Origin of the sequence: Alteromonas sp. 5E99-2, from assembly GCF_017368475.1 — a bacterium.
Classification (GTDB): Bacteria; Pseudomonadota; Gammaproteobacteria; order Enterobacterales; family Alteromonadaceae; genus Alteromonas_F.
Genome location: NZ_JAFNJE010000011.1, coordinates 57,672 through 115,342, shown reverse-complemented (window position 1 = coordinate 115,342; position 57,671 = coordinate 57,672). Strand labels below are relative to the sequence as shown.

Genomic DNA, 57,671 nt, shown 5'->3' with positions numbered 1-57,671 from the left:
CCATGCCACCAAGACCATTGGTAAGCTGGTTAATTGAATCGTCTTTGTAGGCGCGAATTTTGTCTAAATCAATTTTAGGTTCGCCAAAGCTCACACCATGGTGGTCCATGTGCTTCGCTTCTTTAATGACTTTAGCAACGTGAAGTAGTGCTTTAGATGGGATACAACCCACATTCAAACATACACCACCTAATTTGCCACGAGAATCAACAACCACTGTGTCAATACCCAAATCCGCCGCGCGAAACGCTGCGCTATAACCACCAGGACCGCCGCCTAGCACTACTAATTGTGTCTTTATTTCGCTCATCGTGACCTCAAAATTTGTTCTGTAAAAAGTAACTTAGGTGGCAAAGAAACCTTTGCCACGGCACAGGCAACCCTGTGTATTACATGATTATGTGTCTTAAATCGCCAAGTACTGTCGACAAGTGAACAGCAAAACGCGCTGCTAACGCTCCATCGATAACTCTGTGATCGTAAGAAAGTGAAAGCGGTAACATTAGTCTAGGCTCAAATTCTTTACCATTCCATTTCGGCTTCATTTCACTCTTAGATACACCTAAAATAGCAACATCTGGCGCATTAACGATTGGCGTAAACGCAGTTCCACCAATACCGCCTAGGCTTGATATAGTAAAGCAGCTGCCTTGCATATCGCCAGCTTTTAACTTGCCATCACGGGCTTTAACGCTGATGTCAGTTAATTCTTGAGAAAGTTCTTTAATGCCTTTTTTGTCAACATCACGCACAACAGGAACCACTAGGCCACCTGGTGTTTCAACAGCAATACCAATGTGAATGTATTTCTTTTGAATAAGGCTTTCACCTGACTCAGATAAAGAACTATTAAACACAGGGTATGTTTTCAGTGCATCAGCCACTGCTTTCATCATAAACACAAGTGGGGTAATTTTAAGCCCAGTTTTGCGCTTAGCGGCAATGGCATTTTGATCTTTTCTGAACGACTCTAAATCAGTAATATCCGCTTCTTCAAATTGCGTAACGTGTGGAATTGTTACCCAGTTTCTATGTAGGTTTGGCCCACTTAGTTTTTGAATGCGTGTTAATGGAATCTCTTCCACTTCACCAAATTTACTGAAATCAACCTTAGGCTGAGCAAGCACTTGTAAACCAGAACCGCCACCCGCTGGTGCACTTGATTTTGGCTTCGCTAATTCTTGCTTAACAAAGTTTTGAATGTCTTCTTTAAGTACGCGGCCTTTAGGGCCAGTAGCAGAAACAAGGCCTAAATCTACGCCAAACTCACGAGCAATACGGCGAACAGACGGAGACGCATGAGCTTTACCCGACTGTTTTGTTGGTGCAGAAGTCACTGGCGCAGGTTTCGCTGCAGCTGGTGCTGCTGGAGCACTTGGTGCAGCGGCAACAGGAGCGGCTGCTGCAGCGGGAGCCGCCGTAGGTGCACTACCCATTACCTTCAATTTACACACCACATCGCCTTGAGATACCTTGTCACCTTGCTTGATAAGCATTTTTGTCACAACACCTTTTTTCGGTGAAGGTACATCCATGGTTGCCTTATCAGTTTCAAGTGTAATTAGGCCGTCTTCAGCACCGATAGTATCGCCTTCAGCAACAAGAATTTCGATAACGTCTACGTTCTCATCACCGCCAATATCTGGCACGGTAACATCTATTTCTTCTTCAACAGCAGGAGCTGGGGCCGGTGCGGCTGCTACAGGCGCTTCGGCCGGAGCTGGCGCTGGAGCCGCTGCGGGTGCAGACGCTTCAGCAGCAACTGGTGCTGACTCAGCACTACCGGCGACTTCAAGAGTAAGTACTAGACTTCCCTCGCTCACTTTGTCGCCTTCTTTAACTGCTAGGCTCACTACTTTACCGCCTTGTGGAGCAGGTACATCCATAGTGGCTTTGTCAGTTTCTAGGGTAATCAAACCGTCTTCTGCTTCTACGGTATCACCTACCGCAACCAGAAGTTCAATGACGTCAACTTCAGCTGAATCGCCAATATCAGGTACAGTTACTTCAACAGTAGATGCACTTGCAGCTGGAGCCGGAGCAGCAACGGCTGGCGCTTCAGTTTGAGGCGCGTCTGCAACAGGCGCTTCTGCCGGTGATGAAGCACCCGCAGCAGCCAACATTGCAAGTAAATCGCCTTCTTTAATTTTGTCACCAACAACAACCTTCAGTTCAGACACTGTACCTGCGAAAGGTGCAGGAATGTCCATACTGGCTTTGTCGCTTTCAACAGTAACCAAAGACGCTTCGGCTTCAACTTCTTCACCAACTGCAACACACAGTTCAATAACTTCAACTTCTTCGCCGCCAACATCTGGCACTAGAACTTTTTGAATATCAGACATCTATTAAGATTCCTTATCTAGCCGCAACTTAAGCGTAAAGTGGGTTAAGTTTGTTCGTATCGATGTTAAAGCGTTTAATCGCTTCAGTAACAACTTTACGTTCAACTTCACCACGGTTAGCTAATTCATACAAAGACGCAACGACTACGTAAGCCGCATTCACTTCGAAATGTGTACGCAAGTTAGCACGGCTATCACTGCGGCCAAAACCGTCAGTACCTAAACAACGATAATCTGTATCGATGAATGCGCGAACTTGATCTGAATAGCCTTTAATGTAATCGGTAGCCGCAATAGCTGGACCTGCGTCTTTGGTGATCACAGAACCGATATGCGCTACTTTTGGTGCAGCTTCTGGGTTAAGCATATTCCAACGTGTGACTTCTTGACCTTCACGTGCTAGCTCGTTGAACGAGGTTACAGAGTAAACATCAGAAGAAACGTTGTAATCTTCACTCAAGATTTGAGCAGCTTTACGTACTTCATTTAAAATCGTACCCGAGCCCATTAACTGAACGTTAGCTGTCGCTTTTTTCGCTTCAACACGCTCAAGTTTATAAATACCCTTGATAATATCCGCAGCAACATCATCACCTTCAGGCATAGCTGGGTGCTGGTAGTTTTCGTTCATTAAAGTCATGTAGTAGAAAACGTTTTCGTTCTCACCGTACATGCGACGTAAACCGTCTTGAACGATAACAGCCACTTCGTAACCGTAAGTTGGGTCGTAAGTCACACAGTTAGGAATTAAATTCGCTTGAACATGTGAATGACCATCTTGGTGTTGTAAACCTTCACCATTTAGCGTTGTACGACCTGCAGTAGCACCTAATAAGAAACCACGTGCTTGGCTATCGCCCGCTGCCCATGCTAAGTCACCAACACGTTGGAAACCAAACATTGAGTAGTAAATGTAGAAAGGAATTGTTGTTGCGTTACACGTAGAGTAAGACGTACCAGAAGCAACCCAAGATGCCATTGCACCTAATTCGTTAATCCCTTCTTGTAATACTTGGCCTTTTTTGTCTTCGCGATAGTAAGCAACTTGGTCAGCATCTTGAGGAACGTATTTTTGTCCTTCATTTGCGTAAATACCCACTTGGCGGAATAAGCCTTCCATACCAAAAGTACGTGCTTCATCAGGAATGATAGGCACTACACGCTTACCAATTTTCTTGTCTTTAAGTACGGCGTTTAGTACGCGAACAAATGTCATAGTTGATGACACTTCACGGTCACCAGAACCTTTAAGAATTGCATCAAATGCTTTTAGCTCTGGAACTTCTAATTGCTCTTCAGCTTGCTCACGACGTTGAGGTAAGTTACCACCTAAGGCTTCGCGACGAGCTTTCATGTACTTGTACTCTTCGCTGTCTTCAGCAAACTTGAAGTAAGGTAAGTCAGCAATATCCGCATCGGCAACAGGAATATCAAAACGATCGCGGAATTCTTTAATTGAATCAACGTCCATTTTCTTAACGTTGTGCGCAATGTTTAACGCTTCGCCAGATGAACCTAAACCGAAACCTTTTACTGTTTTCGCGAGGATAACCGTTGGACGACCTTTAGTGTCCATGGCTTTTTGATATGCCGCGAATACTTTAACTGGATCGTGACCACCGCGGTTTAAGCGGTAGATGTCTTCGTCAGACATATTTGCAACAAGTGCCGCTGTTTCAGGGTACTTGTTAAAGAAGTTTTCACGAGTGTACTTGCCGCCTTTCGCTTTACAGTTTTGGTATTCACCGTCTACTGTTTCGCTCATTAGCTGTAAAAGTTTACCTGACGTATCACGGGCAATTAATGCATCCCAGTATGAGCCCCAAATAACTTTAACCACTTCCCAGCCTGCGCCGCGGAATGTACCTTCAAGCTCTTGAATGATTTTGCCGTTACCACGTACCGGGCCATCAAGACGTTGTAGGTTACAGTTAATAACGAATGTTAAGTTATCTAAACCTTCACGAGACGCTAAACCAATAGCACCTAATGATTCTGGCTCATCTGTTTCACCGTCACCTAGGTAACAGTAAACACGTTGACCTGAACAATCTTTAATACCACGGTCTGTTAAATACTTTAAGAAACGCGCAGTGTATATTGCCTGCAATGGACCTAAGCCCATAGAAACCGTAGGGAACTGCCAGTAATCTTTCATCAAGTGAGGGTGAGGATAAGAAGATAGACCTTCGCCATCACACTCTTGACGGAAATTATTCAACTGCTCTTCAGTTAAGTTTCCTTCAACGAAAGAACGGGCATAAATACCTGGAGAAATATGGCCTTGAGAAAAAATAAAATCGCCGCCGCTTTCAGCAGTTGGCGCTTTAAAGAAGTGGTTGAAACCCACATCGTATAACATTGCTGAAGAAGCAAATGAACCAATGTGACCACCAAGCTCTAAATCTTTCTTAGACGCGCGTAATACAATCATTAATGCGTTCCAACGGATCACATTTCTGATTTTCCTTTCTAGCGTTTGGTCGCCAGGCATTGTTGGCTCTTGGCCTACAGGAATAGTATTAATGTACGCAGTTGTTGCGTCGTAAGGAAGGTGAGCACCATTACGGCGGGCTTTTTCGATCAGCGATTCTAATAAAAAGTGTGCGCGCTCAACACCTTCGGTTTCAAGCACTGATTCAAGCGAGTCAAGCCATTCCTGTGTTTCTTGCGGATCCACATCGTGGTGCATCTTTTCACTCATATTACTGTCCTATTTTAGTCGTCTCTATACGCCGCAACGCTCGTTGTACACGGGTGTCGCGTTGATTAATTTGTAACAGCGTTTCTTCAATAAACGCCAAGTGACTATTACTAGCCTGTCGAGCCGTATCAGGATTCCCTGTTACTATGGCATCAACAATCTCTTTTCGTTGTGTGGAAAGTGTTGCTCCCACATCAACAGACTCACTTAGTAGATTCAAGTTCCGTTCAATGTTATCTACTAACATGGCTCGCATGGTACGCATCACATGAAGCAATACTGCATTGTGCGCTGCTTTCGCCATGGTCATGTAAAACTCGCCTAGCGCTTCGGCTTGTTGCCTCGTGCTTGCTGCTTTACAAGGTTCGTTCAATGTATCTAATGCGACTGACAACCTACGGTAATCGTCTGGTTGCCCTCGCAGAGCCGCATAATAGGCAGCCATGCCTTCTAACGCATGTCTAAATTCCAAAAGGTCAAATTGTGCTTCAGGTTTACTCGTCACTAGCGCCATCAGCGGGTCGGTCATTGCAGCATTTAATTGCTTACTAACGAAAGTCCCACCACCTTGTTTGCGCTCGACTAATCCCTTTGCCTGAAGATTACCCATTGCTTCCCTTAAAGAAGGCCTAGACACATCAAAACGCAAAGCAAGCTCACGTTCGGACGGTAATTTACAGCCAGCAATAAATGACCCATCCAAGATCATTGCTTCTAGTTTGTCAGTAATCACATCAGATAAACGTTGACGTTCTTGACGCATAAAAATAGAAGCCCTTCTTTATATTTGTTGATGACATCATTGCCTTCCAACAAATGGTATTACCAATTTACCTTTTAACTAGTTTAAAAGATTTTGTTAACACGCTCAAATTTGAATGTGATTTTCTTAACGTTAAATGTACATAAAATTTTAAATCCCGCTAATTTAGCGGGATAGAGAATAAACCGAGACAAATTGGTACGATGACTACAAAACACCAAAAACGGTTAATAAAGATACAACAACAAGAATAAACGTCATATTTCGTTTCGCAAGTTTTACTAAAATGCCGGGCTCTAGTAATGGATCAGATTCAGCGTCTTCTTTAGTGGGCAATATTTCAGATGCAGCAGAAACTCTTGTAATAACCGACACCGCACTTTCGGCAAAAGAAAATAAGGTGCTTGTCCACACTGTAATGCCATTGGCAAAATTACCCACTAACAACATACCCAAAGAACAAATACGCACAGGTACCCAATCAACCCAATGCCTTACTGTTCTGATTGCCTTTACCGAAAAATCGTTATCTTTACAGCAAAACTCAAAACCTTCTCGCACTAAAGTGTAAAAAACCGCTCCGGGTGCACCGAATAGAACAAAGGCTATCACCACACCGCCATAGTATTGGTAGTTTAACCACACTAGGCGCAAACCAAACGAAGGTGCTTGATCCGGTTGAGTGTCACAATGACCCATAGCCTGACTATGTAAATAACACCCGTCCAAATCCCCTCGACTGGCCGACTGTATAAAACACTTATAAGTGTTTCGCAGCGTTTGGCTACCTAAACAAACAAATAAAACAACGATTTCAACCACGAAAGCAATAAGGTTACCCGGTAAGAGGTTCAAGATTAACGATGTAGTAAAAGCGGGAATGAGTGCTACTAATAACCAATACACACTGCCGCTATCATTAGACAACCATTCTTTTGCATTTAGCCAAGAATAATAACGCTCTGCGTATCGCTCGCCTTGAAAGTGGTTTAATTTTACTGTTACACGCTCTAACGCTAGCGCACTCAGTAGTGCAAGAATAGTCATAAAACTCCAAACTTTTGTTCAACATTGTCACAATACGCATTCGCAGACTTACTGTCTACTTTTCAACCAACCCAGTTCTAAAACGGCACCAATCAAAATGACGACCTGGGTCGGTCTTTCGCCCCGGCGCTATATCGCTGTGACCTACTATGCGCCCTAACGTAACAGCCGGATAGTCTTTCATAATCTGTTTTGTGATGTTAATTAAAGACGCATATTGCGCGTCGGTAAATATATGGTCATCAGTGCCTTCCATTTCAATGCCAATAGAAAAATCGTTACAGCAATTACGTCCTTGAAAGCTTGATTTTCCGGCATGCCATGCGCGGTGTTTAAACTGCACAAATTGCAAAACCTTGCCTGTGCGTTCGATTAAACAATGAGCCGACACGCGCACCCCTTCAATTTCTTTATAAAAAGGGTGAACACGGGAATCTAAATCACCTTGAAAAAAACGCACAATATCACCACTACCAAATTGTCCCGGAGGGAGTGAGATATTATGGATCACCAATAAAGACACATCGTTTTCATCTGGACGTTCGTCAAAATGGGACGACGGTATCCACTCTATTGGTATTTGTGTACTTGTTGTATTGCTCATGTTTTATTATATTCGTTCGCCACAGGCTTTTTGTTTTTATGCGCTTCGCGATTGCCACACGTTAACCTTAGGAACATTGTTATGTCTTATGAAGACGACCCCAATTCGAATGCCGATACTACCTCAAACACTCGTCCACAACCAGCCGCAAAATGGATGGCGCTGTGCGCATGGATAAGTGCATTAGGCTTGTGTGTGTGGGCGTTTTCAGGTTTGCTTGAAAAACAAACCAACCCCAATCAATACGTACAATCCAGTGTATCAGGGCAGCAAGTCGAAGTGCGTTTAAAAAGAAACAGGCAAGGACACTATGTTGCAAAAGGCAAGATAAACGGCGAAACAGTCACTTTCTTGGTAGACACAGGTGCGACCAATGTTTCCATTCCTGCGCACCTTGCCAATAAACTCAGCGTTAGCCCCCAAGGCTATGGCATATCAAGTACGGCCAATGGCGATGTAGAAATTGCATTTACCACCATAAATACCCTTCAATTAGGCGACATTCAACTGAATCAGGTTTCAGCGTCTATTAATCCAGGAATGCAAGACGACAAAATACTGCTTGGAATGAGTGTACTGAGCCAGTTAGAGTTTACTCAAAAGCAAGACTGGCTTATTCTGCGCACGTTTTAATTCATTCTTCATTAATAAGGCAAGGCGCAGTCATGGCAGCAATACAACACAAACCCACTCATAGCGACATCCAAAAACACGTTAGAGACGCGCTGCGAGAAGATTTAGGTGGGCGCGTAAATAACCATGACGACATTACTGCTTCGCTAATACCAGCACAGCAAACTGCCAAAGCCACCATTATTACCCGCGAAGACATGGTGATGTGTGGGCTAGATTGGGTGTATGCAACTTGTCAACAAGTCGACAGCACAATTAAAATTACTGCCCATGTTAAAGACGGCCAACGAGTGTCGGCTAACGCAGTATTGTTCACACTCATAGGTAATGCCAGAGCATTATTAACTGCAGAGCGCACAGTATTAAACTTTGTACAGTTTTTAAGTGCTACAGCCACCACAACCTATAATTACGTACAATACATAAAACACAGCCAAACTCGGTTACTAGACACCCGCAAAACCATACCGGGTTTTCGATTAGCGCAAAAATACGCGGTTGCCTGTGGTGGAGGCATTAACCACAGAGTGGGTGTATATGACGCGTTTTTAATTAAAGAAAACCACATTGCCGCTTGTGGTGGTATTACAGCTGCCGTTAACCAAGCAAAAATACTAGCGCCCAACAAACCCCTTGAAGTAGAAGTAGAAACCTTTACCGAGCTTGAAGAAGCCACATTAGCAGGCGCAGACATTATTATGCTGGACAATTTTTCCACAGAACAGGTCAAAAGCGCAGTAGCCTTTGTAAACGGCCGTTGTAAACTGGAAGTGTCTGGCAATATTACTCATCACAGGCTAACAGAGCTGTGTAACACAGGTGTTGATTATATTTCATCTGGCGCACTCACAAAAACAGTACAAGCCATTGATTTATCAATGCGTTTAAATATAACTAAATCGTAAATTTATTCGTTTTATATTTGCCATTTTTGCAAAAACACAACTAAAGTAAATTGCATACGCTAATACTCATTTTCGATTTATTAAGTGTATTTAAACAAAGGTATTAATATAAATACTTGTCAGATGGTTATTTGTTTCTAATACTTGATACATGCCGAGGCGTGCATAAGCACTGCTACAAGGTATTTTTCAACAACCTAATGTGAACTTATATACGCACAACTTAACGGTGCACCTGGAGAGATGTTTATGACTATGTCAAAAGTAAAAACCAACCAAAACCAAAAAGGTTTTACCCTAATCGAATTGATGATTGTTGTTGCGATTATTGGTATTTTGGCTGCAGTAGCTTTGCCTGCTTATCAGACTTATACCAATAAAGCGACATTCTCTGAAGTGGTTAATGCCTCTTCTGCAGCAAAAACTGCAGTAGAAGTATGCTTTCAAGTAACTAATGATATTACAGCATGTGACGGTGGTGTCGAAGGTATTCCTAGTGACGTAAATGCTACTGACGATTTGGTAGGCCTTACAACTCTTGATGGCGTTATTACAACAACAGGTAGAACAAACTCTCCTGTTGACGGTGATACATTTAGACTAACACCTCAAATAAATGGTGGAGCTATAACTAGTTGGGATGATTTATGTAGCGATGGTCAACTTTGTTAAGAAAAGTTAATAGAAATTTGCAATATTAAAACAAGTGCCCACATTTTAGTGGGCATTTTTAATATAGAGATATTATGGCGAAATCAAATTATACATTTAACTGGGTGGGTTCTGACCGTTCAGGAAAATCCCGGAAAGGCAAGATAGTTGCTGCAAGTGCGATAGAAGCCAAAAACTTACTACGCCGACAAGGTGTATCAGCGAAAAGTGTAAGAAAACAGCAAAAATCCCTATTTAATCGCCCCAAAAAAATCAAATCAGCCGATATTTCTATTTTTACCCGTCAAATGGCAACCATGCTTGGGGCCGGTGTTAGTCTCCTTCAGTCACTTGAAATGATTGCTTCTGGTATGGCTAACGAAACAATGCGAGTGTTGATACTGGAAATAGCAAGTGAAGTAAAAGCAGGAGGTATGTTATCCGTCGCCTTGAGAAAACACCCTAATTACTTCGATGACTTGTACTGTGACTTGGTGAAAACTGGTGAACAAGCAGGCTCGTTAGAAATAATATATGACCGCATTGCAACCTACAAAGAAAAATCTGAAGCGCTAAAGTCGAAAATCAAAAAAGCCATGTTTTATCCCATTGGCGTACTAGTCGTCGCTTTTATTGTAACCACTATATTATTAGTTTTCGTAGTCCCTCAGTTTGAAGAAATTTTCGCCGGTTTCGGCGCTGAATTACCTGCTTTCACACAGCTTGTGATTGGCATTTCACGATTCTTGCAGGCTTATGGTTTGTATTTTGCCGTAGCATTAATTGTTGGAGGTTATCTGTTTGGTCGCGCTTACAAAAAATCACGAAAATTACGAGACTCACTGGATGTTAAAATATTAAAAATACCTGTTATTGGTGAAATACTACAAAAGGGCGCTATTGCCCGTTATGCTAGAACCCTGTCTACTACTTTTGCCTCTGGCGTTCCTTTAATTCAGGGCCTTGAATCGGCTGCAGGAGCGTCTGGTAACGCAGTGTATCGAGATGCCATTATGTTTGTTCGCTCTGAGGTGTCTAGTGGTATGCCTATGAATTCTGCTATGCGTACTACTGATGTATTCCCTGATATGGTGAGCCAAATGGTAGCCATAGGGGAAGAGTCAGGCTCTGTAGATGATATGCTCAGTAAAGTAGCCAGCATCTATGAAGCTCAAGTAGATGACATGGTAGATGGCTTAACTAGTTTACTTGAGCCCATGATCATGGCCGTATTAGGTGTAGTAATTGGCGGCCTCATCGTTGCTATGTACTTACCTATATTCCAATTAGGTAATGTAGTTTAAAATAAGGTTATTTTTTCATGACATCATTTGATGTGTTTTTCGACACATTTTTTTCAGTTCCTTGGTTTTTTTATTCCGTTATTATTGTAGTGAGTTTAATGGTAGGCAGTTTTTTAAACGTGGTTATTTACCGCTTGCCTATTATGATGGAACGCAGCTTTAAATATGAATGTAATGCCTATTTTAATGCAGATGAAAATGAAGCAGCTAATGCAAAAAATGTAGCTGCGCCACAAGACACCTTTAATTTAGCCAAGCCCGATAGCACCTGCCCTCATTGCAAACATGCTATTCGGGCTTGGGAAAATATTCCTGTTGTCAGTTACCTGTTTTTAAAAGGCAAATGCAGTCAATGTAAAAGCCCGATATCTGTTCGTTATCCTTTAGTCGAATTAACCACGGCTTTACTTAGTTTGTGGGTTGCCTACTTTTTTGGCCCAGGATACGCCGCGTTAGCCGCGGTACTGGTAACCTGGTTTTTAATTGCTATGAGCGGTATTGATTTAGATACCATGTATTTACCCGACCAGCTTACCTTACCTCTGCTATGGTTTGGTTTAGCACTGAGTTTAGCCGGTGATAATGGACTATTTATTTCACCTAGCGACGCGATTTTAGGCGCGATTTTTGGTTATTTAAGCCTATGGTCGATTTATTGGCTGTTTAAATTGATTACAGGTAAAGAAGGCATGGGCTATGGCGATTTTAAACTACTCGCCGCCTTAGGCGCCTTTACTGGTTGGCAAGGGCTACCCATTATCATATTACTATCGTCTTTGGTTGGCGCAGTGGTAGGTATTACCATCATAGTGACCCAAAACAAAGACAAAAATTTACAAATTCCCTATGGCCCTTACCTTGCGGCAGCAGGTTGGCTTACCTTAATGTATGCGCAGCCCATTACCGACTTGTATTTTAGCTACGTTTTTGGGGTGTAGTGAGTGTCATCGTGTTTTAGCATTGGTTTAACAGGCGGGATAGGCAGTGGAAAATCCACTGTGTCGAAACTGTTTGTAAATAATGGAATAACTCTAGTAGACGCAGACCAAATTGCCCGAGATGTAGTAGCTGCCGGTCAACCTGTACTCAACGACATTGTTCATACCTTTGGCAAAGAGGCACTATTAAGTGATGGCAACCTCAACCGCAATCATTTGCGCCAATGTGTATTTTCAGACCCCAGCAAAAAACAATGGTTAAACCAAACCTTGCACCCGCTAATTCGCAGCGAAATGCTCTCGCAAATGAACAAGGCTAAATCATCTTATTGTATTGTTGATGTGCCTTTATTAACTGAAAATAAAATGAGCGAATTGTTTCATCGGGTGCTTGTGGTTGATTGTGCAGTAGCAACACAAATGCACAGAGCTATGGCAAGAGATAATGCCACTGAAGAAGGTATTCAACACATTATAGAGGCACAAGCTACTCGAGAACAGCGACGGGCCATTGCCAACGACGTTATTACCAATGAAAGTACATTGCAGGCGCTCGAAAAGCAGGTAATAGAGCTTCACCATTTGTATATAAAAATGGCGGCTTCTGTTTCAGGTTAACTTATACACTCGTCACACGTTAATTTAGACCCTTAGCAATACTAAAACACTTGGTGAAAACCGCGGTTAGCGGTAAGCTTGTCATAAATCAATTAGATAGACATAACTATGCCAGTGTACGAATTTCCATTAAATGAAAAAATGCGCAATTATTTGCGTATTGAAGACTTAATGGCAAACATTACACTGACAAGTTCATCGTCGTCTTCTCGTCTTCACATTCAGTTTTTTGAGCACTTGTTTACCCTTCTCGACTTATTAGAGCGAATTGATATTCGCGGTGATGTCATTAAAGACCTTGATGCCCAAGAACGCAACTTGGTGATTTGGTCACAACATCCGAATATCGACAACACTGCGCTTTCTACAACCCTTAAAGCCGTTATTCAATGTCGAGACGGATTAAAAACAGCGGGTAAACCCGGTAGTGAACTAAAGTCCGATGGCTTTTTGCAATCCATTCGCCAGCGTTTTGCCATACCTGGCGCGACCTGTAGTTTTGATTTGCCTCAACTTCATTTTTGGTTGGGGAAATCTGACGAAGCGCGAAGTAAGGATATAAATACTTGGTTAAGCTCTGTGATATTAGTCAGCGACGCCATTAGCATGCTGTTGGGCCTTTTACGCCAGCGCAGTCAATTTGTAGATGTAGTAGCAAAAACTGGGTTTTACCAAGGTAATGCAGACGATAAAAATGTATTGATTCGAATAAAAATGCCGCCCAAAGCAACTGTATACCCAACCTTAAGTGGGAATAAGTATCGCTATGCGCTGCGTTTTATGGAAATGGAAGCGGGGCAAAGTATTGCGTCCGGTTCAGAAGTCACTTTTAGCATGGCAGCATGTAAGTAAATGAATGTTTCTTGTCCTACCTGTTCACAAAAAGTTGAGTGGTCTAGCCGCTCTGAATTTCGTCCTTTCTGTAGTAAACGTTGTCAAATGATTGATTTAGGCGACTGGGCAGAAGAGCAACACACCATAGCGGGTAAACCAGCAATAGACCCAAATGAGATGTCAGATGACGAATTAGCTGCGTTCATTAAGACATTCGACAAACAATAAAGAGCATACATAACGTGAGTAAAATTAATCAGTGTTTAATTGTTGGCGGTACCCACGGAAATGAAATGAGCGGTTTGGCAGTATTAACCGACACAGTACGCCAAGGCCTTGTGGATAAATTTCCCTCTATTAATTTACAATTTGATATTGGTAACCCTAACGCGGTAACTCAAAATACCCGTTTTACTGAAGAAGATTTAAACAGGCAATTTACGTTAGATAATTTGAATTCAGAAGCAAACACCTGTTATGAAGCAAAACGAGCACGAGAATTCGATAAAAAATGGGGTCCAAAGCAGGAACCAACAACAGACTTCGTCATTGATATTCACAATACCACCTCTGCCATGGGACCATGTTTAATTATATTGGAACTTGATGACTTCCATATTGGTTTAGCCCGTTATGTAAAGCAAGCTATGCCCAGCGCGGTTATTTTAGTTGAAGATGAACAACCACCTGCATCTCACCCTTATCTTTGCACTATAGGCAAACGAGGGGTCATGGTTGAAGTGGGCGCACAACCTCAAGGTGTGTGTCGTGCAGAGATATCAGCCCAAACTATTGAGCTTACTACCCATATTCTTGCCTATTGCGCATTATACAACGCACAACCCAATTGCGCTGACACTCTAGCTAAAACAGAAGCCTTTCGCCTTACTGGTACAGTTTACTACCCTGACAACACAGAAAACGTGAGTGATTTACATCAATTACGTGATTGGGCAATTCATTCTGATTTACAAGACAGTGATTTTACCCAGTTGAATAAGGGCGACCCCATTTTTGTATCCCTAAGTGGAGGTGTTTCACTATGGGAAGGCGAAACCACTTATCCCCATTTTATAAATGAAGCGGCCTACCATAAATACAATGTGGCTTTTGCCACTTCTGATAAATTTGAGGTTTAAGGCTTAGGAATTTTTGAGCCCGTCGATAATCGGCTTATTGGCTGCTGGGAAGTCGTTGTATTGTAAAAGGGAAATGGCTCGCCACTCACTGGGCTGGCCTTCTTTTCCTTTGGCTTCGCCAGTAAATGACTCTACTTTATAAACGTGTAAACGAACCTGTTTGTCACCGTAATCATGGGTTAACGTGATCAGCTCTTGAGCATCTTGAATTCGAATATCTATTTCTTCGAACAACTCACGAGCGAGTCCCTGTTCAGGACTTTCCCCAGCTTCAATTTTTCCACCGGGAAACTCCCACAAATTACCTTGGTGTGCGTCGGCTGCACGCTTACACACGAATACAGCCTGATCTTTTACTACAACGCCTACCGCAACGTTAACATGAGACATTAAGGGTTCTAGCTCAGTTTACCGTGGCAATGCTTGTATTTCTTACCAGAACCACAAGGACAAAGCTCATTACGGCCAACTTTGGCACCTTCTCTAACCATTGGCTTAGCCCCTTGAGCTTCCGCTGGTGCAGCTGGCGCACTGGTGGCCACAGCTTGTTGTGCGTCTTCGTGTTCGTAGTTTTTAGGTACATCGTCAGCTTGTCGTCTTTGTTCATCAACCGCAGCCACATCAGATTCAGCTCGCACTTGTACCTTACTTAAAATACGTACAACTTCAGCCTTTAAGCCTTCAAGCATGCCGGAAAACAGCTCAAAGCTTTCGCGCTTGTATTCTTGCTGAGGGTTTTTCTGTGCATAGCCACGTAAATGAATACCTTGGCGCAAATGGTCCATTGCCGCTAAATGCTCTTTCCAATGAGAATCTAGGTTTTGTAACATGACCGATTTTTCAAACTGCCTTAGCACTTCTGGTCCGACAAACTCTTCTTTTTCTTTGTACGCGCCAATCACTTTTTCTAAAATACGCTCACGTACTTTTTCTTCGTACAGTTTGTCTTCATCGTCTAGCCATTGCTTAACGGGTAGTGCAACATCGAAGTCGGCTTTTAAGCGATCTTCTAAGCCCGGTATATCCCACATTTCTTCTAAAGATTGTGGAGGAATATATTCGTCTACCACACCGTTTAAGACATCTTCTCTGATGATATCAATGGTTTCGCCAATATCACCTTCATCAAGCAATTCGTTGCGTTGCTCGTAAATAACTTTACGTTGGTCATTGGCTACATCATCGTATTCAAGTAGCTGTTTACGTATGTCGAAGTTTCGGCCTTCCACTTTACGCTGGGCATTTTCAATTGCACGAGTGACCCAAGGGTGCTCAATAGCTTCGCCTTTTTCCATGCCTAAGCGCTTCATCATATTACCCATTTTTTCAGAAGCAAAAATGCGCATCAGAGCATCGTCTAAAGACAAATAGAAACGAGATGAGCCTTTATCTCCTTGACGGCCAGAACGACCTCGTAATTGGTTATCAATTCGACGTGATTCGTGTCTTTCCGTACCAATAATATGTAAACCGCCCGCATCTAGTACTTGTGCATGACGCTCTTTCCATTCGTTTTTAATGCGTTCAACTGTTTCAGGTTTAGGGTCGTTAATTGCTTCTACTTCTGCTTGCCAATTCCCGCCTAAAACAATATCAGTTCCACGACCCGCCATGTTAGTGGCAATTGTTACCGCACCTGGACGGCCAGCTTGAGCAACAATGTCGGCTTCTTGTTCATGGAACTTAGCATTCAATACTTTATGAGGAATTTTCGCTTTCTTAAGCACACTTGAAAGCAACTCTGAGTTTTCTATTGATACCGTACCTACTAAGATAGGCTGGCCTCGGCCAGAACATTCTTTAATATCTTCAACAATGGCGTCGTATTTTTCTTCCGCTGTTAAATAAATCAAATCTGCCATATCTTTACGAACCATAGGCTTATTCGTAGGAATAACTACGGTTTCCAAGCTATAGATATGGTTGAATTCAAAGGCTTCGGTATCAGCTGTACCTGTCATGCCGCCTAGTTTTTCATATAAACGGAAGTAATTTTGAAAGGTAATCGACGCTAATGTTTGGTTTTCATTTTGAATTTTCACGCCTTCTTTGGCTTCTACGGCTTGGTGTAAACCTTCTGACCAACGGCGCCCTTCCATTGTTCTACCGGTGTGCTCATCAACAATAATGACTTCACTGCCTTTAACAATGTAATCCACGTCTTTTTGATATAGCTTGTGTGCTCTTAAAGCAGCATTAACGTGATGTAAAAGAGAAATATTTGCAGCAGCAAATAAGGATTCTTCTTCGGGTAATACACCGTTTTTCTTTAACACTTCTTCTACGTGTATTTGACCTTTTTCGGTAAGGTGAACTTGCTTGCCTTTCTCATCAATGGTGAAATCACCATCGCCAAAGTTGTCTTCTTCGTCTTCTTGTTCTTGCTGCTCCAATTCAGGGATAATGGTATTAATAGCAACATATAACTGAGCGTTGTCTTCAGCAGCACCAGAAATAATAAGCGGTGTTCTAGCTTCATCGATAAGAATGGAATCTACCTCATCAATTACCGCATAGTTCAGTGCTCTTTGTACCCGCTGCTCAGGGCTAAATGCCATATTATCGCGCAGGTAATCAAAACCAAATTCGTTGTTTGTGCCGTAGGTGATATCAGCTTCATAGGCAGCTTTCTTCTGATCAGGCATAAGCCCTGGAATGTTACAACCAACGGTTAATCCTAAAAATTCGAATAACGGGCGACTCCAATCAGCATCCCGTTTCGCTAGGTAATCGTTTACCGTTATAACATGCACACCTTTACCTGAAATTGCATTAAGGTAAGTAGGTAAAGTCGAGGTAAGAGTTTTACCTTCACCAGTTCGCATCTCAGAAATTTTGCCTTGGTGTAATACTTGTCCACCTAGCATTTGCACGTCAAAGTGGCGCATACCAAACACTCGCTTACTGGCTTCACGCACAGTAGCAAATGCAGGTATCAAAATATCGTCTAAGGTTTTACCTTCACTCAGCGCAGCTTTAAATTCTGCGGTTTTAGCTTTAAGTTGTTCGTCATCAAGCTTTTCGAAGTCCTCTTCTAGAGCATTAATCGCGACTACGTCTTTTCTTAGAGTTTTTAGTAAACGGTCGTTACGACTGCCAAATATTTTATTAAGTATGCTTGAGAACATTGCTAATTTAATCCACTACTTTATTGCATATTGATGTTTGATGGGTTCAACGTTTATTTAATATAGGCAAGAGGATCGACCTGCTTACCGTTCTTTAATACTTCGTAATGAACATGCACTCCAGTTGAGCGTCCTGTGTTCCCCATTGCCGCGAGAGTATCACCTTTGGTAACTACGTCACCAACCCGAACATTTAACTCACTATTATGTCCGTATCTTGTTACTAATCCGTTGCCATGATCCACTTCCACTAGCAGACCATAACCATGTCTTTCACCTGCCCAAGACACGATACCTGCCCCGGTAGAGATTACGTTTCCTTCGTCTTTACCCGCAAAATCCACACCTTTGTGCATGGCTTCTTTACCAGTAAAGGGATCTTTTCTTAAACCATAAGATGATGTCAGCCACCCCCACTCAACAGGTCGGCCAGATAACTGAACCTGTTCTTCTAAATGGTGACCAAGATATACTTTTTCAAGTATTGATAGTTGTCTTTGTTTATTTACTGTTTGTTCTTTCAGTGCGTCTATTTCATTTTGGATAGGTATAACCGCAGCAGTGCTAACGGTATGGGTGTGTTCTTCTGAGCTTGAAAAGTCCACTTCTAGTTTGCTAGAAAGCTGATTACTCGTATTCTCTAATTGCGCCAAGGTAAATTTCAACTGGCTAATTTCCGTCGCATAAACAGCAAGTTGGCTATCAACTTTTGCTTGTAAGTTCGCCACGTCCTGACTTTCTTCAGTTACTGCCTGTTGAGCTAATTGAATTCGTGCGATTTGTTCTTGGGTAGAGGTAGTTGAACGGCTAGAAACTAGAAAGATGAGTGACAAAAGTACAAGCGCACTGATCAACTGCCGGAGCGAAAAATGCCCAGAATAGTTGCTGTGTTTGCCTTGCAATGTCAACGTAAGTTTCATTGCCTTCCTTTAAAAATTGATATCAGCTCTAGTGTACCTGCGACTGATATCCGACTCAATCTTAATACCTATAAAGGAAGCATAAAAAAACCACCTTTCGGTGGTTTTTTAAGCAAACACTGGGTCTGCGTATTGTATTGGGGAATTTTGCGAGTCATCAAACTGCACATATTCCCATGCATCTGTTTTCGCTAACACCGCGTTCAATAATTTATTGTTGAGCCCGTGTCCTGTTTTATAAGCACACAATTCACCAATAATACTGTGTCCACCCAAAAACAAGTCGCCCACAGCATCAAGAATTTTGTGTTTAAGGAATTCATCATCGTAACGAAGCCCTTCAGGATTCAAAACTCGGTATTCGTCTAGTGCAACCGCATTTTCCATAGAACCACCTAACGCTAAGTTGTTAGCGTTCATGTATTCTAAATCTCGCATAAAACCGAAGGTTCTAGCACGGCTAATTTCTTCAATATACGACGCGGTACTGAAGTCTATAACCATATGTTGACGAGTTTGCTTGATAGCTGGGTGATCAAAATCGATAGCAAAGTTAACCCTAAATCCTTCGAAAGGACGAAGTTCTGCCCATTTATCACCCTCTTCAACTCGCACTGTTTTGTTCAGTCGAATAAAACGCTTAGGTGCGCTGAGTTCTTCAATTCCCGCACTTTGAAGCAAGAAAATAAATGGACTGGCACTGCCATCCATAATAGGCAGTTCATTGCTATTTACTTCCACAATAAGGTTATCAATTCCTAACCCCGCCATAGCTGAAGCGAGATGCTCTACCGTATTGATAGTGGCACCGTCTTCGTTGCTTATGCAAGTACACAACATAGTGTCGCCCACGGCATTAGCGCGGGCAGGAATGTCGGCATAAGGTTCAAGATCAACCCGACGAAATACAATTCCTGTATTCGCAGGGGCTGGCCGGAGAGTCATAGTGACCTTTTCACCTTTATGCAGTCCGATACCTGTTTCTTGTACCGAATGTTTAATTGTGCGTTGTCTGATCATAACGTCTAAAGCAGCCTTACCTTAAAACTGGGCGCGCATTATAGTGAACATTCACTAACATGTCAAAAAAGTGTAATAAAACCCTTAATTAACCTTTCCTATTCTTATAAGAACGGAAATTAGTCAGCTTGCTTTCGTAAAAATGCCGGAATATCTAAATAATCCAAATCGTCTTTAGGTTGCTCTAGCTCTTCAGCTTTTAATGCTTGGTTACCTTCGGTCATAGGTCGAGCCTCTCCAGCTGGCTGGAATTCTCTTGCTGTTGCCGATAAGCGAGCACCTTCAGAGCTTACTAAAGAAATATCTGGTTTGCGTTCTGCGCCAATTCCTGTTGCTACAACAGTGACACGTAACTCTTCAGACATCTCCATATCGATAACAGTTCCCACAACAACAGTGGCATTTTCAGATGCGAATGCTTTTACTGCATTACCAACAGTTTCAAACTCATCAATTGCGAAGTCTGGACCCGCAGTAATATTCACTAGAATACCTCGCGCACCAGATAAATCGATATCTTCAAGAAGTGGACATGCAATAGCCGCTTCTGATGCTTCTTCTGCACGGTCTTCGCCTGTTGCTGAGCCACTTCCCATCATGGCTGTACCCATTTCAGACATAACGGTTTTCACATCGGCGAAATCCACGTTAATTAAACCTGGGCGAGTAATAAGTTCAGCAATACCTTGCACCGCACCGCGTAGTACGTCGTTTGCAGAGCTAAACGCTTGCAATAAAGGCGTACCTGGGCCCATTACTTTTAGTAATTTTTCGTTTGGTATCGTAATAAGAGAATCTACATGGTTAGACAGTTCTTCTATGCCTTGATTCGCAAATTCAGTGCGCTTTTTTCCTTCGAAAGGAAACGGTTTTGTAACTACTGCAACCGTTAGTACACCCATCTCTCTTGCAATTTTAGCGACTTCGGGTGCTGCACCTGTACCTGTACCACCGCCCATGCCGGCTGTGATAAAGACCATGTCTGCCCCTTCAAGAGATTGACGGATAGTTTCTCTGTCTTCTTGCGCAGCTTCTCGACCGCGGTTGGGATCGGCACCTGCACCAAGCCCTTTGGTTACGTTAGACCCAATTTGCAAGGTGACGTTTGCACTTGAACGCCTAAGCGCCTGTGCATCAGTATTAACGGTAATAAACTCTACACCTTCAATACTTTGAGAAACCATGTGTTCAACGGCATTACCACCACCGCCACCAACACCAATAACTTTAATTACGGCTTCTTCGCCGTGACTTTCCATTAACTCAAACATACTAACTCTCCGGAACTGTACGTCTTTCATTTCGCGCTACGTTCAAATAAGCCTTGGCCTTTATGCTTCCCTACCGACCATTATTTGTTCGTTTAACGCCCCTATAAATTAAAATTCGCCTTTAAACCAGCTTTGTATCCGGCTTAAAAGTGAGTCGCTGGTTTTTGTTGAACCAGTCTTGTTATTTATATTTTGTTGTTTGCCATACTGTAACAAGCCTATGGCCGTAGCGAAACCTGCATCGTCAACATATTCCGATAAACCTTTAATTTCTAACGGTTGACCGACTCTGACGGGCATTTGAAAGAGTTCTTCGGCAAATTCCACCGCTCCTTCCATTTTCGCTGAGCCACCGGTTAGCACTAATCCGGCAGCAATTTGCTCTTCAAACCCACTTCCGCGTATTTCATCGTGAACGAGTTCGAACAGTTCTTGGTAACGAGGTTCAATGACCTCAGCCAATGTATGACGAGACATAGCCCTTGCCGGACGGCCTCCTACACTGGGTACCTCAATATTTTCTTCCATGCTGACCATATCTTTTAGTGCGCATGCATAATTCACTTTTATATCTTCTGCGTTACTAATAGGCGTACGGAATATTTTTGCAATGTCACTGGTAATTTGATTACCTGCAACGGGAATAACCGCTGTGTGGCGAATTGCTCCATCAGTATATATTACCATATCAATAGTGCCACCACCGATATCAACAACACACACACCTAATTCTCGTTCATCATCGGTTAAAACAGCATATGACGACGCTAACGCAGAAAAGATTAGGTGATCAGCGTTTAATTCACACCGCTCAACACATTTAACTAGGTTTTTTGCCATATCATCTGCGCAAGTAATAATATGCGCATCGGCTTCCATCCGCACTCCAGACATACCAATTGGATTTTTAATTCCTTCTTGCACATCTATGGTGAACTCTTGTGGCAATACATGAAGCAATCTTCTTTCAGCAGCAATAGGCACAGAACGAGCGGCATGTACCACGCTGTCTACGTCGTCTTGGGTTACTTCTTGATTATTAATAGGCACCATGCCATTTTCATTTTGGCATTTAACATGGCGACCACTGACTGACATAAAAACCGAAGAAACTCGACAATCAGCCATCAATTCCATTTCATTAATGGCTCTTTGTACTGATTTTACAACCAGATTTAAGTCGTTAACGCCCCCTTTATCCATGCCTTTAGATGGATGAGTACCAACACCCACTACACTGAGGGTATCGTCGGCTAATAATTCTCCTACTACTGCTTTGACGCAAGTAGTACCAATATCAAGCCCAACAATTAAATTGCGCTCTGGGGTTTTAGACATCCGTTCGGTTCTCATTGTTCTCTTTATTATTGTCTCGCCACCCGACTGCTAAACCGGTATCGTAGCGCAAATCTACATAATCGATTGGCTTTCCCTCGGTTATCAATAAAGGGTAAACATCGACAAATCGTTGTAGCCTGTCCATGAATTCTTGTCTTCCTAAATTCAGGTCAATGCCGTTATTCAATTGTATGCGCCAAGCAAAACGTTCACTTAGCGATAACTCTTTAATTGTTAAGCCACTTGAGCTAAGCAATAACTCCATCGCATGGAACCCTTCAAGCGCCGTAATTTCACTTCCTCCAGGGCCAAACAAGGTTGGTAACTCTAATAATGACGAATCCACGTTAAATGTCTCGCCATACTGATTAAGTACCATATCACCATTCCAGGTGGCCACGGGTGTTTGTTCAACTAAATAAATCTGTAAGGTATGGGGCCATTGCTTTCTAATGGACGCCCGATACACCCAAGGTTGCTGTTCTATTAGTTGATGCACTTGATTTACATCTAGTTCAAAAAAGCTTCCCGGTTGCTCAGTGCGGATTACCCTTTCCAACTTACCTAAATTTAAATATTCAAACTGGCCACTAAACTCGATCACCTGTACCGGGGACTGTTGTTCATCTTTCAAATAGTCTCGAATTACGAAACCGAAATAAGACAACCCAGCAACAACCAGAACAAAAAAAATAAAACCACTAAGGCTTTCTGGTCGTTTAATTAGTTTCACTAGCGCACCTCTTTGGGCACAGCAAAGTTCTTATCAAAGCTAGTCGCTGCTATATCCATAACGAGCTGTTCAAATGACATTCCTGCGACTTTAGCAGCTTTGGGTACTAAACTCGTTGCAGTCATGCCAGGTATCGTATTGAGCTCTAGCAAATAAAACTGCCCGTTGGCACCTCGCATTGCATCAATACGCCCCCAGCCCGATGCGGACAACACACTAAATGCACGCTCTGCTAAAGCTCGTAAATCTCGCTCTTCTTGTTCACTCAACCCTGCAGGACAAAAGTACTCTGTAGTTCTATCTTGGTATTTTGCAGCGTAGTCATAAAATATATTAGGCGTAGACATACGAATTGACGGTAACGCGTTATCCTGCAAGATACCAATGGTAAATTCATCACCCTCGATATATTGTTCAATTAACACTTGGTTGTCATACTCAAAAGCAGTTTTCACGGCTTGGGCAAGTGCATTTGCACTGCTCACTTTGGCCATACCAATACTCGAGCCTTCTCGAGCAGGCTTAACCATTACCGTGCCACTCATTTCGTCCATTATAGCCTTACAGCTAGTAGGGTCAAAGGATGATTTGTCTGCTACACGATAGTTTGCAGTGGGTAAACCACAGGTTTGCCAAATTTGTTTAGTATGAATTTTATCCATAGCCAATGCTGACCCTAAAACACCACTGCCTGTGTACGGGATATTCATAAACTCTAACGCGCCTTGAATCGTTCCATCCTCACCACCACGGCCATGTAACATGATCACGACTCGATCAACGTTGAGTTCTGACAAGGTGTGTAATGGCGAATCTATCGGATCGAATTTAAATGCATCTACTCCACGGGAAAGCAATGCCTTTAAAACAGCTTCGCCAGACTTTAGCGAAACTTCACGTTCTGCCGATGCACCGCCCATTAATACGGCTACTTTACCCAAGTTCATTGACTATCTCTTTGCATATCTAACTTTCTATTAACCAGTAATTTTGCAATTTGACTGACGTTTCCAGCCCCTTGCGCCATTACAATATCACCGTTACCAACAATATTGTCTAAAATTCCATCTAACTTTGAAATACTTCCTACATACACAGGCTCTACGTCTCCTCGTTGACGAATAGAACGGCACAGAGATTTACTGTCTGCGCCATCAATCGGGTGCTCACTGGCAGCGTAAACGTCGAGCATTAGCAGCGCGTCAACACCTGACAACACATCGACAAAATCTTCGTACAAATCTCGAGTACGAGTATAGCGATGAGGTTGATAAATCATGACGATTTTATTGTCTGGCCAATTTGTCCGCGCCGCGCTTAACGTTGCTTTTACTTCTGTAGGGTGATGCCCATAATCATCAACTAGGGTAAATTCACCTTGTTTACATGGAACACCAGACGTCACATCGAAACGACGCCCAATTCCACCAAACCCTTGAAGGGCAGATAAAATGGCAGAGTCTGCAAGCCCTTCTTCTGTGGCCACTGCTATCGCAGCAAGCGCATTTAAGACATTGTGATGACCGACCATATTCAACCTAATAGAAAGGTCATCATAACCTTGCCTTTTAGCAATAAACTGGGTTTGATTAAAATGACTAGTCACTGCTTCTGCACGATAATCGTTATCCGCATGGATCCCATAAGTCGTCACACTGCGGCCAATTCGACTACGTAATGATTGAATAACCGGGTCGTCACCGCATACCACTGCATGACCATAAAATGGTAAGTTGTGCAAAAACTCAATGAAGGTATCTTCCATTTTTGAAAAGTCACCGTCATAGGTATCCATGTGATCAGCTTCAATATTGGTCACCACTGACACCATAGGCTGAAGGTGTAAAAACGACGCATCGCTTTCATCAGCTTCAGCAATTAAATAACGACTACTACCCAGCTTTGCATTGGTACCCGCACTATTTAAAAGACCGCCAATAACAAATGTGGGATCGGTGTTTGCTTCAGCAAATATAGTCGCAATTAAGCTGGTAGTCGTGGTTTTCCCATGAGTCCCCGCAACAGCAATGCCATAGCGAAAACGCATCAACTCAGCTAACATTTCTGCCCTGCGAATAATGGGAATACGATGCTCTTTGGCATATAAAATTTCAGGGTTACTTTCGTCAATAGCACTAGACACTACCACTACGTTAGCGTTTTTAGGATTATCGAATGCATGTCCAACCATAATGTCAGCGCCTAAATTCTCTAAACGCTCTGTCATCGCATTTTTGGCAAGATCAGAACCTGCAATTTGATAGCCTTCATTTAAAAGTACTTCAGCTATTCCACCCATACCTGCACCGCCGATACCAATGAAAAAGATACGAGTGACTTTGCGCATTTGTGGACTTTGAAAGTTCAAATCTGCGGGCATGGTTATTCCTTAATATACTGCGTGCATGCTGCGACTAATTGTTCGGTCGCATCACTAGGTAAACACTGGTTTGCTACTTTTCCCATCTCGGCACAAAGGCTGGGTTGTGTAATCCATGAGGATAACAAATCGGGTAATTTCAATGCCAATTCAGATTGTCGAACGACCACAGCAGCGCCTTTTTGTTCTAAAAACTGTGCATTTTTTGTTTGGTGATCATCAACGGCATGAGGTAAAGGTACAAAACACGCTGTAATACCGGCTTTCGCCACTTCAGATACGGTTAGTGCGCCGGCTCTGCATACTACCGCATCAGCCCACTGATAGGCACCGGCCATATCTTCAATGAAAGAAACAACATTGATATTCCCAGTACAATTTTGATAATAAGCACTTACTGCGCTCTCATTATCTTTTCCACACTGATGACAAATATCAATAGTATGAACCGTTGACAATTTTTGAATACATTCTGGAAGCGTTTCATTGAGCACTTTCGCCCCTAAACTACCACCAATAACCAATAAACGAAACGGACGAGGTTGCGCTTCTGTTGGGCTATTATTCACAGATTGGCTTTCGTTAACAAAATAGTGCTTTTCAACGATATCTTCACGAACTGGGTTACCTACGACATGGAGTTGCCCAGCCTTTTTATTAAAAGCACTGGCTGCACTTGGGAAACCCAAAAATACCTGTGAAGCAACTTTCCCCAACAACTTATTAGTCAGCCCAGCCACTGCATTTTGTTCATGAATAATAACTGGCTTACCCAGAAATTTTGCTGCCACAGCGCCTGGAAAACTCGGATAACCACCAAAACCAATAACAACATCTGCCTTGTATTGACGGATAGGTTTAAAAGCGGAGAAAACACTTTTCACTAAGCCCAATAGAGCCGATATTTTATGTATAAGACCTTTTGCTCTAAGCCCTTTTACCGGTAAAAAGTGAATTGGAAAACCGTGTTTGGGAACCAGTTCGGCTTCCATTCTATCAGCCGTACCTAGCCAAACAATGTCCCAGCCCTGCTGTTTTAACTGTTTAGCCACGGCCAAAGCCGGAAAAATGTGTCCACCGGTACCACCCGCCATAATTACTGCACTAGGCATTAGCGACTCCTTCTGGTGGTATTTCTTGGCTTTCAGAGTTGGCTTTATGCTTGTTCTTTTTGGCTTTGTTCGAACCTTTACTAATGGCCTGAATACCTTCTACTTTACATTCAAAATCTATGCGCATTAGCACCGCAACTGCTATGGTCATAATAATCAAACTAGAGCCGCCAGAACTCACAAGAGGTAAGGTTAAGCCTTTTGTGGGTAATATACCTGCGCTTGCGCCTACGTTTACTGCCGTTTGAAAACTAAACCAAATGCCAATTGCGTAAGCAAAATAACTTTCGAAAGGACGAGATTGCTCCATGGCCTGCTGTCCGATAAGAAGCGCTTTAATAACTAAAAAGAGTAATAACAGTAACACAACCATCACACCCACAAACCCTAGTTCTTCTGCGAGTATTGCCATGATGAAATCTGTGTGTGCTTCAGGTAAAAATTCCAATTTTTGCAAGCTATTCCCCAGCCCTTGACCAAACACACTACCACGACCATAAGCCATTAGTGATTGGGTCAATTGATACCCACTACCAAAGGGGTCCGCCCAAGGGTCTAAAAATGATGTAACTCGTCGTAGGCGATATTCTTCAAATACGATAAGGGCAACAACGGCCATTAAACCTACAAACACCAAGGCAAAGAACTGCCAAAGTCTAGCACCCGCTAAAAACAGTAAGCCGATAGTGGTGGTAAACATCACCACCACAGTACCGAAATCCGGTTGTAAAAGCAGTAGTAACGCTAACAAGAAAAAGACGACGAGCGGCTTGATAAAGCCTTTTAAGTTTTCGGTGACTTCTTCATAACGACGTACTAAATAACCTGCTAAATACGCAAAGAAAAACAGTTTAGCTATCTCAGCAGGTTGCACAGTAAAACCTGCAATCAATATCCAACGCTTGGCGCCATTTACAGTGTGTCCAATAACTAACACTGCCAGCAGTGACAATATAGCTACCAACAATAACCAAGGGTTCAGTCGTTGCCATAAGTGCATTGGCACTTGCACAAACACCATACCCGCAATTATTGCTGCAATAAGGTATACGCCATGGCGAATAGCAAAGTGAAATGGGTTATCGAAAAGTCGGTCAGCAACTGGCATAGACGCAGATGTCACCATAATTAAACCAATAGCCATTAACGCTAAAGACGCGTAAATGAGTCCGTTATCATAGACTTTATGTTGGATAGTTTGCTCCATTACGCAGCCCACCGTTGAATGGCTTCCACAAATACCTGCGCTCGGTGAACGTAGTTATCAAACATATCAATGCTTGCACACGCTGGAGACAACAGCACGATATCGCCACTTTTCGCCATATCGAAGGCCATTTTGACCGCGATATCCAAAGAATCAACTTGTAACCGTGCAGGAGCCAAACCTTGGAAAAGCTCGGCGTCTTTACCTATAGTGATCACCATAGATACATAACGGTTCATAGCTGGGGCTAAAAGAGACAAATCAGCACCTTTTGCATCGCCGCCAGCAATAAGAATCAGCTTACCTTTTACGAGCGGACCAATGCCTTCTAACGCTGCAAGAGTCGCTCCGGGGTTCGTCGCTTTAGAATCATCTATCCATTGAATATTGTTGTTTCGAGCAACGGTAATACAGCGATGTGGCGGTGCTAAAAACGTTTGCACTCTTTCAGCGATGACATTCAATGACACACCCAATTCATGTGTAATTGCCGCGGCTGCCTGCACATTTAGAATATTGTGTAACCCTGACAAAGGAACGTCTGATGCTGCTAACAAAATATTACTCTGATAACATACATCATTATTAGCGTTTAGATTCCAGCTGCTGTGCTCTGTATTATCGTTAACAGAAAAACTGATACGGCTATTAATCGAAAATTGTTTTTCAGGATGAGTATAGGTTTGGTCTTGCCAGTAGACTGCGCTTTTTGCATTGTTGTATATACGCTGTTTGGCGTTATTGTAATGCTTAAGTGTACTGTGCCTATCTAAGTGGTCCTCACTTAAGTTTAAGTAACAAGCGACTTCCAAACTCAAAGATGCCGTCATCTCCAATTGAAAACTAGATAGCTCTAAAACAATGTAATCTGGGAAATCACAATCCGGTAAAAGTAATAAATCCAATGCAGGCGCGCCTACATTGCCTACTGCAATAGCCCGTTTTCCTTGACTATTGAGGATATGTTCAACCAGTAAGGTAACGGTGGTTTTACCATTTGAGCCAGTAATACCAACAAGAGGAACTTGTGTTTTTTTGCTCTTTTTTCGCGCAACCATTCCATATGCAAACAATTCGATATCGCCAATGATAGGAATATTGAATTCCCGGGCACCTGATAACAAAAAGTTTGTTGGCGCAATACCCGGGCTTAACACCACACCGTCTATGTGAGACCAAGGGATTTCACAGTTTTTACCAAAATAGCTATCTTCTAAGCAATCTTGAATCTCTGGATTTAGTTGTTTTGTTTCGTCCCCATCCACAAGTGAGACTAGGCTTCCTTGTTGATAAAGATAGTGCACTGCCGAAAGTCCAGTTTTACCGCCGCCCACAACTACAATTCGCTTTTTATTGAGCGAATTCCATATAGAAGAATGAGAAGGCGATTGCGACGTCATAATAGTCATTCACTATCGCAATTTCAGGGTAGCTAAACCCACAAGAACCAAAATAAGAGAGATTATCCAAAACCGTACAATAACACGAGGTTCTGGCCAGCCCATAAGCTCAAAATGATGATGAATGGGTGCCATTTTAAAAATACGCTTGCCTCGTAATTTAAACGAACCCACTTGTAAAATTACCGAAAGCGTTTCCATAACAAACACTCCGCCCATAATAATCAACACGATTTCTTGGCGTACTAGTACAGCCAGTGTACCTAAGGCACCACCTAATGCTAATGAGCCTACATCGCCCATAAATACTTGCGCTGGGTATGTGTTGAACCATAGAAAGCCCAAGCCTGCACCCACCATGGCAGTGCAAACAACCGTTAACTCACTAGTAAATTCGATATGTGGAATATTGAGGTATTCAGAAAAATTTAGGTTACCGGTTACATAAGCAAAAATGGCAAAGGCTCCCGCAACCAAAATGGTTGGGACAATAGCTAAGCCATCAAGGCCATCGGTTAAGTTAACCGCGTTACTGGTTCCCACTAAGGCAAAGTACACCACCACCATGTAGAAAAGCCCGAGTTGTGGCATAACTTCTTTAAAAAACGGCACCAATAAAGCGGTTTCCGCTTCTAAACTAGCTGATTGATAAAGATAGAAAGACACCGCAATAGCGACTACAGACAACCAAAAATACTTCCATCTAGCAATAAGGCCTTTTGAATCTTTGCGGATGACCTTTCGGTAATCGTCAACGAAACCAATCACCCCATAACTCACGGTAACAAACAATGTTACCCACACATAATGGTTGGTTAGGTCGGCCCAAAGCAAGGTGCTAAAAACGATAGCAATTAAAATGAGTACACCACCCATAGTTGGTGTGCCTGATTTAGCTAGATGACTTTCTGGACCATCGTCTCTTATGGTTTGGCCTATCTGCAAACGCTGTAAAAAACGAATCATTACAGGGCCCACTAAAATTGCGATGAGTAACGCCGTCAAGGTGCTCAGTATTGATCTTAGAGTAAGATAACTAAATACGTTAAACCCTGGCTCATATTGAGCTAGCCAATCGGCCAACAACATTAACATGCTAAGCGCTCCCGACGGCGATCACGCTTTCCCAGGCTCGACTCCTCGATGGCTTTTACAACCACTTCCATTTTTGAACTTCGAGACCCTTTTACAAGTATGGTGACATCGCGATATTCTGCGGCAAGCCCCGCCTGCAAAGACTGCATTAAGTCGTCTAATTGAGAATGGTGGATCGCTCCTTCTCCAAACCCCTCTGAAGCATGCTGACTCAATTTACCCATGGTATATAAGGTATCTACACCGTTTTCATAAGCGTAACGGCCCACTTGTTCATGGTAATGTTTCGACTTTTCGCCTAGCTCAGCCATATCACCAAGGACTAAAACTCGACGGCCAGAAAAACTCGCGAGCAAATCAATTGCCGCATTTACTGATGCAACATTGGCGTTGTAACTGTCATCGAGTAGCCGTACGTTCGGCCCCAGTTGCTTTACATTTAACCTTCCGTGCACCTGTTCCATACTCGCTAATCCATCGCGAACGTCCTCTAAAGACGCTCCGACTTCAATAGCTAAGGCGGCTGCTAACAATGCATTCCCTACGTTATGAGTACCTGGTAAACATAAGTTCACATCAATTTCGCCAATGGGCGTACACAGAATAAACTCAGCACAGCCATCTAAGTTAATGATGGCATCTTTGGCGTAAAAATCCGTCGTACCGTTTTTACCCGTCGAAGAAAATTGTTTTACTTTTTGACGCTTTAGTTTACCCAACCAAAAGTCTGCAAATTGACTATCTGCATTCACTATAGCGATGTCATTTTTACCTAAACCTTTGAATATTTCACTCTTAGCACGAGCAACACCAAATAAACTGCCAAACCCTTCTAGGTGAGACGCCGCTGCGTTAACGATTGTTGCGACATTAGGCTTAACAAGATCAACTGTGTAAGCAATTTCGCCTAAGTGATTCGCGCCTAATTCTAAAATGGCGTATTCGTGTTTAGGCTCTAAATTCAACAAGGTTAGCGGCACACCGATATCGTTGTTAAAGTTGCCTTCAGTGGCAAGCACTTCACCTCTGCGTTTTAATATTGAAGCGCACATCTCTTTTACTGTGGTTTTGCCACTTGAACCTGTAATAGCAATAGTTTTGGGTGCGACGTCTTGTTTTACTGCTTTACCCAATAATCCCAGTGCGACTTTAGTGTCTTCCACCTTAATCGTTGGGAAATCCACATCAAGATCTTCACTTACAATGGCTGCAGCGGCTCCAGCTTTTTGTGCGCTTAAAACAAAATCATGACCATTAAAGTTGTCGCCTGTAATGGCAATATACAAATCGCCATCGCCCAACGTTCGTGTATCTATGCTCACTTGTTTTATTTGCAGGTCTTCCCCTGTTAAAACACCGTTAACTTGTTGTGCAACCCAACTAAGTGATTGAGCAATCATTGTGCTAGCTCCTTTTGCAACTGCATCACGTAAGCGCGTTCGTCATAATTGATGTAGTTATTGTCGATAATTTGATAAGTTTCATGGCCTTTACCCGCCAATAGAATTAAATCGCCCTCACTCGCCTTATCTAGGCAGTATTGGATCGCTTCTTTTCTACTTGGTTTTGATACACCGATATCTGGGTGAGTAAATCCTTGTCGAATATGTTGTTCTATTTCTTCTGGTGCTTCAGTTCGAGAATTATCAGTGGTGACCACGATATTACTACTATGAGCTTGCGCCACTTTTGCCATTTCAGGCCGTTTACCCTTGTCTCTATCGCCACCGCAGCCAAAAATACACCAAGGCTTTGTTTGCCCGTGTTGAGACAATGCTAATAACGCTTTGTCTAATGCATCTGGTGTGTGGGCATAATCAATAACAATATTGGCGCGATTACGAAATTCAAACACTTCCATTCTACCTGGCACAGGTTTGAGTTTTGGGATCATTGCCACTACGTCGTCAAACCGTTCGCCTTGCACTAAGAGCACACCAAGGGTCGACAACAAATTGTAAAGATTAAATTCGCCCATTAATCCACTACGGATCACAGCATTTCCCCAACTCGATTGCAGTGTAAATTCACATCCATCACAATGGTACGTGGCGTTTGAGGCTATGCAATGGCTGAATTCTGGCGAAATTGTGGCAATGTCAGTACCAACACCAATCACAACACCTTTCAATTGTTTTTCAGTAACGTCCCTTACCCAATCAGCCGAGTATGGGTCATCAATGTTGATAACCGCGGCTTGTAACCCTGGTTGATTAAGTAAACTGCGTTTTGCCGCTGCGTAATCTTCCATATCGCTATGGTAATCGAGATGATCTCTAGATAAGTTGGTAAAAACCGCAACATTAGTATTAATTTGTGCAATTCTATTTTGCACTAACGCATGGGAAGAAGCTTCATAAGCTAAGTGGGTAACACCTTGTTGAACAAACTCTGCAACTCTATATTGCATATTAATTGCGTCAGGCGTGGTATTGGCGTTATCCGTTGCTATCCAACTGGTTTCAAGCCCTTCATACACACCGCTACCCAAAGTGCCAATTGCTGCAGGACGACAGCCTAAAAGCAACTTACTTTGAGAAAGTAAGTTGACTGTGGAGGTTTTTCCGTTAGTTCCGGTGACACCTATAGTGATTAATTTATTCGCAGGATAATCATAAAATGCCCCTGCGATAGAAGACAAAATAGCCGGCAATTCGAATAGTGACACAACCAGTGTATTGCCTTGAGTCACCACTTTGCCATGGGTAATTTTGTCTTCAGTTTGAGAAAACACAACGGGCGTACCGAGTTCTATAGCTTGAGGAATGTAATCTCTGCCATCTTGGCTATGTCCTTTCACAGCAACAAAAGCCATATGTTTAGACGCATTTCGGCTGTCTAGTGTTAAACCGTGAATACGTATGTCTGGCACGTCAATCGCAAACTTTGCCATCAAGGGGCGAATACTTTGAACAAACTCACTCACCACCATTTTGCGCTCCTTGCTTGGCGTAAGTTGATGAAACCCGTCTATCATCAGGTGCAATGTTCAATAACTGCAGTGCGCCGCCCATAATTTCAGAAAACACAGGGGCTGCTGTTTCACTTGCGTGATATAAATCACCACCGGGTTCGTTAATCAAGACGACAGTGACCAATTTAGGGTCACTAACAGGCGCAATTCCAGCAAATATATTCACGTATTCTTCGCCATAACCTCCAGCAATCGCTTTACGGCTTGTACCTGTTTTACCTGCTACACGGTATCCTGGAATGCCTGCAGCTCTAGCCGAAGCGTCTTCTTGAGTAACGCTTTCCATCATTTCAACAATGGCATTAGCGTTTTTTTCACTCACCACCCGTTCTGGTTCTGATTGCCAATCATCTTGTTGGTTTTTCACGATATTCAACGGTTTCTTAATTCCACCAGATGCCAAAGTGGTATACATGCGAGCAATTTGAGCTGGCGTAACCGAAATACCATAACCAAACGAAAGTGTTGCTAGCTCTAGTTTGGACCAACGAGAACGTTCGTTAAAAATACCCGCACTTTCACCCGTTAAGTTGGTGCCAGTATCGTCCATTAATCCCATATTGTGGTAAATATCCAGTAGGAAGTCTTTAGGTACCCCTAGGGCCAATCTAGATGTGCCCATGTTACTAGACTTCTGAATCACTTGTTCTAGAGTCAGTTCACCGTAATTTCGAGGGTCTTGAACCAAACTTCCATTCACCCGCATCCAGCCGGGAGAGGTATCAATAGTGTCGTTTGGCTCTACGTTACCAAATTCAAGGGCTGCTAAAATCGCAATAGGCTTCATTGAAGAGCCCGGTTCAAAGGCATCGGTAATAACTCTGTTTCTCATGCGGTGAGCCGATTTTGCAGTGATATTGCGTCGATCATTTGGATTAAATGACGGGCTATTTGCCATGGCTAGAATGTCACCGCTTTCTACGTCAACGACAATGGCTGACACAGAATCGGCCTTGTAATAGGCAGTGGCTTCCTTAACCGCTTTATAAGCTAATGCTTGCACTCGCTGGTCAATGGTAAGGGTTAATACACCGGCTTGTTCGCCTTCTTTCACTTCTAAGATTTCAACTTGACGACCTTTGCCATCTCGGCGAATTTTTCTGACGCCTGGCGTGCCAGTTAACCATTCGTTGTATAAGCTTTCTAATCCTTCAATGCCTTTATCATCAACATCAGTAATACCAATCAATTGCGCTGATACTTCGCCTGTTGGGTAATATCGTCTAGATTCACTGCGCAAATGGATACCGGGAATATCGAGCTGTTCCACATAGTTCGCCATAGTTGGGGACACTTGGCGCTGCAAATAGACAAAACGCCGATTGGGATCTTGAACTCGCTCCATTAAGTCAGTGGTTTCTCGACCCAATACATCAGCCAAGGCTAACCAGCGTCTGTGATACTGTAATCCACCTTGGTCATGGATAACTTTAGGATCTGCCCATACGGCTCTAACCGGAACACTGACTGCTAGCTCTACCCCATTTCGATCTTTAATAAGCCCTCTGTAGCTGGGCATATTACGGGTTCGCATGGTCCGGCTATCGCCTTCTTGAACTAACAGGTCAGGTGCAATGACCTGAATATAAGCGGCACGAACAGCCAAAGTCACAAAAACTAAACTCACTGCCGACAACACCACCCAGAATCGCCAAGGAAACTGCATGGGTTTTACTAACTGCTTTGCGCCGGCCATTATTTCACCCTCACGACGACTTCGTCGTCAACAGAAGGTCGATGCATATTCAATTGCTTTTGCACTCGCGTTTCAATGCGATTGTGCTCAGTCAGTGCACGTTGTTCGAGTACAAGATTACGCCACTCAACGTCAAGATCGTCTTTTTCACGCATGAGTTGTTCTAAGGCAATAATTTGTTGGCGATTGTGATGAGTGGACAGGATAACCCCCATAGCGCTTGTTACTACCGCTATAAACAACAAAACCCGTAGCTTTAGACGGGATAAATCACTCACTAAAATGAGCAGGAGGTTGAAGTTTGTCGCTGCTGGCCTCATCGTTTCTCAGCCACCCTCAGCACTGCACTTCGGGAGCGGGTATTCACTTCAATTTCGTCTTTTGTTGGCTTAATGGCTTTACCAACCAGATTCAAAATTCGGTCTTTATCAATTTCTTCTTGCGTAACAGGAAAGCCTGGAGGGAAAACCTTTCCTTTACTTTGTTCTTTCATAAAACGCTTAACCATTCGATCTTCTAGCGAATGAAAACTAATAATCGCCATACGTCCTGAAGTGGCCAGTACATGAGTCGCCGCTTTTAAACCTACCCGAAGCTGCTCTAGTTCTGCATTAATATAAATACGAATACCTTGAAACGAACGAGTAGCTGGGTGTTTAAACTTATCTTTTACAGGAAGAGCTTCATCAATTAACGTGACTAACTGAAGCGTACGTAAAACCGGATTCTCCACTCGCGTATTCACTATGTGATGTGCAATACGTTTACCAAATTTTTCTTCACCAAATTCTTTCAAAACTTGTGCGATATCTTGCTCATCAGCAGAGTTTAACCATTCGGCTGCACTTAGTCCTTTCGAAGTGTCCATACGCATATCTAATGGACCATCTTTGTTAAAACTAAACCCTCGCTCAGCTTGATCCAACTGGGGCGAAGACACACCTAAATCCATTAACACACCGTCTATTTTGCCCGTTAACTCCATTTCATCGAGTACGCTGTCCATGTCACCAAATGCACTGTGAATAATGGTAAATCGCTCATCTTCCGACATGAGTTGTTCACCCACAGCAATAGCTTGCGGGTCTCGATCGAAAGCGATAAGGCGCCCATTTAAATCCAACTGAGACAATATTTGCTTGCTATGACCACCACGACCAAATGTGGCATCGACATAAATACCATCAGGCTTAATGTTTAAGCCTTCTAAACATTCATTTAAAAGAACAGAGGTATGAGGGTTTGGCGCATCGGCAGGTAAACTCATAATGAGAAATCCTGTAGACGTTCAGTGAGTTCGAACCCACCAGCTCGTTCTGTTTCAACATCCGCGGAGATTTGCGCAGACCATGTATTGGCATCCCAAATTTCAAAACGATTGAGTTTACCAACCAACATAATTTGTTTATCTAATCCAGCGTATTGAAGAAGGTGTTGAGAAAGGTTAATACGACCTGTTTTATCCATTTCGCCTTCAGTCGCGTTACCTAAAAGCAAACGTTGTAGTCGGTTTTCTTGTTCAATCATGGTAGAGAGCTTGAGTAACTTCATCTCAATTTCTTCCCATTCATGTAGTGGGTAAAGCAGTAAACAGCTTTGTTTTGTGTCTATCGTACAGACCAGTTGTCCTGCGCAATCATCGACAAGCGCCCGGCGATACTTTGTAGGTATTGCCAGCCGCCCTTTGCTGTCTAAGTTGATTGCGTTAGCGCCGCGGAACATTCCCCTAGCCTTTTTTGTATAATGCTGTTTTTCTTATTTTTGAGTTCTGTTCTGTAATAGAAGACTATTATTATCCACTATTCACCACTTTTACCCACTTTTGTCAGTTTAGTTACCCCTATGTGCCACGTCAAGGCAAATATGGGATAAAATTGCCACCTTAATGACAGGATTTCGAACAAATTAAAATGCAAGCTAGTGAAGTGGCTGATTTGATGAGGCTTTATTAGAAAATTGTATGACTTTAAGTGTTTGAGAATTGTATAACTAGTTTGAAATTAGTCGCCTGTAACGCCAATTTATTAGTGTTTTACTGTGTTTTCGAGTTTTCTATACAAAAAAAGCCAGCTGTAAAAGCTGGCTTTTAAAAGAAACTAACGACTATGCCGTTTTTTGTTCTTCTGAAGGACGTTGAATTTGTAACGCTTGAATTGGGTTTTCAGTATCATTTGATAATTCAACCAAACGAGACAACTGACCCAAAGAAAGCATAAGGGAATAACAAGCGCCTAAATAGCCTTTCTTATGAAGCTCAATGACTTTAGCATCATCAAGATCTAGTAGTTTCTTTTCATTGATAGAGAACATGCCCGTTACATTGCGCTTGTCGCCATTGGTGTAAGCTACTAAAAGTTGAATTTCTTCAACTAAATCTAATTCCGTAATTACATCAATAAAAGCTTTAGTTTGTAATTCGCTATTCGCTAAATCAGTTAGAAACTTTTGTCTTTCCATCAAATATTCAGACGCGTTATCGCCATCAAACAAAGGCTCGCCTTCATCTTTCTTGATCAAGTCGCTGTTTTCGTCAATGTATACACCTAGTTTGTCGCCGTCTTGACGTACATCAAATGGGTAGCGCAGTACGTTCATTGGCACATAAGGGCCTTTCCATTTTTCGGTGGCTAAGAATAAGTTCACGTCTTGTTCGATACCCAAAACACCTACAGAACGGTAATTGTCTTGTGGGTCTTTTATAAAGATAATAGGCATAGAGGCACTAAGTTGTGCGTATTCTCTGATACCCGCAGCAGAAAGGTGCGAACTTTTTGCGTGAGGAAGACTACGGTCTAAAGTTACTTTTAAGTCTTTGTGTTTCTTTTTGTCTAGCGGCACGAAATTCATAGCCATAAATCGAATACTCTTTTTTATTAATATTATGTGGTTCTGAGCTTAGATGACATCGTTCACCACTGTAAAAATTAGAAGTCTAACTCTAAAAATTTGGCATTCAGTATTACGCAAATTTTTAGTGATGTCATTCAATTCATATTGATATGGTGATAGGGTGAGAAAAATCAACAAAAAATTTAATACCAATAACTATGAATAGAATATTTACTCAATCTTTACTTGCAGCGGCACTCACATTATCAATTTCAAGCAGTGCGCAAACCCTACAAATTTCAGATAAAGCACACGCCATTGCACAAGACACCATTATTGTGGATGGCCACATAGACGTGCCTTACCGTGTACATAAAAAGTGGGTCGACGTCACTAAAGCTACCCAAGGGGGTGACTTTGATTACCCCAGAGCAGTATCTGGTGGGTTAAACGCGCCCTTTATGTCAATTTACGTACCTGCGAGTTTGGACAATTCCGACCAATCAACCCAACTAGCTCACCAACTTATTGATTCAGTGGAATCCATTGTTCATCGCGCACCTGATAAATTTGCCATAGCCAAATCTGTTGCCGATGTAGAAGAGCAATTTTCAAAGGGCTTAATTTCTTTGCCCATGGGAATGGAAAACGGATCGCCAATACAAGGTAGCATAGAGAACCTTAAAGCCTTTTACGAAAGAGGAATACGCTACATTACGCTAGCACACTCACAGAGTAACCATATTAGTGACTCTTCCTATGATTTACGTAGACAATGGAAAGGACTCAGCCCCTTTGGCAAAGAGCTTGTAGGCCACATGAATGACATCGGTATCATTATTGATATTTCCCATGTGTCAGACGATGCCTTTTTTCAAGTCATTGAACGTACACATGCCCCTGTTATTGCCTCACATTCGTCATTGAGAACGTTTACACCTGAATTTGAACGCAATATGACCGACGATATGATCAAAGCCTTAGCGTCAAAAGAAGGTGTGATCATGATTAACTTTGGCTCTAGCTTCGTTACTAAAGAAGCCCGAGCATGGCGAATTAAATACAATTTTGCCGAAAAAGCGGTTATTGATGCCAATGGTGCAGACAGTGAACAAGCGAAAAACTTCGAGGAAAGTTATAAAAAACAGAATCCTTACCCTTTTAGTACATTAAACGATGTCTTGGACCATATTGATCACGTTGCAAAATTAGTGGGTGTGGAACACATCGGCATTGGTTCAGATTTTGACGGTGTAGGTGATACGCTTCCCATTGGATTAAAAGACGTATCAACTTTCCCAAATCTGGTCCAAGGATTGATAAACCGTGGTTATAGTGAAAAGGAAATTAAAATGATTTTAAGCGGTAACGTACTTCGCGTATGGAAAGAAGTCGAGCGGGTTGCCGCCCAAAAAAGCTAGTTGTTTCTATTTTAAAAAGCTGGGCTCAAATGCCCAGCTTTTTACGTTTTACAAACCAAGAAAATAAATATCCAGTAAGTTAGTCATTTTTGAAAATAGTGGGTTTGCCTTAGGAATTGCACAAGCATTTCTTGGGTCTACACTGTCTTTATCTATTTTGATGTTTGAAGCATGTGCTTTATCTAACACCAAATCTGCATGGCATAATTGGTTACTGTCATGAATATAAAACACCGTGTTTTGTCCATCACTGTAATTCAATAAGTTCTTTACGCCGTCAATAGGCACAGTTAAATCAGCTTCAGAATGCGCAACAAATACAGGTTGACGAATACGCTCACCTTCATCTAACTTATCTCTTATAGACTTAATAATTTCCATCAGCTCGATGCCTGAAGAATTTGGCACGCCTGAGTATTTATAAGGGTTTTGATGAGTCGAAACATACTTTCTGTCTAACCAGCGAGCCAAGCGAGGTATTCCCCATATCTTAGAGAGGTTCTCCGCATTTCCAGATAGTGCTAACGCCCCAGAAAACAGCAAAATTCCACTAATATTGTCGGGGTTTCGCAATGAGTAATCGACAGACAAGGCACCGCCGGTAGAAAATCCACCAATAATCACTGTGTCACCAAATTCAGGTGCTATTGCCATGACATCAGATACGTGTTTTTGCCAATGCTCGGACAAGTCATAGTCTAACATTGCTGCTTTTGCGTCAGCTTCATCTTTCACGCCATGAGCAGGCAACAATGGCACAACGACGTTCATCCCTAAATCAAATAAATAATCTGCAATAGGGCGCATATAGTAAGGCGAGTCACTCAAACCATGAAACAGTACAACGGTTTTTGCGGTTTTATCGCCGTGGTGCAATATATAAGGCGCCACCCCCGTATTTCGGAGTTTATCTGAACAAACAACAAATTCAGATTGGGTACCACATGATTCTACTGCTTTAAACCTTTGTTCATACAACTGCTGAAAACGACCAAATGCGCTATCAAGGGGACTAGCACATAATTGGAAAGAGAAAAAAATAAAAGTGATAACAATTAATTTGTACAATTCACTTGCCCTAAATAGGATGACATACGCTACACTTTACCAAAATCACTGACGGAGTTAATCACTATGAGCGAAACTAATGCAAAATTTCCTAATCGAGAAGGACAGACAGTTCCAAATGTTACCTTTGCGATCCGCGATGGCGAAGATTGGATAAGTAAAACCACTGACGATATCTTCGCAGGAAAAAATATCGTTGTGTTTTCTTTACCTGGTGCATTCACACCTACCTGTTCGTCTACCCACTTACCTCGTTACAATGAACTTGCCGACGTTTTCAAATCAAACGGTATCGACGGCATTGTATGTATCTCTGTTAACGATACGTTTGTAATGAATGCATGGGCGCAAGATCAAGAAGCTAGCAATATTGAAGTATTGCCTGACGGTAATGGTGAATTTACCGATGGAATGGGTCTTCTTGTAGACAAAAATGATTTAGGTTTTGGTAAGCGTAGCTGGCGTTATTCTATGTTAGTTAAAGACAAGGTTATCGATAAAATGTTTATTGAGCCAGACCTTCCAGGCGACCCGTTTGAAGTGTCTGATGCTGATACTATGCTAAAACATGTTGCTCCAGACGCAGTGTGTAGTGCTGCGGTGAGTATTTTCACAAAACCCAATTGTCCTTTCTGTACAAAAGCAAAAGCTTTGCTGAGCCAGCATAAAATGCCTTATGAAGAAATCGCTATGGGCAAAGATGCAAGCAGCCTTTCTTTACGCGCCGTAACAGGAAGAAGTACTGTTCCTCAAGTATTTATAGATGGACAGCACATTGGCGGAAGCGATGACCTAGAAGCTTACTTCAACGCCCAGTAACCGATGACTTTTCATACTCTGTAGCAGCTCCACCTAATAGCGCTACAGAGTATTCTGAACTTTTTATAAAAAAGTATAAATATCCATCCCTATAGATAATTTTTCATCCGTCTTCTTATTGAAGCTTGTCCTAACTTTGTACTAAGACCATGTTGAGGAACAAATTATGATAGTGTTGATTGGCGGTGAAAAAGGCGGAAGTGGTAAAAGCTGCCTAGCGCAAAATATTGCGGTATATTTGAGAACAGAGAAAGATGCGTCTGTATTGATGGTTGACTGCGACCCTCAGCGTACAACCTCTGACTGGATCCAAGAGAGAACCAGCAACGACGACCTTCCTGATATCAACTGTGTTCAGTTATACGGAAAAATACGCAATGAATTAATGAGTTTAAGAAACCACTACGATTACGTCATCATTGACTGTGGAGGTCAAGATAACTTAGCGTTGAGATCATCAATGGCAGTAGCCGATCATATTCTAATACCTCTACGACCCAAGCGTAGAGACTTAAAAACTGTTCCTCATATGGAAGATGTTTTATCCACCTGTAAAATGGTCAATCCTAATATGAATGCGGCTTTCGTGATTACCCAATGCCCATCATTACCCTCCTTAGCGAGTAGAATATTAGATGCAAAAGAAGTTTGTCGCTCTTTCGAAGTTCCTGTTTTAAATTCAGTAACCTACAGTCGAAATATGTACGATGATTCAGAAGAATCGGGTATGTCGGTAATGGAAAGTGAGCCCGATGGTAAAGCCGCTGTTGAAATCCGCAGTATCATTGAAGAATTAATTGCACGGGGACAAACTAATGAGCTTTTCGAGCCTGAAAAAATCCACGCAGTTGGATAGACCTCGACTCGTAACCGCTGATCAGTTTATCGACGATGCTGTTTCTTATGCCAACGGTGTAAGATCCGGCCTAAGCCAAAAAGAGCGGTTAATGGTTGTTCCACATATGGTGAATGTGGAAACTAAAATGAGGCGCGCAACCTTTACATTAAGTAGTGAAACCATAGACAATTTATCTGAAGTGGCAAAGAGAACCGGTATTTCCAAATCTCGTATCATTCGAATTTTATCTAAGCAGCACTTAGGTAACGAGAAGGACCCAATATTACTGGAAAGTAAAACAAAATAATAAACCACATTGCGAACTTAGCACAGGTAATTAATTACCTGTTTTAAGTTCGCCCATTTCATATTTATCAATTAACGAATACAACGTAGGGCGAGTCACTCCAAGCATTTCGGCTGTTTTCGACATATTACAGTCTGACAGCTGGTAGGCTCTTCGAATAGCTTTGCTTTCTGCCTTTTCTCGTACTTCTCTTAAGTTAAAGACTTCGATACTGTCGCTGCGTTCCATTAACCCCAAGTCATCAGCTTGAACAACTGTACCTTCAGCCATAATGACTGCTGACTTCAATTTATTTTGCAGCTCTCTAATGTTACCTGGCCACTTGTGAGCAAGCATGGCGTTAATAGCTCCTTCACTGAAACTTTTTATTTTTGAGTTAAATTCTTCTTTGTATTGCGCTAAAAACGTTCTTGCGAGTAGAACAATGTCTTGCTCTCTGTCTCTCAATGGCGGAATATAAATAGGGATTTCGCTGACTCTATAATACAAGTCCTCTCGAAATGTTTGCTCTGCAACCATTCCCTGTAAATCTCTGTGAGTAGCACACACCACTCGAATATTGACGGGAATTTCACTGCGCCCTCCCACTCTCTCAATCACCCGTTCTTGCAAAAAACGCAGCATTTTCGCTTGAAGACCAATAGGCATATCACCAATTTCATCTAAAAACAAAGTACCGTTTTGAGCCGATTCGATTTTACCTGGCGTGGTTTTATTTGCTCCGGTAAATGCCCCTTTTTCATAACCAAAAAGTTCACTTTCTAATAGGTTTTCAGGGATAGACGCACAATTTATCGCAACAAACGCTTCGTCTTTTCTAGGACTATTTTCGTGAATTGAGCGAGCGAACACTTCCTTACCCGTGCCGCTTTCGCCTTGCAACAATGTGCTAATATCCGTATTCGCAATTTTTTCAGCTTTGCGCATTACGGTTTGAATAGCCTCGCTATTCCCGATAATTCTTCCCATACCTTTACTTGATTGGGAAAGAATACGATTCTCTCGTTCCAAATTAGATAGATTAAGAGCTCTTGCAACTAATAGCTTGATGGTGTCTGAATCGATTGGCTTCTGATAAAAATCGTATGCGCCTAACTCTATTGCTTTAAGTGCATTTTCTTTATCGCTATTTCCTGTCACCACTATCACTTTAGTTGTAGGAGAAAGCGCCAAAATTTCTTCCAATGTCCTTAAGCCTTCAGAGGCATTAGCAGGGTCAGGCGGTAGCCCTAAATCAAGCGTCACTACTTTGGGTTCATGACGTCGTAATTGTGCTATAGCACTTGTGCGATCTTCCGCATATGCAACATCATAATCTGTAAAACTCCATTTTAGTTGCTTTTGAATACCTAAGTCATCATCAACAACTAATATTGCTTCCTTCATAGTGTTTCCTTTTAAGAAATCGGGAACATGAGAGTGAATGTCGTACCTTTACCGACTTCACTTTCTACGTCTAGTTTACCGTCAATACTGTCTAAATAGCTTCGAGCATCATACACTCCAATACCCATTCCAGCATTCCCCTTGGTTGTATCAAAAGGAGTAAATAAGCGATGTTGAATAAAGCTCTCTGACATCCCTTCTCCAGAATCACTCACTTTAACTAAAAGGGAATTTCTATTTTTATCACAGTCAATACTTACACTAACAAAACCATCATCTTTTGTTGCTTGCTGTGCGTTACTAATTAAATGGTAAAATACATTCATTACCTTTTCGTGTTCAATTAAAAGCTCTGTTTCGGCATTTAATGTTAACGAGGGAATGGGGAGCAAACTTTGACAGCGTTCATTAATAACTTTTGATACTAACTCAGACATGAGTATAGGTGTTCGATGCTTATTTTGTTCAATATTTTTATCAGTTAACTGCCTCAACATGTTATCCATTCGGGACTTGGTATGCTCTAAGGTTTCAAATGTATCATCTATAAACTCAGGGTTATGCTTATGTTGTTCAGCATTGGCTAAAATAAGATCAATTTGCGCCAAAACATTTTTCAAGTCGTGTAACACAAAAGCAGACATGCGATTAAACGCAGCAAACTGCGCATTCTCAGCCAATATTTTAGCCGCTTCGTGATGAGACAAGTAAGTATTCACTTGCTCTGTAACGGCTGATAGATAATCTTTCACTTCCCAATCTAACGATATCGTTTCCGTTTCTACTGAATTGAGCAAAACCACACTTTGTATTTTATGGTCATGAATAATCGGGATCACTATCTGAAAACGAAATGTGTAGACCTCATCTTTGCTAATCGACAAACCTGGATAATCATAAGGTCGAAACTTGAATTGGTTTAAATCCAGTACCCATTGGGTTTTTTCACAGTATGAAACAAGAACATGAAGTAACTTTATTTGAGCTTTAGAAAGTTCATTGACATTACTTTTTGCCATTGTATCAAAATGTTCTCCATTCATTTTAAGCAGAATGCCTTGGTCATAGTCAATTGAAGACATAAATGCATGCAATGCACGATGATGAACATCGTGAATATCTTTAATTGGATCAGAAAGCGTTTTAGTTAATTTAACCCACTCTACCCGGTAGTCATACTGGTTAGCAAAAAAGTGTTTAGTGATAAATATCTTTATTTTGCTGCGGATTTGGTTCGATAAAAACACCGAAGCAAGTACCACTGCAGAGCTAATAAACATAATGATTTCAATGGTCGTCGTCCACCTACCACCAAAGTAATTCACTGCGTAACCAGCTAAAGACATTATCAGCAGATACCCTCCGGTCACCAGTAGCAATGAACTATGAAGAACTACATCTCGGGAAACAAAAATATTGATACCCCAGTGCTTGATACGCCGAATAGCCAAGACCAAAAAAGGCACGAGTATAAAATAAACATACCCTCTAACCGATATAAATCTACCGTCAAAATTACCGATCATTATGGTATTGGCATACAACACAAATTCATAAAGTTGAGTTGCTCCCAAAAATAAAACTAAGGGTTTAAATTCCCATTGCTGTTCACCGGATTGACGATAAACCAATTCCAAAATAATAAGGACTTCAAGAGCAAGAAGGGTCTGTAACAAAGAAAACCAAGTCGCATCTAACTTAACGATGAAAGGAACAATAAAAACAGCTGTGGGTACGCTGAGAATAATCAAGGTTTCAGGGCGCTTCAACACCCCCAAAACCGAATTAAATTGCGCTCGAATACACGAAGATAAAAACAACAACCATGCTGCTTGCTTTAAGGTGTCCGCTATAAAAAGCGATTGTCCTGTAATAGGGCTTTGAACAAAACTAATAAAACTAATTGACCACAGCACAGTAGACAACACTGCGACAACCAAAAGCTGCTTTGCTACGCCTGACTGCCTAGAAGTAAACAATAGCAGTAAGAGTAACAGATAACCTATGGCATTAATGCTGTATCCGATATCAGTAAGCATAGTTGTTAACCACCCAGTTCGTTATCATCCGCGCTTTTTAATAACTAAACTACCAATAGAGTATCCCGCGCCAAAAGAACAAATAACGGCAAGATCATCCTTCACCAAATCTTCATGATTTAAGGCTAACGCGATAATCGACCCTGCAGAGGCAGTATTGGCATACTTATCTAACACAATTGGCGCCTCTTCTGCTGAAGGATCTCGACCTAACAGCTTTCTAGATATAAGCTGATTCATATTGATGTTCGCCTGATGTAGAAACCATCTCTTTACATTTTCAGGCGTCAATTCATAGTCGCTCAAATGACTTTGTATATGTTCAGCAGCCATAGGGCAGACTTCTTTAAATACTTTTCGTCCCTGCTGTTGGAACAACTTATCCGCTCCGTAAGGGTCATTATCGTGTGCTCGATTTATATAACCAAAGTTAGAGCGAATATTGTTTGAAAATTGGGTTTTGGCTTTTGTGCCCAATATTGAATACACATGATCTGAATTGGCTGTATCACTGCGCTCAATAACAATGGCAGTGGCAACATCACCAAAAATGAAGTGACTATCTCGGTCTTTATAATTTGCTTGAGGAGACACAAGCTCAGGATTGATAACCAAAACACATTTGGCACTTCCCGCTACCACCATTTCGTGGGCACGGTGAATACCAAAAGTAGCGGCCGAACACGCAACTAACATGTCAAAACCAAACCCTTCAATACCTAAAGCGCCTTGTACTTCGATTGCCATCGAAGGATAAGCCCGTTGAGTGTAGGCGCAAGATACAATGACTGCATCAATGTCTGATGCTTGTTTGTTCGCCGCTGCCATTGCTTTTCTTGCAGCATTTACTGCAATTTCTGCTTGATGAGAGAGTTCATCGTCTTTGCGCTCGGGTATAACAGGGCACATACGGTCAATATCCAGTACACCCTCTTTTTTATAAATGTATCGGCTTTTTATTCCCGAAGCCTTTTCAATAAAAGCAGCACTGCTCATTGGTTTTGCGTCTAACGTTCCCGCCTCAATTTCAGACTCGTGGTCTAGGTTGTAACGTTCTGCCCATGCATTATAACTCGCCACTAACTCTTCATTGCTTATACTTTCAGGCGGTGTCCACAAACCTACGCCACTGATTACACTTAATTCAGACATAACTCTCACGTTCAAAAATAATTACGTCTATAGCTTAACGATATGAAGCACTAAAGTCATAAAAATAACGCAAATGCACCAAATAAAACGCTTAACTAACGACAACATCTTAAAAATAGAAAAACACAGTGTACCTTACTGACATGCTCACACTGAAGAAAAGACCCAAAATTATTGTTAATATAAAAATAACTTTTACCGTTCCATTTTGATTTCACCAGAACAAAAGAGACAGCGTTATGAATATAAAGGATCCGCACTACATCAATAAAGCCATGCTCGCCGTGTGTTGTTTAATTTTCATTGCAGGGTGTGCAACTTCCCCCACAGGTCGGAGTCAGTTTTTGTTATTTAGCACTGATCAACTCGACACCATGGGCACCCAAGCATTTAGCGCAATGAAAACTGATTTAACCATATCTACTCAAGCTGTAGAGAATGCCTACGTTCAATGCGTTGCCAATGCACTTATTCCTCACGTGCCTAAAAGTGCGTTTGACGGACAATGGGAAGTGGTTGTATTTGCTGATGAGCAAATTAACGCTTTTGCTTTACCTGGTGGCAAAATAGGGGTTTACACCGGATTGTTAAAAGTAGCTGAGACAGATGATCAACTTGCCGCAGTTATTGGTCATGAAATCGGTCATGTTATTGCTCAGCACAGTAACGAAAGAATGTCGCAATCACAGCTTATTGACATGGGAAATCAAGCGTTAAATGCGGTATTAGCGGCCAATGAGGTCCCTCAAAATAATATGATAATGTCCGCTATTGGCTTGGGTGTCCAAGTAGGAGTACAACTTCCCTTTAGCCGAGCCCACGAATCGGAATCTGACACCATTGGTTTAATTTTGATGGCTCAAGCGGGCTTTGACCCTAGAGAATCTGTTACTTTGTGGGAAAACATGGCAGCAGTCAGTGGTGATAAACCTGTTGAACTGCTATCTACACACCCTTCTGAGGCAACACGAATCAATAATTTACAAAACAATATGCCATCGGCTTTGGTTGACTTTAACAACACCACATCTCGTCCTCAATGCGGTTAGTAGTTTCGCTATAGTGACCACTTGTTGATTTACATTGAACAATAAAAAAGGGCTCTATTGAGCCCTTTTTTCATAAATAATTAAATCAGCCTATTATTCTGATTCATTTTTATGAACGTGCACATCCATTTGAGGGAAAGGAATTGAAATGCCTTCTTCGTCAAATCTCAATTTAACTTTTTCAGTGAAATCGAATTTAACACCCCAGAAATCCGCTGTTTTTGCCCAAGGTCTAACTGCAAAATTCACGCTGCTATCGCCTAGCTCAGCAACTACAACTACTGGTGCTGGATCTTTTAAAATGCGATCATCTTGTTCAGTCAACTCAAGTAAGATGTTCTTAGCTTTAAGTATGTCGTCGTCGTAACCAATACCAAATACCATATCTACACGGCGAGTTTCTTTAGCCGAGTAGTTAGTAATGTTGTCACCGTATATGCGGCCATTAGGAACGATAACTTCTTTGTTATCTGGCGTATTCAATGTTGTAGTAAAAATACCGATATTTTGAACCGTACCCGATGTACCACCTGCGTCCACAAAGTCACCAGAACGAATAGGTTTAAACACCAACAACATGACACCTGCAGCAAAGTTCTTCAGTGAGTCTTGTAACGATAAACCTATCGCCAAGCCTGCAGCACCGATAATAGCGACAAGAGATGTGGTATCTACACTCAATTGGTTAAGTGATGCAATGATCACAACCAGCATTAATACCGCTCTTAAAATAGAGCCTAAAAAGTTAACTAGCATAGGGTCGTATTTCGACTTACCCATTAACTTTATAAAAGTAGAAACAATCACGCCGACAACAATACGTCCGACAATGAATATTAAAAGTGCAAAACCAATATTAATTGCCCAAGGTATTGCGTATGTATCAATTAGCTCTTGTATGCGTTCAGGTGATAAATCCACGATGAACCTCCTCTAAGATTGTGTTTTTATTTAGGGTATTATTAGTCTTTTTTTAGACTTTCGCGGAGATTTTAGTCTGATTACACGCTAAATGCTCTTTTTAATTTTACTTTTTGTTACATTTTACCCAAAAACATATAAAACCAAAGTAAACTATTCCCTTGCTTACAGCCTTAATATTCAAAATTCAATTACTATGAGAATAACCCGATTTTTTCACCCCGAACCATTGCAAGTAGATACACAAATAGAGCTCAGTGCAGATGCAGCTCATCATTGCGTAAACGTTTTACGTTTGAAAGCCGGCGTATCCGTTGTTCTATTTGACGGTACTGGTAAAGAATTTGCCTGCGAATTAGTTGATGTACAAAGGCGTAAAGCGTCTGTTGAAGTAATGACTGAATTACACATAGACCCTCAATCGCCTATTTCCATTCATCTAGCACAAGGTGTGTCAAAAGGTGACCGCATGGAGTGGATATTACAAAAAGCCACTGAACTAGGTGTAACAGACATCACCCCAATTATCACCGAACGCTGTAATGTTAAACTTGATGAAGACCGTTGGCTGAAGAAACATGGCCAATGGCAAAAAGTCATTATCGGAGCATGTGAGCAATCAGGCAGAAACACCTTACCGACTTTACATAAAGCCATTCCACTAGCTAAATTCTATGCAGAATCCACAAATCAAAGCCGTATTATTTTGGCGCCAACAGCAGACTCACATTTTCACGATGTAGCGCAACCGAGTACCCATGGGTACCGGTTAGTCATTGGTCCAGAAGGCGGCTTAACAGACAGCGAAATTCATCAGTTAAAAGAATCTGGCTATCAAGAATCTCGTTTCGGCCCTAGAATATTAAGAACCGAAACGGCCGCACTCGCGGCACTTGCTGTGTTACAGCACCGAGTGGGTGATTTATATTAACCCTCCGTTCAAGTTGAAATTGTGATAAATATTCAACTTGATTTGTGGTTACTATGCCCCATAGTACTAAGACTAAGCTAACTGAGAATGACTCCAATGACCTATTCAATCGGCGTAATAATGGATCCTATCGACTCCATTACCCCATACAAAGACACCTCTTTCGCTATCATGTTAGAAGCACAAGCCAGAGGCGCCACCATTTATTACATCGAAATGGCCGATATGTATATTGATCAAGGTAAGGCCATGGTGATAACTCAAACCATTTCAGTTACCGATAGAGCTGCTGATGAGACTCACGATTATTATACTTTCACGTCTGAAAAATCGTCCATTCCTCTAAGTGACATTAATGTGTTATTCATGCGCAAAGATCCTCCCGTAGATAGTGAGTTTATTTACGCCACACACATGTTATCACTGGCTGAACACGAAGGCTCTTTAATTGTAAATAGTCCTCAAGCTCTTCGGGATTTCAACGAAAAATTGTTTACCTCGTATTTCCCAACCCTAATTCCACCAACCTTAGTAACTCGCTCAGCGGCATTAGTGAAAGATTTTCACAAGCAGCACGGCACGGTTATTTGTAAGCCTTTGGATGGTATGGGTGGTGCGTCTATTTTCAAAATAGACGAAAGTGGCAGTAACCTAGGTGTCGTTATTGAAACTTTAACAGCTCAGGGCTCGGTACAAATGATGGTACAAAAATTTATGCCCGAAATTAGTGAAGGCGATAAGCGAATTCACATTGTTAACGGTGAAGTTATGCCCTATGCATTAGCTCGTCTACCTACTGCAGGTGAAACTCGAGGCAATTTAGCCGCAGGCGGTACTGGCCGACCTCAGCCATTAACCGAATCAGACTTTGCAATAGCCAAGCAAATTGCTCCAACTTTAGTTGAAAAAGGAATTTTCTTTTGCGGATTAGATGTCATTGGTGACAAAGTCACTGAAATTAATATTACTAGCCCAACTTGCGTAAGAGAAATAGAAGCCAAATACAATAGCGGCGTATTAAGTAAGTTGTTTGACGGGATTGAAGATAAATTAAACGAGACGTTAAATGACTGATATCAGTAGCCTTCAAAATTACTTTTTGATTGCAATGCCAACACTAAGTGATAGCTATTTTGAGCGTTCACTTATGTACATTTGTGAGCACAGTGAAGAAGGCGCTATGGGGCTAGTGATTAATAGCCCCACTGAAATGACATTAAAAGAATTACTGCAACAAACTGATAAAGACGCCGTTGTCGATGATGAAAAAGCAGATCAAATCATTCTTGCCGGAGGCCCGGTCAATCAAGAGCGTGGGTTTATTTTGCACACGCCACAATCGGGCTGGTCATCAAGCGTGTCTTTGAATGACGACGTTATGGTTACCACATCAAAAGACATTCTTAGCGCTTTAGGTAATGAGGATGGACCGCTGAAATCAGTTATAACCTTAGGCTACGCAGGCTGGACAGCCGGTCAACTAGAACAAGAAATTCAAGACAATGCTTGGTTAGCCGTAGAAGCCGATACAGATATTTTATTCGAAACGCCTATACACAAACGCTGGCAGGCCGCAGTGAACAAGCTAGGTGTTGATGTATGGCAACTGGCACCGAGTAATGGCAATGCATAAATTTATCGTTGCTTATATCACGGTTGGTTATAACAGCCTTGGTTATAACACCATAGCTTGTAACCGCACCTTATGACGCAAACCGTATTAGCCTTCGATTACGGCACTAAAAGTATTGGCGTTGCCATAGGCCAAATGGTCACCTATACGGCTTTTCCTTTGCAGGCGTTAAAAGCCAATGATGGCATCCCCAACTGGGATGAGATTCAACGCATATATGACGAGTGGCAGCCCGATAAAGTGGTAGTCGGCTTACCTTTAAATATGGACGGCAGCGAACAAGAGATTACTCAGCGCGCTAAAAAATTCTCCAACCGGCTACTTGGTCGCTTCAAAATACCTGTAGAGCTCTATGATGAACGGCTATCCACTGTTGATGCAAAATCCATGTTGTTCGAACTTGGTGGATACAAAAAACTGTCGAAAGGCAAAGTCGACAGTGTTTCTGCCTGCGTTATTTTTCAAAGCTGGGCTGAAGCGGGTTTGGGTTAGAGTTAGTAACTGTTGCAGGTATTTCACTCTCACCAGTTATTGTTGTAACCTTTATCATTGCAAGGTCTACTTTTTGAGGAAGAAAAAAATTAATGGACGAACGTCAAAGCCAATTTGATAAACCAAAAATAAAAATCATCGCTATTGCTAAAGATGAAGGAGCTTACATTTCGGAGTGGATTCATCATCACTTGTACTTCGGTTTTGATGCAATTGAAATACACATCAACCGCACATCCGATAACTCTATTGATATAATTAACACTATTTCTAATGTGTATCCAGAAGTTAGCTGGCAGTCTGCAGATTGGGTTGATATGTGTTCTAGTGACGCACGTAAGCATATGCAGTTTATTGTCTATGCATCTGCACTCGCTGAGTTAAGAAAAAACGGAGAGTTTAGTCATGTATTTTTCCTTGATATCGATGAGTTTTGGTGTCCTTCTGACCTAACGCTGAAAATTCAAGATTACCTGTTAACTTTCCCATCAGATCACGCGCTGTTTTTTGAATGGCTAAATGACCTAGGAGACTTACCTGAATTTAGTTCAATACCAAAAAACTTGAAGGGAAACCCTTCCCCCCTAGGAAAAACGTTATTACCTGCCAACGCAGATATTGTCGAAATACGCAATCACGTTTCATTACTCAAAGACAAATCTAAAGTGAGATTGGCAAATGGCACTCTATTTCAAGGGCGACCAAAAATGCAACAAGCCTTACTAAAAGAGTTGTCTGGCCTAAAAGATGCTTTTATTTATCATCGCGCTCACCGTTCGCAATTAGAATACATTTCCTTAGTATTCAGAGGAAGACCTGGAAACGAGTTCAAATATAAAAATAATCGCGCAGGCTTACCAAATAAAGATAAGCCTGTTGATACAGTCTTATTTCCAGATAGTGCTTATGCACTTTATCAAACAAGCCTCCAATCCTTTTTGCAAAAAGTACAAGTGGAAGATTTACTGCCAGAAGCTATAGACTATGTAAAAACGAGATATGTTAAATCTATAAACAATATAAAATCTGGTTTGCAATCGAATTACGAAGATATGATGAAAATTTTTAGTGGCGTGCATAGCCCTCAAGTCATTGAAAAATTTAGTCAATACCGAGAAGAGAAAGTAAGGCGTCGCCCTAAAAATGTTCCTCTTATACGGCAGTTTGCATTAGATGCTCGACATCAAAATATTGATGAAGCTATAGCGCTTATGAAAAAGGCGAAGACCCTTAGGCCTGAAAACAAAATAATTGCCAACGATTTAACGCGATTTGAAAGCATGAAATCAGCGCCAAAAGAATAGGTAAATTTTATTCAATAGAAAATCCCCCAGCGAACCACGTTGGGGGAAATGTGACGGTTTAGTTAAGGGTGCGTCATTATTCAGAAAAAACACTAAAATTCAGCGTCGATGCTGTTGGTGTTAACACGCTTTTTTCTTCAAACTTGTGTGCTTTGTTTTTCACTGTAATTTCAATAGATTGCTCGGAATTGGTTTGACCAAAAAGGCCAAGTGAATAGTTTAAATTTGCGTCCGGTTCGTGAACTGTATACTTCCCCGTTACAATGAGCTGCGTTGCGGGTTCATCAATGTGATGATGAGATAACACAGGAGATAACAATAACCCTTGCAAACTGATTTCCTGTTTTCCGTTTTTCAAACTTATATTGCTTTTTACCGTTTCTGCAATGTCTGTGCGCTTATCTCTAAATTCAGTCTTCGACAGTTTGCCATCATTATCTGTATCTATACCCTCAAACGCGCTGACAGGAACAGACAAAACCATATATATGCCATCATCAACAATATTCAACGTGCCTTTTTGAGCAACCATAATGTGAGCTTGTGCAAGAGGCAGAACTCCGCTTAAGCCAATTGTAAAAAACGTGATTGCCATCTTTGTTATAGAAATTTTCATATCTATCTCCTGCAGATCTATGTCATGAAAACAAACCAAAATCGGTTAGGGACGAAGAGTAAATCGCCCCTAACCCTGTTTTATTATTGTGGAGGGCCACCAGCAACATCACCTACATCACCGGTTACACACCGCTGGAAGTACGGGTAAGTATCTGTAGCGTAATAATGATAAATGCCATCTGGGAATTCAGGTGTAACACCAAATCGCCCATTACATTCGTCTAAATCACCAGACCCTTCTACATATTCCCAATCTTGAGCAAAGGTACCTAGTGAATAGACATCCACCGATGGACGTAAATCTGAAACTTCACCCACAAGTTGATAACTGCCGGTAAGTGCGACAATGTCTGAATCAGGATTGTTTGCTTCGCTGTAACCATAACGAGCATAAATTGGGAAACCATCAGCAGCCCAGCCAATTAAGGTAATAGTCTCGCTATTCCCCCCTTGCAACGTTATAAAGCCTTCAGGCATTCCATGATAATGATACGTACCTTCAGGTTGAACATGGGCATTGTTGTCATCGGTACCAAAATCAAAACTGGAATGGCCCAAGGCTTCAATATTCCAGCTTCCACTGTTATCAATTAGGCTGCAATTTTCACCTAAATCTTCACAGCTTCCCGCTGTGCTTGCATCTATTTTTACGCCATTCAATACATAACCAGTTGGACCTCTTGGGCCACCTAATTCACTGGCCGTTCCAGTTTCTTCTGGTGTGAGTGTGTAATTAGCAGAAACACTTTGCTCTGAAATGGTATTGGGATTACCACTGTTAGGAAATTCACCAACTTCGTGATCAGGGATACCGTTGGCAACTAGCAAACGCTCACCGTCAACACAGCTCCACTGAGCAGAACTGGTTAATTGAACTGATTCTGAGTCGTTAAATTCGTTGTAATCGTAGTCACACAAAACGCCATCGGTTGTAGCGGTACCCGTTGCCAGTTCCTGCACTGTGACTTGCACGCTATCCGATTCACTTGATATAACACCATTATCAACCACCAATTCTATTGTGTACGTACCCACTACGTCAGCGACAAAATCAGGCATTATCGCGGTAGTGTCAGATAAACTCGCGCTGCTGCCAGTAGGTATGTCAATGAAGCTCCACAAATAAGTTAATACATCTTCACTGCCACTAGTACTTTGCTCACCATTCAAGGTCACTGTGCTGTTAACAATAACAACTTGGTCTGTACCCGCGTTTGCCGTAGGCAAAGACACATCTGAATCTAGATTAGTTACTGTGACACTGACTGAATCACTTGTGCTATCGCCGTCGTCGTCTGTCACTGTCAAACTAAAAACTAAGGTTTCATCAGTATCCACTTCAGGTGCTATAAAAGAAACAGTTTCCGATTCAGTATTGTCTAACGCAACACTGGTACCACTGGTCTGTACCCATGCATAACTGGCTATTGAACCGTCTGAATCGCTAGCACTGGCGGTTAAAGTAACACTGGTATTTTCATCTACCGTTTGATCGGTTCCCGCATCCACAGTAGGAGCTTGATTAACTTCCGTCGCCACATCACTATCGCTATTACTATCACTTCCACCGCAGGCTGATAACAATGTAAAAGCAGCGAGAGAAACCGCTACATTCGTTTTGTTCCAACCGAATTTGTTACCTTTATTCATTTTCAGCTCCTGCTTAACTTGCCTTGTTTACATTAACGTCGTTGAGTAACACGAAGCATAGCGAGTAAGTGTGCAGAATTAGTGCAGATGTGGCGGAAACACAATGTATTTGTCACCAATTAATGGGATTTTTAACCCTCTACACAAAACAGGTACATCGACAAAAATAACAGCACTTAGGTATTTAATTTTTTGTGGTATATTGAAACTGAAAAGAACGATTTAATAACCGAATTTAAAAACTAGAACAGCGAGAAGGAAAGATGAAGGCACTTATAATTGGTGCAGGTATTGGTGGCCTGTCAGCAGCCGTTGCGTTAAAAAAGCAAGGTATTAGCTGTGAAATATTCGAAGCCGTAAAAGAAATAAAGCCAGTCGGCGCTGCGCTATCAATTTGGCCAAACGGCGTAAAATGTATGAACCACCTTGGAATGGGCCATATTATGGATGAACTAGGTGGGCCAATGAATAATTTAGCCTATTGCGACGGCTTTAACGGTCAAGTAATGACTCAGTTCAGCCTTGCGCCTTTGGTCGAAGCGGTAAAAGAACGCCCTTGCCCAGTATCTAGAGCGAAATTACAAAGTAAAATGATCGACCATTGGGGCAAAGATAAAGTCCAATTCGATAAACGAATCTCGCGAGTAGAACAAACTGAAACTTCGGTTACTGCTCATTTTGTTGATGGCACATCAGCAACAGGCGATTTTATGATTGCCGCGGATGGCACCCACTCTGTTGCCAGAGAACATGTTCTTGGTCATAGCGTTGAGCGACGCTATGCTGGCTACGTGAATTGGAATGGTTTAGTGGATATCGACGAAGCCATTGCCCCAGCCGAGCAATGGACAACCTATGTAGGGGACGGCAAGCGAGTATCAGTCATGCCCATTGCTGACGGACAGTTTTATTTCTTTTTTGACGTACCATTAGACAAAGGTTTGACTGAAGACAGAAGCACTGTGGTCTCTAATTTAAAATCTTATTTTGAAGGTTGGGCAGAACCCGTACAAACCCTGATTGATGCGATAGACCCGCAAACAACCAACCGCGTAGAAATTCATGACATAGAGCCTTTCGATACCTTTGTTAAAGGCAATATTGCACTATTAGGTGATGCCGCTCACAGCACAACTCCAGATATTGGGCAAGGTGGCTGCTCGGCCATGGAAGATTCTGTGGTGTTAGGTAAATGTTTTGCAGAGCAAGGTCACGCAACTCATGATGACATGAGACGAGCCCTGAAAAGCTATGAAGAAAAGCGTCATCTTCGCGCTAAAGATCTTGTATTAAAAGCAAGAAAACGCTGTGATGTGACCCATGCTAAAGACCCGAAAGCCACCCAAGCTTGGTACGATGAACTTCGCACAGAAAAAGGTGAAAACATCATAGAAGGCTTACGCCAAACCATCATTCATGGCCCTCTAGGTTAAACAAGGTTCACAAGAACAAGACGAGCAACTTGAGCTCTCTTGTTCTTGCCCTGCTCTACTTTAAATGCGGTCCGCAAATGTCGTTTACTTGTGCTGCATTATAAATTTCAACCCAATACCCATCAGGGTCTTTAATAAACGCAATGCCTTTCATACCGCCATCATTAGCCCGTTTGTGAAACGGAACATTGAAAGATTCAAAACGCTCGCACGCACTATCAATATCGGGTACGTGAAAACCAATATGACCAAACCCTTTGGGCTCGCTATTACCATTGTGGTACTGCATTGTTTCTGCTGTATCACCCCAATTATGAGTTAACTCCAGCATAGCGGGACGACCAAAGGTTTGTTCCACCCGAGCTGCATCATCTTTACTTATATCTGAAAAATCTTCCCCGGTGCTTAAAAAATACAGGCTGAATTTCATTTCGCTAAAATCTAAACGCTTTAACAGAGTCATACCCATGATTCGAGTATAAAAATCCAGTGAACGTTTAGGATCTGCAATGCGCAGCATGGTTTGATTAAAAACATACCCTTGGGTCGCCGAATCTTTGTCTTCGCAAAGGCCTTCGGCTTTATCAAAATGACGACTCATACTATTTACTCTTTTTTAGGAAAGCGGATTCTGCTTGTTACAGTTAGAAACAAGACAGCGATAAAAGATAAAGAATACACTGTTTATTAAAGTTGACGTTTATGTTTGTAATAAAACGTATCAGCAGCCCAATATTCACGATAATTTACAATTAAATTGACCTCTTCTTTTAGAAAACGTTTATTATTTATTCTCAGTCGAGAGTTCACAGGAGGCACATTATTTATGTATACCGATGAAGATTTAAATTTAGCCGTCGAACAAGGTATTTTCAGTCAAGATGCTGTCATTGAATTTAGAGACTCTATGGCTTCACACAATCACTCACCCGCTGTTGATGAAGAAAATATTCGGCTTGTAGCAAGCTTTAACGACATTTTTGTCGTCATTGCTTGTTGCCTGTTATTATTTTCATCACTAT

55 protein-coding genes (2 of these 55 cut by a window edge) are annotated in these 57,671 nt (G+C 42.0%); 21 read left to right on the top strand and 34 right to left on the bottom strand.

The window, feature by feature from the left end; translation table 11 throughout:
* From lpdA to ampD, 6 genes are all read right to left on the bottom strand, one after another.
* Positions 1-310, bottom strand: the start of a protein-coding gene (lpdA, locus tag J3L16_RS12225; RefSeq protein ID WP_207613261.1) for a dihydrolipoyl dehydrogenase. 1,109 nt of this gene lie to the left of the window's left edge; only the first 310 of its 1,419 coding nucleotides appear in the window; it begins with the start codon at positions 308-310; the stop codon falls past the left edge of the window.
* A gap of 79 nt (positions 311-389) precedes the next feature.
* Complete coding sequence (gene aceF / locus J3L16_RS12220; protein WP_207613260.1) at positions 390-2,345, bottom strand: dihydrolipoyllysine-residue acetyltransferase; 1,956 nt, start codon at positions 2,343-2,345, stop codon at positions 390-392.
* 28 nt (positions 2,346-2,373) lie between these two features.
* Positions 2,374-5,049, bottom strand: a complete 2,676-nt coding sequence (gene aceE, locus J3L16_RS12215; protein ID WP_207613259.1) for a pyruvate dehydrogenase (acetyl-transferring), homodimeric type — start codon at positions 5,047-5,049, stop codon at positions 2,374-2,376.
* 1 nt (position 5,050) lies between these two features.
* Entirely contained in the window at positions 5,051-5,812 is a 762-nt protein-coding gene (locus J3L16_RS12210; RefSeq protein WP_207613258.1) for a GntR family transcriptional regulator, read from the bottom strand.
* A gap of 207 nt (positions 5,813-6,019) precedes the next feature.
* Positions 6,020-6,859, bottom strand: a complete 840-nt coding sequence (gene ampE / locus J3L16_RS12205) for a regulatory signaling modulator protein AmpE (RefSeq protein ID WP_207613257.1) — start codon at positions 6,857-6,859, stop codon at positions 6,020-6,022.
* A gap of 55 nt (positions 6,860-6,914) precedes the next feature.
* Positions 6,915-7,463 carry a 1,6-anhydro-N-acetylmuramyl-L-alanine amidase AmpD gene (gene ampD / locus J3L16_RS12200; RefSeq protein WP_207613256.1) on the bottom strand — a complete coding sequence of 183 codons (549 nt, stop codon included), beginning with the start codon at positions 7,461-7,463 and terminating at the stop codon, positions 6,915-6,917.
* Between the two features lie 156 nt (positions 7,464-7,619).
* Between ampD and J3L16_RS12195 the strand changes: the two genes are divergently transcribed.
* The 9 genes from J3L16_RS12195 to J3L16_RS12155 all read left to right on the top strand — a co-directional run bounded on the left by J3L16_RS12195 (position 7,620) and on the right by J3L16_RS12155 (position 14,485).
* Positions 7,620-8,096, top strand: a complete 477-nt coding sequence (locus tag J3L16_RS12195; RefSeq protein ID WP_242698820.1) for a TIGR02281 family clan AA aspartic protease — start codon at positions 7,620-7,622, stop codon at positions 8,094-8,096.
* Between the two features lie 32 nt (positions 8,097-8,128).
* Positions 8,129-9,001: a carboxylating nicotinate-nucleotide diphosphorylase gene (gene nadC / locus J3L16_RS12190; RefSeq protein WP_207613254.1), complete on the top strand. Its 873-nt coding sequence runs from the start codon at positions 8,129-8,131 to the stop codon at positions 8,999-9,001.
* A gap of 255 nt (positions 9,002-9,256) precedes the next feature.
* Positions 9,257-9,673, top strand: coding sequence for a prepilin-type N-terminal cleavage/methylation domain-containing protein (locus J3L16_RS12185; protein ID WP_207613303.1), 417 nt, complete (start codon positions 9,257-9,259; stop codon positions 9,671-9,673).
* A gap of 74 nt (positions 9,674-9,747) precedes the next feature.
* On the top strand, positions 9,748-10,956 hold the full coding sequence (locus tag J3L16_RS12180; protein ID WP_207613253.1) for a type II secretion system F family protein: 1,209 nt from the start codon (positions 9,748-9,750) through the stop codon (positions 10,954-10,956).
* Between the two features lie 17 nt (positions 10,957-10,973).
* Positions 10,974-11,894 (top strand): A24 family peptidase, encoded by a 921-nt coding sequence (locus J3L16_RS12175; RefSeq protein WP_207613252.1) that lies wholly within the window; start codon positions 10,974-10,976, stop codon positions 11,892-11,894.
* A gap of 3 nt (positions 11,895-11,897) precedes the next feature.
* Positions 11,898-12,512, top strand: a complete 615-nt coding sequence (gene coaE, locus J3L16_RS12170) for a dephospho-CoA kinase (protein ID WP_207613251.1) — start codon at positions 11,898-11,900, stop codon at positions 12,510-12,512.
* A gap of 108 nt (positions 12,513-12,620) precedes the next feature.
* Positions 12,621-13,364: a cell division protein ZapD gene (zapD, locus tag J3L16_RS12165; protein WP_242698813.1), complete on the top strand. Its 744-nt coding sequence runs from the start codon at positions 12,621-12,623 to the stop codon at positions 13,362-13,364.
* On the top strand, positions 13,365-13,574 hold the full coding sequence (yacG, locus tag J3L16_RS12160; protein ID WP_207613250.1) for a DNA gyrase inhibitor YacG: 210 nt from the start codon (positions 13,365-13,367) through the stop codon (positions 13,572-13,574).
* Positions 13,575-13,588: 14 nt separating this feature from the next.
* The gene (locus J3L16_RS12155) at positions 13,589-14,485 is read left to right on the top strand and encodes an aspartoacylase (protein ID WP_347564663.1); all 897 of its coding nucleotides are present in this window, start codon (positions 13,589-13,591) and stop codon (positions 14,483-14,485) included.
* 3 nt (positions 14,486-14,488) lie between these two features.
* Here the strand turns inward: J3L16_RS12155 and mutT are convergent, their stop codons facing one another.
* The 20 genes from mutT to J3L16_RS12055 form a co-directional block, all read right to left on the bottom strand.
* Positions 14,489-14,875 (bottom strand): 8-oxo-dGTP diphosphatase MutT, encoded by a 387-nt coding sequence (mutT, locus tag J3L16_RS12150; RefSeq protein ID WP_207613249.1) that lies wholly within the window; start codon positions 14,873-14,875, stop codon positions 14,489-14,491.
* 8 nt (positions 14,876-14,883) lie between these two features.
* Positions 14,884-17,613 (bottom strand): preprotein translocase subunit SecA, encoded by a 2,730-nt coding sequence (gene secA, locus J3L16_RS12145; RefSeq protein WP_207613248.1) that lies wholly within the window; start codon positions 17,611-17,613, stop codon positions 14,884-14,886.
* A 53-nt stretch (positions 17,614-17,666) separates the two neighbouring features.
* Positions 17,667-18,533, bottom strand: coding sequence for a M23 family metallopeptidase (locus J3L16_RS12140; RefSeq protein WP_207613247.1), 867 nt, complete (start codon positions 18,531-18,533; stop codon positions 17,667-17,669).
* A gap of 108 nt (positions 18,534-18,641) precedes the next feature.
* A complete protein-coding gene (gene lpxC, locus J3L16_RS12135) occupies positions 18,642-19,553 on the bottom strand; it encodes a UDP-3-O-acyl-N-acetylglucosamine deacetylase (protein WP_207613246.1) in 912 nt (303 codons plus the stop codon).
* A 119-nt stretch (positions 19,554-19,672) separates the two neighbouring features.
* The gene (gene ftsZ, locus J3L16_RS12130; RefSeq protein ID WP_207613245.1) at positions 19,673-20,824 is read right to left on the bottom strand and encodes a cell division protein FtsZ; all 1,152 of its coding nucleotides are present in this window, start codon (positions 20,822-20,824) and stop codon (positions 19,673-19,675) included.
* A gap of 108 nt (positions 20,825-20,932) precedes the next feature.
* A complete protein-coding gene (gene ftsA / locus J3L16_RS12125) occupies positions 20,933-22,162 on the bottom strand; it encodes a cell division protein FtsA (protein ID WP_207613300.1) in 1,230 nt (409 codons plus the stop codon).
* Complete coding sequence (locus J3L16_RS12120) at positions 22,155-22,895, bottom strand: cell division protein FtsQ/DivIB (protein WP_207613244.1); 741 nt, start codon at positions 22,893-22,895, stop codon at positions 22,155-22,157. Before J3L16_RS12120 ends, ftsA begins: the two co-directional genes overlap by 8 nt.
* A complete protein-coding gene (locus J3L16_RS12115; RefSeq protein ID WP_207613243.1) occupies positions 22,895-23,842 on the bottom strand; it encodes a D-alanine--D-alanine ligase in 948 nt (315 codons plus the stop codon). Before J3L16_RS12115 ends, J3L16_RS12120 begins: the two co-directional genes overlap by 1 nt.
* On the bottom strand, positions 23,839-25,275 hold the full coding sequence (murC, locus tag J3L16_RS12110) for a UDP-N-acetylmuramate--L-alanine ligase (protein WP_207613242.1): 1,437 nt from the start codon (positions 25,273-25,275) through the stop codon (positions 23,839-23,841). The genes J3L16_RS12115 and murC overlap by 4 nt, the downstream gene beginning before the upstream one ends.
* Before the next feature lie 2 nt (positions 25,276-25,277).
* Positions 25,278-26,387 (bottom strand): undecaprenyldiphospho-muramoylpentapeptide beta-N-acetylglucosaminyltransferase, encoded by a 1,110-nt coding sequence (gene murG / locus J3L16_RS12105; protein WP_207613241.1) that lies wholly within the window; start codon positions 26,385-26,387, stop codon positions 25,278-25,280.
* The gene (ftsW, locus tag J3L16_RS12100) at positions 26,380-27,594 is read right to left on the bottom strand and encodes a cell division protein FtsW (protein ID WP_207613240.1); all 1,215 of its coding nucleotides are present in this window, start codon (positions 27,592-27,594) and stop codon (positions 26,380-26,382) included. The genes murG and ftsW overlap by 8 nt, the downstream gene beginning before the upstream one ends.
* Positions 27,594-29,003 carry a UDP-N-acetylmuramoyl-L-alanine--D-glutamate ligase gene (murD, locus tag J3L16_RS12095; RefSeq protein WP_207613239.1) on the bottom strand — a complete coding sequence of 470 codons (1,410 nt, stop codon included), beginning with the start codon at positions 29,001-29,003 and terminating at the stop codon, positions 27,594-27,596. The genes ftsW and murD overlap by 1 nt, the downstream gene beginning before the upstream one ends.
* 3 nt (positions 29,004-29,006) lie before the next feature.
* Positions 29,007-30,089 (bottom strand): phospho-N-acetylmuramoyl-pentapeptide-transferase, encoded by a 1,083-nt coding sequence (gene mraY, locus J3L16_RS12090; protein WP_207613238.1) that lies wholly within the window; start codon positions 30,087-30,089, stop codon positions 29,007-29,009.
* Positions 30,083-31,489, bottom strand: coding sequence for a UDP-N-acetylmuramoyl-tripeptide--D-alanyl-D-alanine ligase (murF, locus tag J3L16_RS12085; protein WP_207613237.1), 1,407 nt, complete (start codon positions 31,487-31,489; stop codon positions 30,083-30,085). Before murF ends, mraY begins: the two co-directional genes overlap by 7 nt.
* Entirely contained in the window at positions 31,486-33,021 is a 1,536-nt protein-coding gene (locus J3L16_RS12080; protein ID WP_207613299.1) for a UDP-N-acetylmuramoyl-L-alanyl-D-glutamate--2,6-diaminopimelate ligase, read from the bottom strand. Before J3L16_RS12080 ends, murF begins: the two co-directional genes overlap by 4 nt.
* Complete coding sequence (locus J3L16_RS12075; protein ID WP_207613236.1) at positions 33,008-34,759, bottom strand: penicillin-binding transpeptidase domain-containing protein; 1,752 nt, start codon at positions 34,757-34,759, stop codon at positions 33,008-33,010. Before J3L16_RS12075 ends, J3L16_RS12080 begins: the two co-directional genes overlap by 14 nt.
* Positions 34,759-35,079, bottom strand: a complete 321-nt coding sequence (gene ftsL, locus J3L16_RS12070; protein WP_207613235.1) for a cell division protein FtsL — start codon at positions 35,077-35,079, stop codon at positions 34,759-34,761. The genes J3L16_RS12075 and ftsL overlap by 1 nt, the downstream gene beginning before the upstream one ends.
* On the bottom strand, positions 35,076-36,026 hold the full coding sequence (rsmH, locus tag J3L16_RS12065) for a 16S rRNA (cytosine(1402)-N(4))-methyltransferase RsmH (RefSeq protein WP_207613234.1): 951 nt from the start codon (positions 36,024-36,026) through the stop codon (positions 35,076-35,078). Before rsmH ends, ftsL begins: the two co-directional genes overlap by 4 nt.
* The gene (gene mraZ / locus J3L16_RS12060; protein ID WP_207613233.1) at positions 36,023-36,481 is read right to left on the bottom strand and encodes a division/cell wall cluster transcriptional repressor MraZ; all 459 of its coding nucleotides are present in this window, start codon (positions 36,479-36,481) and stop codon (positions 36,023-36,025) included. Before mraZ ends, rsmH begins: the two co-directional genes overlap by 4 nt.
* 381 nt (positions 36,482-36,862) lie before the next feature.
* Positions 36,863-37,612 (bottom strand): SapC family protein, encoded by a 750-nt coding sequence (locus J3L16_RS12055; protein ID WP_207613232.1) that lies wholly within the window; start codon positions 37,610-37,612, stop codon positions 36,863-36,865.
* Positions 37,613-37,806: 194 nt separating this feature from the next.
* On the opposite strand from J3L16_RS12055, the gene J3L16_RS12050 reads away from it, so the two are divergent.
* Positions 37,807-39,009: a dipeptidase gene (locus tag J3L16_RS12050; protein WP_207613231.1), complete on the top strand. Its 1,203-nt coding sequence runs from the start codon at positions 37,807-37,809 to the stop codon at positions 39,007-39,009.
* A 48-nt stretch (positions 39,010-39,057) separates the two neighbouring features.
* Here J3L16_RS12050 and J3L16_RS12045 read toward each other — a convergent pair whose 3' ends face one another.
* A complete protein-coding gene (locus tag J3L16_RS12045) occupies positions 39,058-40,077 on the bottom strand; it encodes an alpha/beta fold hydrolase (protein ID WP_207613230.1) in 1,020 nt (339 codons plus the stop codon).
* 66 nt (positions 40,078-40,143) lie between these two features.
* Between J3L16_RS12045 and J3L16_RS12040 the strand changes: the two genes are divergently transcribed.
* The 3 genes from J3L16_RS12040 to J3L16_RS12030 all read left to right on the top strand — a co-directional run bounded on the left by J3L16_RS12040 (position 40,144) and on the right by J3L16_RS12030 (position 42,041).
* The gene (locus J3L16_RS12040) at positions 40,144-40,896 is read left to right on the top strand and encodes a glutathione peroxidase (RefSeq protein WP_207613229.1); all 753 of its coding nucleotides are present in this window, start codon (positions 40,144-40,146) and stop codon (positions 40,894-40,896) included.
* Positions 40,897-41,062: 166 nt separating this feature from the next.
* A complete protein-coding gene (locus J3L16_RS12035) occupies positions 41,063-41,752 on the top strand; it encodes an AAA family ATPase (protein WP_207613228.1) in 690 nt (229 codons plus the stop codon).
* Positions 41,745-42,041, top strand: coding sequence for a replication protein RepA (locus J3L16_RS12030; protein ID WP_207613227.1), 297 nt, complete (start codon positions 41,745-41,747; stop codon positions 42,039-42,041). Before J3L16_RS12035 ends, J3L16_RS12030 begins: the two co-directional genes overlap by 8 nt.
* Positions 42,042-42,071: 30 nt before the next feature.
* Here the strand turns inward: J3L16_RS12030 and prsR are convergent, their stop codons facing one another.
* Genes prsR through J3L16_RS12015 form a run of 3 tightly spaced genes read right to left on the bottom strand, consistent with a single transcriptional unit; the run spans position 42,072 to position 46,618 of the window.
* The gene (prsR, locus tag J3L16_RS12025) at positions 42,072-43,427 is read right to left on the bottom strand and encodes a PEP-CTERM-box response regulator transcription factor (RefSeq protein WP_207613226.1); all 1,356 of its coding nucleotides are present in this window, start codon (positions 43,425-43,427) and stop codon (positions 42,072-42,074) included.
* A gap of 11 nt (positions 43,428-43,438) precedes the next feature.
* Positions 43,439-45,466 carry an XrtA/PEP-CTERM system histidine kinase PrsK gene (gene prsK, locus J3L16_RS12020; protein ID WP_207613225.1) on the bottom strand — a complete coding sequence of 676 codons (2,028 nt, stop codon included), beginning with the start codon at positions 45,464-45,466 and terminating at the stop codon, positions 43,439-43,441.
* A gap of 24 nt (positions 45,467-45,490) precedes the next feature.
* Positions 45,491-46,618: a beta-ketoacyl-ACP synthase III gene (locus J3L16_RS12015; RefSeq protein WP_207613224.1), complete on the bottom strand. Its 1,128-nt coding sequence runs from the start codon at positions 46,616-46,618 to the stop codon at positions 45,491-45,493.
* Between the two features lie 275 nt (positions 46,619-46,893).
* Between J3L16_RS12015 and J3L16_RS12010 the strand changes: the two genes are divergently transcribed.
* A complete protein-coding gene (locus J3L16_RS12010) occupies positions 46,894-47,667 on the top strand; it encodes a M48 family metallopeptidase (RefSeq protein ID WP_207613298.1) in 774 nt (257 codons plus the stop codon).
* Positions 47,668-47,760: 93 nt separating this feature from the next.
* On the opposite strand, the gene J3L16_RS12005 is transcribed toward J3L16_RS12010, so the two are convergent.
* A complete protein-coding gene (locus J3L16_RS12005; protein ID WP_207613297.1) occupies positions 47,761-48,591 on the bottom strand; it encodes a mechanosensitive ion channel domain-containing protein in 831 nt (276 codons plus the stop codon).
* 193 nt (positions 48,592-48,784) lie between these two features.
* On the opposite strand from J3L16_RS12005, the gene J3L16_RS12000 reads away from it, so the two are divergent.
* The 5 genes from J3L16_RS12000 to J3L16_RS11980 all read left to right on the top strand — a co-directional run bounded on the left by J3L16_RS12000 (position 48,785) and on the right by J3L16_RS11980 (position 52,948).
* A complete protein-coding gene (locus J3L16_RS12000) occupies positions 48,785-49,519 on the top strand; it encodes a 16S rRNA (uracil(1498)-N(3))-methyltransferase (RefSeq protein ID WP_207613223.1) in 735 nt (244 codons plus the stop codon).
* Between the two features lie 96 nt (positions 49,520-49,615).
* Positions 49,616-50,593 (top strand): glutathione synthase, encoded by a 978-nt coding sequence (gene gshB / locus J3L16_RS11995; protein WP_207613222.1) that lies wholly within the window; start codon positions 49,616-49,618, stop codon positions 50,591-50,593.
* Positions 50,586-51,152 carry a YqgE/AlgH family protein gene (locus J3L16_RS11990; protein ID WP_207613221.1) on the top strand — a complete coding sequence of 189 codons (567 nt, stop codon included), beginning with the start codon at positions 50,586-50,588 and terminating at the stop codon, positions 51,150-51,152. The genes gshB and J3L16_RS11990 overlap by 8 nt, the downstream gene beginning before the upstream one ends.
* A gap of 72 nt (positions 51,153-51,224) precedes the next feature.
* The gene (gene ruvX, locus J3L16_RS11985) at positions 51,225-51,644 is read left to right on the top strand and encodes a Holliday junction resolvase RuvX (protein WP_207613220.1); all 420 of its coding nucleotides are present in this window, start codon (positions 51,225-51,227) and stop codon (positions 51,642-51,644) included.
* Between the two features lie 92 nt (positions 51,645-51,736).
* Positions 51,737-52,948 carry a glycosyltransferase family 2 protein gene (locus J3L16_RS11980; RefSeq protein WP_207613219.1) on the top strand — a complete coding sequence of 404 codons (1,212 nt, stop codon included), beginning with the start codon at positions 51,737-51,739 and terminating at the stop codon, positions 52,946-52,948.
* A gap of 76 nt (positions 52,949-53,024) precedes the next feature.
* Here J3L16_RS11980 and J3L16_RS11975 read toward each other — a convergent pair whose 3' ends face one another.
* Together J3L16_RS11975 and J3L16_RS16440 are read right to left on the bottom strand one after the other, a co-directional pair.
* A complete protein-coding gene (locus tag J3L16_RS11975) occupies positions 53,025-53,564 on the bottom strand; it encodes a hypothetical protein (protein ID WP_207613218.1) in 540 nt (179 codons plus the stop codon).
* Between the two features lie 83 nt (positions 53,565-53,647).
* Positions 53,648-55,216 (bottom strand): YHYH protein, encoded by a 1,569-nt coding sequence (locus J3L16_RS16440; protein WP_278252854.1) that lies wholly within the window; start codon positions 55,214-55,216, stop codon positions 53,648-53,650.
* 263 nt (positions 55,217-55,479) lie between these two features.
* On the opposite strand from J3L16_RS16440, the gene hpxO reads away from it, so the two are divergent.
* Positions 55,480-56,649, top strand: a complete 1,170-nt coding sequence (gene hpxO, locus J3L16_RS11965; protein ID WP_207613217.1) for an FAD-dependent urate hydroxylase HpxO — start codon at positions 55,480-55,482, stop codon at positions 56,647-56,649.
* 55 nt (positions 56,650-56,704) lie between these two features.
* On the opposite strand, the gene gloA is transcribed toward hpxO, so the two are convergent.
* Positions 56,705-57,250: a lactoylglutathione lyase gene (gene gloA, locus J3L16_RS11960; RefSeq protein ID WP_207613216.1), complete on the bottom strand. Its 546-nt coding sequence runs from the start codon at positions 57,248-57,250 to the stop codon at positions 56,705-56,707.
* Between the two features lie 225 nt (positions 57,251-57,475).
* Here gloA and J3L16_RS11955 point away from each other — a divergent pair, with 225 nt between their 5' ends.
* On the top strand, positions 57,476-57,671 hold the 5' portion of the coding sequence (locus J3L16_RS11955; RefSeq protein ID WP_207613215.1) for a hypothetical protein. The gene runs 800 nt beyond the window's last position; the window shows 196 of its 996 coding nt (coding positions 1-196); its start codon is at positions 57,476-57,478; the stop codon falls past the right edge of the window.

Excerpts from the sequence above, each read along its gene's own strand:
- aceF (WP_207613260.1), bottom strand. The coding sequence starts at position 2,345 with ATGTCTGATATTCAAAAAGTTCTAGTGCCAGATGTTGGCGGCGAAGAA.
- aceE (WP_207613259.1), bottom strand. The coding sequence starts at position 5,049 with ATGAGTGAAAAGATGCACCACGATGTGGATCCGCAAGAAACACAGGAA.
- J3L16_RS12210 (WP_207613258.1), bottom strand. The coding sequence starts at position 5,812 with ATGCGTCAAGAACGTCAACGTTTATCTGATGTGATTACTGACAAACTA.
- ampE (WP_207613257.1), bottom strand. The coding sequence starts at position 6,859 with ATGACTATTCTTGCACTACTGAGTGCGCTAGCGTTAGAGCGTGTAACA.
- ampD (WP_207613256.1), bottom strand. The coding sequence starts at position 7,463 with ATGAGCAATACAACAAGTACACAAATACCAATAGAGTGGATACCGTCG.
- J3L16_RS12195 (WP_242698820.1), top strand. The coding sequence starts at position 7,620 with ATGGCGCTGTGCGCATGGATAAGTGCATTAGGCTTGTGTGTGTGGGCG.
- nadC (WP_207613254.1), top strand. The coding sequence starts at position 8,129 with ATGGCAGCAATACAACACAAACCCACTCATAGCGACATCCAAAAACAC.
- J3L16_RS12185 (WP_207613303.1), top strand. The coding sequence starts at position 9,257 with ATGTCAAAAGTAAAAACCAACCAAAACCAAAAAGGTTTTACCCTAATC.
- J3L16_RS12180 (WP_207613253.1), top strand. The coding sequence starts at position 9,748 with ATGGCGAAATCAAATTATACATTTAACTGGGTGGGTTCTGACCGTTCA.
- J3L16_RS12175 (WP_207613252.1), top strand. The coding sequence starts at position 10,974 with ATGACATCATTTGATGTGTTTTTCGACACATTTTTTTCAGTTCCTTGG.
- zapD (WP_242698813.1), top strand. The coding sequence starts at position 12,621 with ATGCCAGTGTACGAATTTCCATTAAATGAAAAAATGCGCAATTATTTG.
- yacG (WP_207613250.1), top strand. The coding sequence starts at position 13,365 with ATGAATGTTTCTTGTCCTACCTGTTCACAAAAAGTTGAGTGGTCTAGC.
- mutT (WP_207613249.1), bottom strand. The coding sequence starts at position 14,875 with ATGTCTCATGTTAACGTTGCGGTAGGCGTTGTAGTAAAAGATCAGGCT.
- secA (WP_207613248.1), bottom strand. The coding sequence starts at position 17,613 with ATGTTCTCAAGCATACTTAATAAAATATTTGGCAGTCGTAACGACCGT.
- J3L16_RS12140 (WP_207613247.1), bottom strand. The coding sequence starts at position 18,533 with ATGAAACTTACGTTGACATTGCAAGGCAAACACAGCAACTATTCTGGG.
- lpxC (WP_207613246.1), bottom strand. The coding sequence starts at position 19,553 with ATGATCAGACAACGCACAATTAAACATTCGGTACAAGAAACAGGTATC.
- ftsZ (WP_207613245.1), bottom strand. The coding sequence starts at position 20,824 with ATGTTTGAGTTAATGGAAAGTCACGGCGAAGAAGCCGTAATTAAAGTT.
- ftsA (WP_207613300.1), bottom strand. The coding sequence starts at position 22,162 with ATGTCTAAAACCCCAGAGCGCAATTTAATTGTTGGGCTTGATATTGGT.
- J3L16_RS12115 (WP_207613243.1), bottom strand. The coding sequence starts at position 23,842 with ATGAACTTGGGTAAAGTAGCCGTATTAATGGGCGGTGCATCGGCAGAA.
- murC (WP_207613242.1), bottom strand. The coding sequence starts at position 25,275 with ATGCCCGCAGATTTGAACTTTCAAAGTCCACAAATGCGCAAAGTCACT.
- murG (WP_207613241.1), bottom strand. The coding sequence starts at position 26,387 with ATGCCTAGTGCAGTAATTATGGCGGGTGGTACCGGTGGACACATTTTT.
- ftsW (WP_207613240.1), bottom strand. The coding sequence starts at position 27,594 with ATGGAGCAAACTATCCAACATAAAGTCTATGATAACGGACTCATTTAC.
- murD (WP_207613239.1), bottom strand. The coding sequence starts at position 29,003 with ATGACTATTATGACGTCGCAATCGCCTTCTCATTCTTCTATATGGAAT.
- mraY (WP_207613238.1), bottom strand. The coding sequence starts at position 30,089 with ATGTTAATGTTGTTGGCCGATTGGCTAGCTCAATATGAGCCAGGGTTT.
- murF (WP_207613237.1), bottom strand. The coding sequence starts at position 31,489 with ATGATTGCTCAATCACTTAGTTGGGTTGCACAACAAGTTAACGGTGTT.
- J3L16_RS12080 (WP_207613299.1), bottom strand. The coding sequence starts at position 33,021 with ATGGTGGTGAGTGAGTTTGTTCAAAGTATTCGCCCCTTGATGGCAAAG.
- J3L16_RS12075 (WP_207613236.1), bottom strand. The coding sequence starts at position 34,759 with ATGGCCGGCGCAAAGCAGTTAGTAAAACCCATGCAGTTTCCTTGGCGA.
- ftsL (WP_207613235.1), bottom strand. The coding sequence starts at position 35,079 with ATGAGGCCAGCAGCGACAAACTTCAACCTCCTGCTCATTTTAGTGAGT.
- rsmH (WP_207613234.1), bottom strand. The coding sequence starts at position 36,026 with ATGAGTTTACCTGCCGATGCGCCAAACCCTCATACCTCTGTTCTTTTA.
- mraZ (WP_207613233.1), bottom strand. The coding sequence starts at position 36,481 with ATGTTCCGCGGCGCTAACGCAATCAACTTAGACAGCAAAGGGCGGCTG.
- J3L16_RS12055 (WP_207613232.1), bottom strand. The coding sequence starts at position 37,612 with ATGGCTATGAATTTCGTGCCGCTAGACAAAAAGAAACACAAAGACTTA.
- J3L16_RS12050 (WP_207613231.1), top strand. The coding sequence starts at position 37,807 with ATGAATAGAATATTTACTCAATCTTTACTTGCAGCGGCACTCACATTA.
- J3L16_RS12040 (WP_207613229.1), top strand. The coding sequence starts at position 40,144 with ATGAGCGAAACTAATGCAAAATTTCCTAATCGAGAAGGACAGACAGTT.
- J3L16_RS12035 (WP_207613228.1), top strand. The coding sequence starts at position 41,063 with ATGATAGTGTTGATTGGCGGTGAAAAAGGCGGAAGTGGTAAAAGCTGC.
- prsR (WP_207613226.1), bottom strand. The coding sequence starts at position 43,427 with ATGAAGGAAGCAATATTAGTTGTTGATGATGACTTAGGTATTCAAAAG.
- prsK (WP_207613225.1), bottom strand. The coding sequence starts at position 45,466 with ATGCTTACTGATATCGGATACAGCATTAATGCCATAGGTTATCTGTTA.
- J3L16_RS12015 (WP_207613224.1), bottom strand. The coding sequence starts at position 46,618 with ATGTCTGAATTAAGTGTAATCAGTGGCGTAGGTTTGTGGACACCGCCT.
- J3L16_RS12010 (WP_207613298.1), top strand. The coding sequence starts at position 46,894 with ATGCTCGCCGTGTGTTGTTTAATTTTCATTGCAGGGTGTGCAACTTCC.
- J3L16_RS12000 (WP_207613223.1), top strand. The coding sequence starts at position 48,785 with ATGAGAATAACCCGATTTTTTCACCCCGAACCATTGCAAGTAGATACA.
- gshB (WP_207613222.1), top strand. The coding sequence starts at position 49,616 with ATGACCTATTCAATCGGCGTAATAATGGATCCTATCGACTCCATTACC.
- J3L16_RS11990 (WP_207613221.1), top strand. The coding sequence starts at position 50,586 with ATGACTGATATCAGTAGCCTTCAAAATTACTTTTTGATTGCAATGCCA.
- ruvX (WP_207613220.1), top strand. The coding sequence starts at position 51,225 with ATGACGCAAACCGTATTAGCCTTCGATTACGGCACTAAAAGTATTGGC.
- J3L16_RS11980 (WP_207613219.1), top strand. The coding sequence starts at position 51,737 with ATGGACGAACGTCAAAGCCAATTTGATAAACCAAAAATAAAAATCATC.
- J3L16_RS11975 (WP_207613218.1), bottom strand. The coding sequence starts at position 53,564 with ATGAAAATTTCTATAACAAAGATGGCAATCACGTTTTTTACAATTGGC.
- J3L16_RS16440 (WP_278252854.1), bottom strand. The coding sequence starts at position 55,216 with ATGAATAAAGGTAACAAATTCGGTTGGAACAAAACGAATGTAGCGGTT.
- hpxO (WP_207613217.1), top strand. The coding sequence starts at position 55,480 with ATGAAGGCACTTATAATTGGTGCAGGTATTGGTGGCCTGTCAGCAGCC.
- gloA (WP_207613216.1), bottom strand. The coding sequence starts at position 57,250 with ATGAGTCGTCATTTTGATAAAGCCGAAGGCCTTTGCGAAGACAAAGAT.